We start from the raw sequence: 42,147 nt of genomic DNA, 5'->3' as shown, positions 1-42,147 counted from the left end.
CACCTGTTATACGGTTATCACTTAAAGTTACCGTGGCAGCTGTTGTACCATCGTAAGCTTTATTGTTTCCGCTTGCAGTAACCGTTAAGGTTTTTGGGGTAATAGTTAGTGCTGTTGCATTACCAGCTGCCTGTACAAAACTGTAGTTGACTGCAGTTAAACCAGTACCATTAATCGCGAATGAACCAACCGAACTACTTATAGTAGCCGAAGTAGTAAAACTAAGCGTACCCGTTGTAACGGCTACCGTTTCAGAATTCACAAATCCTGATACTGTTCCTGTTAAAGTAGGAATAGCGGCCCCATAAATCTTCGATTTTAGATCAGCAGTATAAGTTAATGTTGCTTTGGCCACCGAACTTGTAGGTATGGTGATCACCGGGCTATTGGAACCTGTACTGGTTAATGTTACACTACCAGTAATAGCGGCATTAGCCGCTGCAGTAGATTTTAACCTTACATAAACAGTACCCGATACCGTACCCGAGCTACCGATGGTAGCAGACGGACCATAAGTAATATCATCGGCACTCACCTCAAAATTGGCTGTTGATGATGGGGTGGCAGTAATACCTGCCGATATGTTAGTACCCGAAACTGCGATACTGGTTGAAGAAGAAGTAACACCATAAGTGGTGGTTAATCCAGCTGGGAATGTACTGCCAGCCGTAATGGTTGATGATGCTGTAGTAAAAGTCTGCTCAGCACCATAACTTGGTCCTCCACCGTTAATGGCATAAGCCTTTACATAATACAAAGTATTGGATGCAAAGCTACTAACGGTTGCCGAAAAAACACCTATACCAGTACCATTCTGAACTTTGGTATTGGCTACGGTAGGATTGGTTGTTAACGAATAAACAATACCACGATCCGTAACCGCCGAACTACCTGCAGCCGTTACATTCCCCCCTAGCACCGCCGAAGTGGTGGTAATAGTGCCAGGCACAGCTGTTGTTACCGTTGGTAACGAAAGTGTTGTAAATGTTCCATCAGTACCATTTGATGTACCAATACCGTTTATACCCTTTATACGATAATGATAAGTGGTGTTAGGCAAAAGACTGGTTAAACTTCCTGTAATTGCTGTACTACCTGTACCTGCTGTAACCGAACTTGGTGTACCACTTACAGATGAACCATAAGCTGTAGTTAGACCATATTCGAAGGTTACCGCAGTAGTAGAATTGTTATCATTTACCGTACCTGCCAATGAAGCAGTAGTATATGATGGAGTGTTACCTCCTGTAGTTACAGTTGCGGCTGAGCCAAGCGTTTCGAATAAACGGAAGTTATCAACCGCAACTTCTTGTGTACCAGTTGAATTTGCATGGCAATTCATCCGGATATTCAAAGTTGTTCCTGTTCCTAGTATGTTTGCCGAATATTCGGCAAAAGCATAAGTTAAACTTGCTCCATCTCCCTGCAAATCGCCGGTAGTTTCCAATTGAAGCGTATTGGCCGATCCGGCATTAGATGGATCGAGGTTTGCATAAAACGCAATTGCCCTTACCCATGGGCCACCGTCAATTTGGTATTCGAATGCCAAAAAATCCTGTTGTGGTTGCGTTACCCCTGATACAGATTGACTGTTCCAGGCAGAGCCCTGCCACCCACCCTGATTGTCGGCTGCAAAAAGACCTTTAAACGATAAGCCTGTTTTTCCGGCAATATTGATATTGTTCCAGGTTACCTGCTGGTTTGCAAGAATGGAGTTATTGCTATTGGTTGGACCTTTATCAATATCTTCAGCAGCGAAAATTTTGACCCCCTGAAACCCCGAGTATGCGCCATTCTGCAAAGCCAGCTGAGCTGGTGTTGTGCGTATAAAGTAAGACGCAAATGGTACACCATTCGAAAATTCAGGAATAGAGTAAGTTCTTACTCCCGTGCTAGGTGCCCCGGCATCCTCAAAAGTGTCGCTCCAAAATTGGGATTGTGCACTTGCGCCAATGCTAAAGAAACAGAGGAGCAGTACAAAGATTAAAGTAAAGTTTTTTTTCATAATTCCATAGTTTTAAAAATTGAATTATTTTGTATAAAAGGTTAATTTAGAACCCCTGTTTTCTCAGGGTGTAAAATCGAATATTGCACAGCCGTCATGATACCGTAATCGGTACTGATAATTTCAACAGCTAACTGCTGATCGTCTCTACAGGCTATGCATATCCTGTTGTTTACCGATACTATTGTACCGGGTTGATTATCGTGAGGCTCATCCAATAGGGAAGCCATAATTATTTTAACCTGCTCGCCATGTAGGCTAGCATCTGCTCCTCCATTCCACGGGTTGCACGCATTGATCAATGCGATAATTTCTTCTGTGGTCATCCGGTTCCAATTAATATAAGTATCCGATAATCCGGGTTTTTCATAATAATAGGCCAATAACTCATCTTGTGGCTGATTTGGAATACTACTGGCAAAAGCTAACATGTTAGCCATATTAAATGCTACCTGTGCCATGCGGTTACTTAATTTTACGGTTAGTTTCCCATAAGTATCGCCAGCTTCAATAGTTACCGGATCGTTAAAAATAATATTGCCCTCATCAAATGCCGAATTCATAAAATGGGCACAGATAGCCGTTTCGGTTTCCTGATTCTTCAATACCTCGAAAATCGGCATCGATCCCCTGTACTGCGGTAAGGGTGCCGGATGAAAATTGATGAACTTTTGTTCACCATAAGCCAAAACTTTTTCTGGAAGTAAAAAAGGAAACGAAATACAAAATATATAATCGGGTTGTATCCCATCAATCCATTCCCTCATTCCGGAAATGCTTTTTTTATCCTGAAAAGTTTTAAATCCGATATTGCTATCTTCAGCTTCTCTTTCCAATGCATCTATAATAGATTCGCTGGCTTTTCCAATGCCTATACCGCAGATAAACTTTTCATAAGCGAGTAACTGCAACGTTGGAAAGGCAAATTTGCCACCACATAATACCAATATCTTTGTCTGTGTTTCCATGGTTATATGCACGTGTAGCTATTGTACCATGACGACATGGCATTATCCAGTTCGTAAGCAGCTATTTTTTTAAAATTACCCGATACGTTATCGGCCATGCCCTCTATCCTTACCTCGCATTTTCCTTCGTTATCCGGAATAATGGCTGCATGGTAGAGTGGCGCTAAGGATGTATTGGTTTTGGTATCGAAATAAACCGTTCCCCTTGGCCCCTCGAATTCGAATGATTGTAAACCTGCTGCAATCTGTGAGACGTTGTTTTTATGCGACTCAATTAATGCCAAAACTTTTAAGGCTATTGATGCACTTTCCCAACTTAATAATGAAAACAGGTTTGGTGTTTTGCCTGCATTTGCTATCGTTTGGATAAATACCTCATTCTCTGCCGAAGCCAGTTTTTTAGACCATGCGGCAATTCCTTTTACAGTATCGCCAGGGTAGGCGGCATCGGATAACATCATTTCTTCAAATCCAAATGGAGGCAGATAAACCGGAAGGTTTTGCCCCTGAAACGAATTTTTAATGGCTTCGAAATACCATTGAACAAAATCGCCGCTAAAAAGACTCAACAGGGCACTGTTAGGGAATTGCTCCAGGTGTTGCTTTAAGGGTTCGATGGTAAATTCTTGCTGAAGATATCCTGTGGCGTGGTTAAAAACCATTGATCCACCTGTTTCTTCAAATGATTTTGATATACTGTAAGTATGTAAATAACCGCCATCATAATAACCGGTTACCATTCCGGCCGATTTAAGGCCATCATCAGTTGCACGTTTTGCAGCAAGTGAAGCGCCTAAAGCGTTATGAAGGGAGTGATAGAAAATATTTGGACAGCTGGGCCATTCACCCGGCAAATTAGCACCTGCATCCAATACAATAAGCATTTTATTGGCAGCAAGAAAAAGCGGTCTAAGCAATTGTGCCATACGGTGCCCGATGTAAGCAACTACCACAGAAACATTTTCTTCGAGCAGCAATTTTTCCGCACTGCGGTAGCATTGCTGCTTCTCGGCACCAAAACCGATGTTTTCAGTAACTATTTTTATATCACTTCGCCCAAGATGTTTTAATCCAGATCGCAATCCTTCATAAAGATCAAATCCAATGGTTTGATAATATGTTGATCTGGGTAATAAAATCCCTATTGTTTGCATATAGTTACGGTGTATTTAAAAGGGGGGAATGTAACGTTCTCCCCTTTATATTAATTTTTATTAGTTTCTGCTTGGAAATATTCCCTGGGTGGCAATAGAGTAATTGATTACCAAATAAGGGTTCAAAATCGAAAATGGTAAACCCTGTCCGGAAATATCGGTAGTACCCGAAATCTGCGTACCACCAGTAAAAACATTAGGCGTTGCACCGTTACCCGAAAATATCGAATTGCTTCCTGTAGCCAGATAGTTACCATCTGCCGAAGGTTCGTCGGCATTTGCAGAAGAAGCTTTTAATTTTACCTGTAACGAGTTTGCAGTATGCACGTGGGCTGGCATGTTCGAGGTTAAGATAGATACATTTGTTGTACCAGCTGCTTCGCCCATTGTGTAGTTGGGTAAGCCTGGTCCTTGTCCCTGCCCGATAGGTGCACGACCCTGTAAGTTTGGTAATGCAAAAGTTGTTTGTCCATTTCCACCATAAGTAGTACCCAATAATGAAAATAAAGCAGTGTTTTGTGCAATAGACAAAATCTGACCGGCACAGGTCATGTAACCTCTAGGTGCGAAATTGAATCCTAGAATTTTAATCTCTCCAATAAATGGTTCTGTAGACATAATTTTTAATTATATGGTTAAAAAGTAAATTGATTAAATAATCATACTTCAGCAGATTAATAATCTGCGTAGTAGTAAGTTGGCAAAAACTATCTGTAAGGTTTGTAGCAATAATGGCTCACACTAACATCGCATACATTATTCATGCATTGGATTCTTAAATGCTTCTTGGATTTATTTTCAGCTGGAGATAAACATCCCCTGGCATTAAACAATAAAGGAGGAACAACTTCGTTATCAAAAAAGTTATCAACTAAACGGGCTGCGATATTGTTGATCAACATCAGCTTCATTTGCCTGTAAGTATTAATGGTAAAATTTGCTTTTTCCGGTATATGAACTGAATTAGCCAGAGTTTGGCCAATAGAAGGTACTATTGTCTTTAAGAAAGAGCGCTTCTCAAGATTCATGCGATTTTGTTTGGGATGGTTTGGTATGTAAATATCACACAAAAAAGTGATATTAAACAATCCCTATTTTTAAGTATTTTGCATCAAAAAAATAATTTCTGACTAAATACCGCCTTGACTGTATCAAAAAAAGCTTTCCGATCTTATTTTTTCTATTGACAATTGTCAACATTTTTACTCAAACATAGCAGAATACTTAAAACTAATTGATTTTACATCTAAAAACAATTAATACTACAAGATAACTATTGTTTTAGTGAACGTATAAGTACCGGTATTTACCACATCCGGCAGATTAACGCAATAAAAACATCATGTAAATTCTATATCAAGGAATACTATTTTACCGAAATTGCAGCAATTAATTGCTGATAGGCCGAGGTGGCATTCTGATAAGTGGGAATTTCAATTTTATCTTCACCGTTAAAAAGCTGATCAGGGTATTTACTGTGAAAGCTTAAGCGTTTCTTCATTTCATTTACATTTGCGATTTCCTTACCAATAGAATTAAAAAAATGCGCAGGTAAATTATCCATCCCCCAGCCATAATCGTAAAAATGATTGAGCGGATGATCTTCAGCATCCACATCACAAAGCACCCTGTAATAACCCTCGAGCACCCTGGCAGTAAAGAAATTAAAATCGCTGTAGTGCTCATCGCCTAGTTTTATTTTAAGCAGATCGGCCTCAATAAAGCCTGGTATACTATGCAGTCCCCTTCTCTTATGATGGGAAACAATAACAGCGTTGGGTTCTCTGCTCAGGAAGTAAAAAGGCGTATCAGGAAACCATTTCCTCAGTAATGGATAAAAATGAATGTGCCAGCTATCAAGCTTTATAAACAATTGTTGATATTGGCTTTTGCGCTGCTGTCCTAAAAATTTTACCGCGGCCTTAAATAATTTTTCAGTTTCTGCCGCTATTAAACTTTTGTCGTGCATGGGCGCTCTTAAAATCTCATCAAGTAGCGGTGCTTCTGCATAAACAATATTAGCCTGATCGGTTGATAATGCCTGCGTTAACAAAGTAGAACCACAGCGGGATACATGAAATATAAAGGCCGTTGGCGCTATTGCATTTATATCAATAGCCGATTCAATAAGGAAACCAATATCACTCAGCGGTTTATAACCGGAGCGTTCGCTCATTTTGGACAAGCAAATCCCAATCGTTTCATCAAAAAAAGGCTCTGCAATATGCCGTTCAGCAAGATCCATCCACCGCAACTGCCAAAATCCGTTCTGTTTTTCGAATTTATAGGGAATCCAGTTCTTCAGCCCGTTCATCAGATATTTTTTTTCAGTTCCTCAATCAGCTGTTCTGATACCGGAGTATTTAATCTTTCCAGTTCTTCTATTACCCTCAAAGTACTTTCCCTATCCATCTGTTGCTCCTGCTGCTCCACTGCCATATCATACCCGTTTGCACTAAAAAGTTCATCTGTCCAACTGTTCCGTAAACCATCAATCACCAGATGAACCCTTACCGATTGGCCAGTATTTGTAATGGCATGGGTTTTGTTAAAATCGATATACCAGCAGGTACCTTCGTTAAGGGTTAGGTATTCATCCCCTACTTTAAACTGAACGCCATTATTCGTTTGGATCGGAATATGTATCCTGCATACACCGTTTTCATAATTACAGCCACGGTCTCTATGGGGCTTAATTTCAGCACCGGGATGTAAGGCCAGTAGCCTGATGGATTCTTTAGGGCATTGCCACGAATCGAGGATTGATTTGATATATGGCAGCTTTTTTAATAATGCTGTTTCTTTGTAGTTGTCCACACCATAATTAGCCAGAATATCATCTTCTTTTCCACTTGCCGATTGTAGCGAAATACTCTCCCAACAGCCATCATAATCGTTTTTGTTAAAATGTTCTTTCCAATCCAGGGCCATGGCTATGGCAAGTTCACTTTTGAGCAACTGAACATCATATTGTTGGTTAAATTGAATGTATTTCGACACGATGAGATGATTTTCTGTAATATTAGACATTGTTTATTACTCTTCAAATTTTTGAGCCAGATTTATAACTTTACATCTTAAAATATAAATTAGCGCTTAACCTTTAAATCAACATGGATCATCATACCAGCATTATATTATCTTTTTTAGGCGATATTGGCATCAACTATAACCTTGAATTTATAGAAGGAGAAACCTTTTTACCAGGACTTAAACTTCGGAGTGGAATACTCATTATTGATATCGGAAAGCTACTTTACCCGGGCGATATTTTACATGAGGCAGGCCATTTGGCCTGTATGCCGCCCAATATCAGAAAAGATATGAGCGACAATCTCCCCAGCGGAGATTTACACAATGGTGGCGAACTAATGGCTATAGCATGGTCTTTTGCCGCCTGCATTCATTTAGGTATTGATCCTTCAGTTGTGTTTCATGAACAGGGTTATAAAAATGCATCAGAATCACTTCTCGATAACTTTAAGGAATCGAAATTTATTGCCGTGCCGCTTTTGCAATGGCTCGGAATGACCTATGATGATCAGCAGGCAAAAATAAATGGCGCAAACCCTTATCCTGCAATGCAAAAGTGGCTCTGTAGCAGAAGACCCGCATAGTCTGTCTTTTTAATTTTGCGTTACTGGATTTGTCCCCAACTATTAAAATCAGAACATTTTAGGCCAAAACATGTTGCTATAACAATAAACACCAGCAATATCAGGCATAATGACGCATTCAGAAAAACTGGCAGATTGGGTTGCGGAGAAACATAGCCGTCAGTTCATTAAAGGCACCGGACTGCCCTATTTCGAGCATTTAAACAAAGTAGCTTTATTGGCAAAAGATGCTACAAAATGGGGCTATGAAATAGGCCTCTGCCACGACTTATTGGAAGATACGAATACCACCGGTGCTGAGCTGAAAGCGGCATTACTTAGTTTTGCTTACCCACCAGCGGCTGCAGATTTTATTACTGTGAGCGTAATTGAACTTACAGACGTTTTTACCAAATCGGCTTACCCGGGGCTAAACAAAAAGGAAAGAAAAAAACTGGAAAGCAAACGCCTGCAAACCTTAAGTGCAGCAGCACAAACCGTTAAATATGCCGATTTAATTGATAATGTGGCCTGGATGATGCAATATGATTTAAAACATGCATCAGCTTACCTGAAAAAGAAATTGAAACTTTTACAAAGCTTAAACCGGGGAAATAAACATTTAAGGCAACAGGCAATAACCATTATTCAGCAGGATTTGCTAAGTTTTTAACAGCCCTTACCAAGCTAACTTTTCCAAAATATAGCGCAAAAAAAAGCGCCCGTTAAGAGGGCGCCTGATGATCAGAGACTAAGCTGATTAAATTGTTTTAACAACTGGTATTTTCATATACTTTACTACACCTACACTACAGGCAGATAATACACAAAGCACTGAAATAACGATAAAAATACTATTGGTACTGCCCGTTGTATCTATGGCAAAGCCCAATAAAGGCTCACCAAAGGCGGCAAAAAGATAAGCAATCATATTCATAAAGCCTATGCCTGTACCAGTAAGGCTACTCCCCAGCAAATCGGGACTAAGCGGAAAAAAACATGCCTGTGGACCATATACAAAAAAACCGGCCAATAGCATCAATATACTCCCTAAAAGCAGGTTATGAACTGGTGCAATATAAATCAGGATGGCAATAACGGCACTTATGGACATGCCAAAGAAAATGGCTTTGATGCGGTCTTTTTTAAACAAACTATCAGAGAGGATACCGAAAGTTAATGCGCCTGCCGCCATGCCTACGGGTAATAAAAAGGTAACCCATAAATTACCAGGATTATCTTTCCAGTTGCCTCCCAAATAATGAACAGGAACCCAAAAAATAAGGCCATAACGGGCCATGCTTTCAAAGCCAAAACCAAGTGAGGCAACCATAAACCTTTTATTACTCAATACCAAACGATAGCGGTTTATCCAGCTTACTTCTGGTTGTTTTTCTACCTTAGTACCTGTTGCAACATCCGGTTTATCGCGGGCAATAATCAGAAAAGCAGTTGCCGAAATCAATAGCAGTAGCACAGGCAACCTGAAAAGCATACGCCACTCATAACCCTGTTGCAATAAAATAATGGAGAGCAGGTAAGTTACTACCGAAGAAAGTCCGGCAGCCATGGTATAAAAACCAAAGGCTTTGCCCCGCTCCTCTTCACTCCACCAGTTGTTAATCAGTTTTGCGCCGGGCGCAAAGGCCATCGATTGAAAATAGCCATTCAGGGCCCATAGTACCATAATTACTGTTCCGCTATTGGCGAAACTGATGGCCACATTGGTGATGATGGAAAGGTATGCACCCACCGTAACCATTAAACGTGCGCTAAAACGATCGGCCAGGTTACCGTTAATCAACTGCCCAATGGAATAGCCCATCAACATCGAAAAACTGATCCAGCCAATACCCGTATAGGGAATGTGCAAATCGGCGGCCATTCCTTTTGCAGCCCAACCGAAATTGTGCCTGCCTGTGTAAAAAAACAGGTAACAGAACATGGTAATCAACAGCATTTTCCATTGCTGCACCCTAAATTTCTTATCCATTTTACGAAGCTTCCAGTTGATCTAAATTAATGCCTACCCTAAGCGGCTTATTGGCTACAGCGAATTCGAAGGCCTCATTGGTATTTAAAAGATCAAATTCTTTTGATACTACCTTTTCAAACGGGAAAACCTGATGGTTTTTACTGATGAAATTTACGGCATAAACAAAATCTTCGAAATTATAATTGTGTAAACCTTTAATGGTTATTAACTTCCGCACAACCAGTTCGGCATCAATCTGTACCTTACGGGTATTAAATACCGCGCCGATCCAGATGGCTTTTCCACCGATCGCTAATTTTTCGATACTGTTTTCCATTGCATCGGCCGAACCGCTCATATCAAAAGCAAGTTCAATTCCCTCTGGCAAACCAACCGAAGCCCCTGTTAACAGGTGTGTTTCGTTTGCGCCAAAAGCAAGGGCCTGTTCAAGGCGCTGGGCATTAATATCGGCCATATGAATATAGCTCGCCCCTGCATCCTTACACATAGCTGCACACACCATTCCCAATAATCCACTGCCGGTAATGAGCACTTTTTTCGATTTAACTTCTCCAGCCAGCCTTAAAGCACCTGCCACTGTGGCTACCGCACAATTAATAATTGCCGCTACAGGTAACGGTACGGCTCTTGAAATTTTAAGTACGGCTGTACCCGATTTCAGGATACAGTGGGTAGATAATCCGCCATGCAGTGCATCATCAGCAGTAATTTGTGCATGGCCATATTTAAAAAGGTTTTCACCTTTCTGCGGCATCCCTGCTTTCGACATGGTGGAATCAGGATCGGAAGAAAAAATACTCCAGGTTACCCTGTCGCCAATATTCAGCTTATTCCCCAGATAATCTTTTTCGCTATGCCCATCAGCAAAGCCAAGAATTTCGCCCACAATCTCATGACCTAAAACTGTAGGCACTTTCTCTTTCCTCAGGCCGCAATAAGTATGCAGGTCGCTGCCACAAAGGGTGGTATAAAGATTTTTGATCAGGATTTCCCCTTTTTGCAGTGCCGGAATTTCCCTTGTCTGCACTTCCATGGGTTGCCCCTGTCCGTTAAAAGCTACTATGCTCGCTTTATCCATTGCAGTAAATGCTAATATTTTATAGAAAGATATTTAAATCAGTTATTTAGTCAATAAGCGGCAACAACTCCATCAGGTTATGGATTACCCGATCAGGATTTGCAGCTTGTAACTGGGCCGCTGTATGCGCTCCGGTGGTAATGCCAATACTCAGGCCACAACCGGCATTCTGGCCTTCTTCAATGTCAATAGCCGAATCTCCGATCTTTACCACGCTCGTACTATCGGCAATATTAAATTTTTTCATCGCAAATTCGATCATATCAGGATCAGGCCTGTTCCGCGATACATCAGAAGCCGTAACCAGTGCGTCAAATTCTTTTCCTACACTCCAGCCTAGTTTTTTGATAATGGAATTGGCCGTAACGCTATCATAGCCTGTATTCAGCACCGATAAAATATCCCTGTTTTTTAATTCGCCGAACAATTCTACTGCGTTAGGTTGCGGAAGAATATCTTCAGTAGCATAAGCATGGGTTAATGCAACGATAAATTCGTCGTATATTTTCGCAGTAAGTGCTTCATCACTCACCCCTGCATAGGTAGATAGTACCGCACGGATAGCTTGTCTTTTCTCCTTACCAGCACCCTGGGCAAGTACCTCATCTAAACTAAATTCGAAACCAGCATTATTAATTGCCTTTTGAAGCGTTTTATATACTAAGTTATCTTCATTAACTGTGGTTCCAGCCATATCGAAAACCACCATTGCTATTTTACTTTTTTTCATCGTTAATCTAATTTATACTTTTTTCATCTCGCTTATGAAGAGAAATAAATTGTTTAGCAAAACTAAACAATGTTTATATAAAACAAATTGCATGCATGTTAATTTTCTGTTAAATTTATTGGATTTCAACTTTAACAGCAGCTTGAAGGCACTTCGGCGATTTTTGTAACTACTATGTTGCTAAAACATTAAAGTAATCTACCTGATAAATCCGAATTTAAAGATTTATAATCCATAAAAGCAGCCTAAAAAGTCGTTATATTGTGGGTCCTATTATTAAAGGAATTATGAAAGAATCTGCCGAAATCCTTGGACTTATTAAAGCATACGAAACACGCGAGTCGGATTTAAGATTAAATATTGCCCAGCTCAAAAGCTTAAACGAAACATTACGTATTGCAGATGAAAGAAGTTCGATACTTAACTCCATTATTGAGGGTTCTGATGATGCAATTGTAAGTAAAGACCTTAATAGTATTGTAACAAGCTGGAACAGTGCGGCAGAAAGGATTTTCGGCTATACCGCCTCAGAAATGATCGGTAAATCGATTATGAAAATTATCCCGCCCGATCGTGCCGATGAAGAACCACACATACTGGGCCAGTTACGCCAGGGTATCAGGGTTGATCATTTTGAAACGGAGCGCCTTAGAAAAGATGGCACACTGATTAGTGTTTCGCTAACCATTTCGCCAATTAAGGATCATACCGGAAACGTAGTGGGTTTATCTAAAATTGCAAGGGACATTACCGATAAAAAAAATATTGAAATTAAGAAAAACGAGTTCATCGGTTTTGTAAGCCATGAACTTAAAACACCATTAACTTCTCTTCGTTCCTACATCCAGGTAGCTTTACACAAAGCTAAAAAGGACGAATTAGAATTTATTTGCCAGGCACTTTCCAGGGCTGAAATGCAGACAAAAAAAATGGAGAATATGATTTCAGATTTCCTCAGCATTTCGAAATTTGAGGATGGCCAGATGAAAATCAATCCCATCAGGTTTGATATCGCAAAAATGATCAAAGAAAACCTGGAAGATGCGCGCATCGCTTCAGCAAAACATTCCATTGTTTATACTGGTGCTGAGACGGCCAATGTACACGGAGATCAGGAAAAACTTTCGCTGGTACTGACCAACCTGATCAGCAATGCCCAAAAATATTCGCCCAATGGCGGTACGATAACCCTAAACTGCATACAAAAAGATAATCATTTTTTAATTAGCGTGAGCGACCAGGGTATCGGCATTTCCATTACCGACCAAAAACTGATGTTCGGGAAATTTTTCAGGGTAAACAGTGAACAAACCAAATTTATCAGCGGATTTGGGATTGGCCTTTACCTTACCTCAACCATTATTAACCTGCATGGCTCATCCATTGCTGTAGAAAGCGAACCTGATAAGGGATCAACATTTTCGTTTCACATAGCTGCCGCTCAGTAATTACACCATACCACAAACAAGACCTTTACTTTTTTGTTGAATTTAACAAACAACAACAAATACCTATGAATAGCGAATTGCCGTACGTAATTTGTTTAATGATGACCTCGGTTGACGGTAAGATTTTAGGCGAAAAATGGGGAAATAGTCCGAAAATGAAACTGTTAAGGGGAACATTTGAGAAAATACACGAAGAAATTGGCGTTGGGGCATGGATTGTAGGGCGGACAACCATGGAAAAAGATTTTACAGATTTTGCAAAACCAATTTTAAAAAAGGGACACCAGGAGGTTAGCCGCCAGGATTTTGTTGCCGGTCATCAATCAAATACTTTTGCTATCGCCATTGATGGCGGAGCGAAACTTGGCTGGACAGCGCCAAACATGCAGGGCGATCATGTGATTACCATTCTTACAGAAAATGTAAAAGATGCTTATCTTGCGCATTTACAAGATATTGGGGTATCGTATATTTTTGCCGGGAAAGATGAAGTAAATTTAAAAATCGCTTTAAAAAAACTTCGTAAACTGTTCGGTATTGAAAAACTGATGCTCGAAGGTGGTGCCCATATCAACGGAAGTTTTCTTAACGAAGGCCTTATTAACGAGTTTCATCAGTTGTTGTTGCCTGTAGCCGATGGCAGTATCAAAACATCCACCCTTTTTGAAATTGATGAAAAAGTAAAAAAAGAAGACGCAACCTTATTAAAGCTCGAAAAGGTAAAACAGATTGAAAATGACGTACTGTGGATTACTTATAAAATAGGCTAAAAAACTAAAGGATATTTGCACTAACAAGTCTCCACATACCATTTTTACAGGGGAAGATGTGTTACAACTGACTCCTAATTTACAACAGGCTACTTTATTTTGTCGAGCAATAATGCTCATCCAACGAACAATAATAGCTTCTTACCGATTCTCTATTTACATCCATATCAGGCGGGCTTACTTTTGTAAATAGTTAGTCTATATCATGAAATTTTATTTAAAAAGATTATTTGCACTCTTGTTATTGCTCCTGGCAATATGTTATAGTTTTAATACTTTTGCAATGCCCGCTCACTTTGCTATATCACCTACACCACTCCAAATTATAAATACTTGTTCCTTTGAAGGCTTTTCTTTGTTTGCCCTGGCATTAACGATAATTGCAATTGTCAGAATCAGGAAAAGTTAGCTAGAACGTTTTTCTTTTTCGAGGTAATTTTTGCGAAACGCGGTTGGGTTAAAGCCTGTATGTTTTTTAAAAGCCTTGCTTAAATGACTTTTATCGGTAAAACCAAATTCGTTGGCAATTTCAGAAATGCGCATGGCGCTATGAAGCAGCTTGTTCTCTACCTGTTTTAATTTATAATTCATAACATAATCCTGAAAGCCTGTTCCGGCATGGCGTTTAAAATAGCGACCAAGATAAGCCTCAGCTACGCCAAACGTATGGCCAATATGCGCTGCTTTTAGTTTATCCGGACTGGAAATGTTGCGCTGGATATAATTTAAAATGTCAAGCACCTTTTCGTCGCTGTTTTCATCAATAGTTGCCGGAAGAGTAAGCGAAATATTTCTCGATACAATCACCAATAAAGTATTGATATATTGATCTAAAACTTCGTTATAAAAAAGATCTTGCCTCTGGTACTCCTTAATCATCAGCTCCATTAAGGTTTGAATAACCTGTTTGTCATCTTCACGCCTGATTACACAACCCGATTGTTGGCTCAGGTTGCGTAAAATCATTTCCAATCTGTTTGTCAATTCTTTTGCCGCAGCATTGCTTTTCAAGTAGGCAGCATTAAACCTGATAAAAAAGAAACAGCTGGTTAACTGAACCTCGAAAGTATGGTGATCTTCAGGAGCCAATAAAAACAGATGTCCGGCTTTATATTCAAAACTATTATCGTTTATATGCTGAAATCCGTAACCTTTAACCACATATACAAACTCAAAAAAGGTATGTGTATGGATACCACGGGGGCATTCATCAATCATTTCAGTTATGACAAGTTCATAAGGCTGGTATAAATGATCTTTTTTCATGACATAAAAGTACAACTACTGGTTCGAATTATACACCAAAATCAATATAAATGTTGTATAAATTTGACTAAATTCTTTTAAAAAATTAAAAAATGAATACAGTTGTAAAAAACACCACCATTGCGATGGTTTTAGAGCAGGCCGGCGGAAATTTTATAAAAAAGACAATTGAACTTCCTGAAATTGGCACCAAACAGGTTAAAATAGAGATTTATGCAAGTGCTGTTAATCCGCTCGATACCAAAATATGGTCAGGAAATGCAGGCCATGCTAAACAGCCCCTCCCTGCTGTACTGGGAACCGATTTAGCCGGAATAATTGTAGAAACGGGAAGCCATGTCACAAAATTTAAGGTTGGTGATGAAGTATTCGGCCTTACGGGTGGAGTTGGTGGTAACCAGGGATCGCTTGCTCAATTTGCAGTGGTGGATGAAGTGCTTTTAGCTAAAAAACCGAAGAATTTAAGTATGCAGGCCACAGCAGCTTTACCCTTAATCTTTATTACCGCCTGGGAAGGTTTGGTAGACCGTGCCAAAGTTGATGCACACAAAACTGTTTTTGTACAGGCAGGCGCTGGAGGTGTGGGCTCCATGGCCATACAAATTGCCCGTGCTTTTGGAGCAACGGTTTATGCTACAGCTAGTGTAGCAGATCATGATTTAATACGCAGTTACGGCGCCATTCCTATAACTTTCGAAGAAATGGAATCTGGTGAATACCTAAATAAATATACCTGCGGAGAAGGGTTTGATATTGTTTTTGATACTTTAGGCGGTACCTTTCTCGATGCCGCTTTTAAGGCTGTTAAAATTTACACCGGTCATGTGGTTACGGCTTTAGGGTGGGGATCTCATTCACTGGCTCCACTTTCGTTCAGGGGCGCTACTTATTCGGGGATATTTACACTATTGCCATTAATTACGGACATAGGAAGGGCGTATCATGGAGAGATTCTAAGCGAAGCCACTGCACTGGCTGAAAGCGGAAAACTGGTGGTCCGTCTTCATCCATCAGCATATACTTTAAACCATGTTGATGAAGCGCATGCCTTAGTGAGGGCAGGAAAGGCAAAAGGAAAAGTGGTGATTAAGATTAAATAGCATAAAAAAACAACTCATCAGATCATTTTCGCCAAATTCCCCAGTTGTTTGAGTTTAAAATCAATTTCATCTGTCCAGGGCATGCCCATGCATATGCGCAGGCAATTTTCGAACTGATCCTGCAGGGTAAACATGCGACCTGGAGAAATACTGATCTTTTGTTTCATGGCCAGATCGTAAAGTTTTACGGTATCGGTTCCTTTTTCCAGTTCAACCCAAATGGCCAGTCCTCCCTGTGGACGGCTAATTTTGGTACCTGGAGGAAAATACGTAGCAATGGCATGGCTAAAACGCTGGTAATTTCCCATCAGGGTACGGCGCATCTGGTGGATATGAACATCATAACGGCCGCTTTTAAAAAAATTGCCCACCACATCATGTACCAGTGATGGTGTGGCAATGGCATGCACCAGTTTTAGTTTCAGTATTTTATCTTTGTACTTTCCTGGTGCCACCCACCCTACCCGATAACCGGGGGCGAGTGTTTTCGAAATGGCACTGCACCACAACACATTCCCTTCGGTATCGAAAGCTTTGCAACATTTTGGCCGCTGGGCACCGAAATAAAGGTCGCCATATACATCGTCTTCTATTAACGGAATCTGGTGTTTAGCCAGTAATTTCACCACTTCTTTTTTATGTTCATCGGGCATACAGCTGCCTAAAGGCGTATTAAAGTTGGGAATAAGCACACAAATATTGATTTTAGAGACCAATTTTTTCAGCGCATCAATTTCAATACCGGTAACGGGATGTGTAGGTAACTCGAGCACTTTAAGACCAAGACTTATGGCTAACTGAAAAATACCAGGATAACACGGGCTTTCTATAGCAACGGTATCACCCGGTTTTGCCAAAGCCATCAGGCAAAAAGAAAGCGCCCCCATCCCGCCACTGGTGGTAATTAAATCATCTTCGCTTAAATTCCCTCCCCAACCCAGCGAACGTACAGCAACCATCCTCCTGAGTTGAATATTACCCTGAAGTGGTTCGTAAGCGGTACCGCCCTGCAAGGATCTGCTGGCGAGCAGGATTTCTTTTTGGAGTTTTGCTAAAGGCAGGAGGTTTCCGGAAGGAATGCCGATCGAAAAATTAGTAATATCGTTGCGGCCAAGACTGGAATAAACTTTAGTAATCAATTCTTCGGGTTCGTTATTGCCCGGCATGAGCGTAGGTTTGCTTACCCCAGGTAAGGGCAGCCGTTCAACGGATCGGTTACTGACAAAAAAACCAGACTGAGGTTTTGAATCGATCAGCGATTGCGCTTCGAGTTCTAAAAAAACCCGCTTTGCGGTGTTCATCCCAATAGCATGTTCTTTACAGAGTAACCTCACCGAAGGCAGCTTATCGCCAACCTTCAAAATGCCATTTCTAATCTGAGCAGCTATTCCATCCGCAATTTCGTTGTACCTGTAAACCTTTTTCATAACAAACTGTATCCATGCAAATATACAAAACTGATACTGTATTTATTCTTTTCTCTTTAGCACTTTTGGTTAAGCAAATTTTAGATATGATTACCACAACAACAGGTAGCCTGACTACCAAAAAAATTTCGAGCGGATGGCTGAATGGTTTTATCGGTGTATTGATTTTTAGCGGATCGATGCCTGCCACTAAAATAGCCGTGATGAATATGAGTCCGGTTTTTGTAACCCTTGCACGGGCAACAATTGCAGGTTTACTTGCCCTTGCGGTATTGATTTTACTTAAAGAGAAACGCCCGGCTAAAAGCAGTTTATGGTCGCTGGTTATTGTGGCTTTCGGTGCTGTAATCGGATTTCCGTTGTTAAGCGCTTTAGCCCTTGCACATATTACTTCGGCACATTCGCTGGTGTTTTTGGGTTTATTACCGTTGGTAACGGCAGTATTTGCTGTTTTACGTGGCGGCGAACGACCAAAACCAATTTTCTGGTTTTTTTCTGTGTCGGGCAGTTTGCTTGTAATTGGTTATGCAGTTTATCAGGGTATTAATGCATCGCCAGTAGGCGATTTACTAATGCTGGCTGCAATTGTACTCTGTGGTTTGGGTTATGCCGAGGGTGCCCGCTTATCGAAAACACTTGGTGGCTGGCAGGTAATTTCGTGGGCATTGGTCATTTCGCTTCCATTAATGTTCCCGTTAATGTTTGTTTTTAAACCGGTTTCACTATCCTCCATCAGTTCGGGTGCGTGGCTGGGTTTAGCTTATATTTCGTTATTCAGCATGTTTATTGGTTTCATTTTCTGGTATAAAGGGCTTGCACAAGGAGGTATCGCATCGGTAGGGCAATTACAACTCTTACAGCCTTTTTTCGGACTGGCATTAGCAGCTACGCTGCTGCATGAAGAAGTAAGTTTAAATATGCTTGCGGTAACCATTGGCATTATCCTTTGCGTTGCGGGTTCGAAAAAGTTTGCCCGATAAAATAATTCATTATAAAATTTTAACCATATGAACATTAGCAACAGTACAGCAGCAGATATTGCAGAAATCTTTCGTCTTTATGATTGCGCAACTGCTTTTCAGAAAACAAAATACATCCTGCACTGGCCAAAATTCGAAATTTCATTGATTGAAAATGAAATAACAGAAAACAGGCAGTGGAAAATAACGATTAATGGAAAAACGGCCTGTGTTTGGGCTACCACGTTTAATGATCCACAGATTTGGGAGGAACGAAATGATGATCCTGCCGTTTATATACACCGCATCGCCACCAATCCTGAATTTAAAGGCCAAAATATGGTAGCCATCATTGTGGATTGGGCAAAGAAATATGCCAAAGCAAACCATAAAAGGTATGTACGTTTAGATACAGTAGGCCAAAACGAAAGCCTGATTAATCATTATACCAAAATGGGATTTAAATTTTTGGGGCTTTACGATTTAAAAAATACAGATGAACTGCCTTCTCATTATCACGGCAATCCGGTAAGCCTGTTTGAGCTTTCTGTTATATAGATAATTGCAAAATTACAGGCTTAAATAATTTAAAGACGCTGTATCAAAAAAGCCAGTTTCTCTTCAGGTTCTGTCATATTCAACTTATCGAAACACCTTAAAGAATAATAAAACAGGTCCTTCGGCAAGCTATTAATGACAGGCCCAATAGAATAGTAATCATTTCGACTGAAGTGCAATCCCGAACATTCGGGAGAGAAATCTTTGTAACAAGTTATCAAAATCAAGTTTAAAAGATTTCTCCACTGCGGTCGAAATAATGATACCCCGAGACCATTTGCCTGCTTTATCCATCCGTCCTTCATAATGATTTTTATACCATAAATCATCCCTCAGGATTGACAAATTTATATTTATAATACAACCTCTTTAATCGTTAAAATCCCACTTAGCTTTGCTCAATTTCTTTCAAACTATTCATTTTTTTGTACGCTAAAAATCCTTTAATGTCTTCAAAATGTTCGCGGACACGTTTATTCCCGAATTCAAATACCTTTTGTACCAATCCGTCTAAGAAATCCCGGTCATGCGATACCAAAATCAAAGTGCCATCGAAATCTTTCAGTGCATCTTTAATAATGTCTTTGGTTTTCATATCCAAATGGTTGGTTGGCTCATCGAGGATCAATACGTTTACCGGCTCTAACAGGAGTTTAATCATGGCCAAACGGGTTTTTTCACCACCAGAAAGCACCTTAACTTTTTTCGTGGTATCATCGCCACTAAACATAAACGCGCCCAAAAGGTCTTTTATTTTCAGGGTACCATCACTTAATGGAATCTGATCAATGGTTTCGAATACCGTTAAACTCTCATCAAGCAGTGCAGCCTGATTTTGGGCAAAGTACCCTATTTTGGCATTGTGACCTACTTTTAAACCTCCTTCAATATCAATCTCCCCCATAATGGCTTTGATCATTGTCGATTTACCCTCACCATTTTTACCGACAAAAGCTACTTTTTCTCCACGTTCAATCACCATTGATGCTTTTTCGAACACCACATGGTCGCCATAAGCTTTGGTCAGCTCTTCTACCATTACCGGATACTGGCCAGAACGTGGTGAAGGTGGAAACTTAAGTCTTAACGCCGAAGTATCTACTTCATCAATCTCAATTACATCAAGTTTCTCGAGCATTTTTACACGCGATTGTACCTGTAAGGTTTTAGAGTAAGTGCCTCTAAAACGGTCTATAAATTCCTGGTTATCAGCAATAAAACGTTGTTGTTCTTCGTAGGCTTTTAATTGATGTATCCGTCTGTCGGCACGTAACTGAAGGTAATGGCTGTATTTTGCTTTGTAATCGTATATCCTGCCCATGGTTACCTCAATGGTACGGTTAGAAACGTTATCTACAAAGGCACGATCGTGAGAGATCACCATTACTGCCTTAGCCGAATTGATCAGGAAATCTTCCAGCCATTGAATACTTTCGATATCCATGTGGTTGGTAGGCTCATCCAGTAAGATAAGATCAGGCTTTTTTAATAAAATCTTCGCCAACTCGATACGCATCCGCCAGCCACCCGAAAACTCAGAAGTTTGGCGTGTAAAATCTTTACGTTCAAAACCCAAGCCTTTTAATACCTTTTCTACTTCTGCATCGTAATTGGTTTCTTCTATCGAATAAAATTTCTCGCTCAGTTCCGATACGCGTTCAATGAGTTTCATATAGTCATCAGTTTCGTAATCGGTACGGATAGTCAGTTGCTCATTCAACTCATCGAGTTCTTTTTGCATCTGGTTTACCTCAGCAAATGCCTTCATTGTTTCTTCAAAAACCGTCACATTATCCTGTGTAAGCAGATGCTGTGGCAAATAAGCAATAACGGCTTCTTTAGGGCCGGTTACATTACCCGAAGTAGGTTTGGTTACATCGGCAATAATTTTCAGAATGGTTGATTTACCTGCACCATTTTTACCCATCAGGGCAATTTTATCATTCTCGTTTATCGAAAAGGTTACATCGCTAAAAAGCGTGGTTCCGCCAAATGAAACGGAGATGTTATTTACATTAATCACAAAGTTGGAATATTAATTGGCAGCAAAGATAAAGGAAACCGGGTAAATTATAGCTAGAATTTTGACTGTGCAGAATAGCTGAAACACATTTCGATAGGAATTACCCGTAAAACCGCCTTCGTCACATTTATCCCCTATTCCATCACATTTATCAATCCTGTTGTGATGCCCGGCCTATATTGCTTCACATTTAAACAACAATGATAACCGGGAGTTTGATCCCTCAATTTAAAACCATGAAACCTTATTTATTTTTACTGTTCTGTTGCTTCGGCTCCGGATTATTAGCACAAAACAAACCTGATTCGGCTTCTATGCCCGGTTTTAGCACCGAAGATATTAAGTTTAAAAGTGCAGGTGTTATACTGGAAGGTACCATTTTTAAACCCAAACAAATACTTGCTGCAATAGTGCTCGTTCATGGCTCTGGCCAGGAAAGCAGGATGCAGAGAATGGCTTCGCAGCTGGCAGAAAACGGAATAGCTGTATTAACCTATGATAAACGAGGGGTTGGAAAATCGGGTGGGGTTTACGCTGGACCAGAGGTGGGAACCAATAATATTGATGCTGCGAACCTTAACCTACTGGCTTTAGATGCGGGCAATGCCGCTGACATACTTTTGACAAAACTACGGAAAAAACATCTTCCGCTGGGTTTAATGGGCTTTAGTCAGGCCGGATGGGTGATTCCTCTTGCCGCGAATAAAAACCCTAAGGTGGATTTTATGGTATTGTTTAGCGGGCCGGTTGTGACCACGCTCGAGCAGCTCCGTTTCCAGTTTTATACACAGGGAAAATCCAACTTTTGGGACACACATACTGAGGCTGAAGCACGTGAACACATCAGTAACGACCCGGACCGTTATCAATTCGCCGGTACCGATCCACACGGTGCCCTCTCCGCCCTCTCCATCCGGGGACTCTGGCTTTTTGGCGGTAAGGATATACAAATTCCGGTAGGTTTATCTGCAGAACGACTTAACCTGCTTAAAGAAAAGGGAAAACCTTACGAATATCAATTGTTTCCTGAGTTGGGGCATAACACTGCTTCTTCCAAAACTCCTGAACCGTTTAATTTCGCAATTAAATGGATTAAAACCACAGTCAGTGCTAAAAAACAAAAATAATGGCGTAAGGATTGAATTGGTACCCCTAAAACCGATGTGGCTTTAGGGGATACCAAAATATGTTATTGTTACAACTGCAACCTTTTACATCATAAGTACGTCTTGAGTATTAGAGATTAATTTACTTCAGATGAAAAACCTATACCTATTTATCATTTTTTCCTGCTTTACCATAAGCGTTTATGGCCAATATAAAGTCCGTTTAGCTTCGCACGCCTCAATAGGTGTAAACCCTAATATCGAAACCTATTTTTTTGTAGAAAAGTTAGCCGTTGAACGCATTAATAATTACGTTTTTGATATAAAAGGTGTTGATTATTCACATCAGCCTATTGTTTATTTTGGTTTCAAACATTTTCAGCGTTTTGAAAATGATCCGATTATCATCCGAGTTGCAGAAATACTGAAACAGGTTAGGGATGGTTTTGGTGATAATGGGCCGATACTGGAATATTTGTTAAATCAAAAAGAATTTCCGGCAAAAGGAGATCGGTTTGCAAAAGATAAAAACGCATCTTCTGCCTCTAATAATCTAAAGGCCTTATTCCCTGAGCTAACCGATAGTTTAAGAAAGTTTTATGTAAAGGCAAATGTAGCCGGATTTCTAAAAAACAACCATTCTTTTTATAAAGGTGCCCTTGGAGAAATTGCAAAAGACATCAGTAAATTAGCTTACCCATCTATAGAACGGTGGTATGGCAAAAAATTCACGCAGTACGAACTGTATATATCGCCCGCTATGCCAATTACACCGGGAGAAGACAGTTACAGGGGCATTGGACCGGTTATTTTATCACCGAAGGGCAAAATTCCTTCTATGGTAGTAAGCTCCGGCAAGATGCTAAAATTGCAGGACAGTTTACCTTTATACAGGCAATATGGCTTTGATAACGCGGGAGTAACCCAGTTTATAACCATCCATGAAATATCACATTCTTTCGTTAATCCTCTACTCGAAAAATATGAAAAGCAGATCAGGGCAGACTCGCTTTTGTTTATAAAAGAATTGAAGGATACTTTGGCATCCCGCGGCATTAGAGATTGGTATGTGTGCGTGACCGAACATTTGGTAAGACTTGGCGAAATAAGAATCGCGGCATCTAATGGAAATAACAAAGAAGCTGACCATTTACGGAATCTTCATATCGGCGAATACAGTTGCATATTAATCCCATTGTTAGAAGAAAAAATAACAACTTATGAAACAAACCGGGTAAAATACCCAACCTTTGAAAGTTATCTTCCGGAAATGATCAGCTTTTTACACAATTTAACGCCCGAAACCATCAATGATCAATTTCAGAAATACAAAAACTATAAAGTAGTTAGTCATTGATACTGGCTATAAAATCATCAATGATTAAAATACCTCCTCAAAGCAAAAAAAGGCAGTTCCCATATTGGAAAGCTGCCTATTTTCAAGCAAAACACTGATTATTTTTTGGTGTAATTGGAATACGCAGTTACCGTTTGTACACTTACCGACTGGCCTAAAAACTTGGCCTGCATATCCAGCTCTTCATTCACCGGGAAGTACCGTTTCGCATCGGCGTTTAAAACCACTTTTGAGTTAAGCTCAAACTTATCGGCCGTGAGCATGGCAATTTTTACAGGTTTTTCATTTAATGTCCGCATTTGCTCCAGTTTTTTTGTCCTTAGGTTTACAGTCATGTAAATCCGGCAGTCTTTCATAAAAGCGGCTTCTTTAGGTAGCGAAGTAGCCTCTATTTTATAACTGAACACCAACTGGTCTGCCGTTTCTTTTTCAATCTTATAACTGGCATCATCGCCTTTTGTAGCCGGATGTTCTTTTGCCCGGTCTTTCCTGAATGAGTTGATATCTCCTTTAGAAGGCGATTTTCCATTTACTGAAACCACCGTCCACCTTTCTTCTTTTGGACTTGCCGGATCAAAGTTGGCCGCAATCACATTGGTTTTACCAGCCGTTGTTGTAGATTGCTTGAGTTCGAAAGAATAATCTTCCGGCAGTTTCACATTTTCGGGATTTAGGATACTTGCATCAACACCTAATTTTGAAAATGCTGCTTCCACTGCTGATTTTTGGGCAGAAACATTTAAAGTAGATACAGTGAGTATAACAAGGGCGGCTACGTGCCTTAACTTAAGGTTTACTGATTCAAACCTCTTTTTTTCGCTTTTAATTTGCATGTTTTTATGTATATGATTCCTTTTTGATAGGGCAAAACTAAAACATAGGCAAATCCCGATGCCGATTTTCTAAGTCAAACAGGCAAAATATCCAATGAAGCGTGAATATGTTCGGATGAAATGATTTAAGGGCAAAAGACTGGTTTTAATACGGCCATTTACATTTCCATCCATTTTAAAAATGGCTGTGCCTTAATTTTGCTGACAATGATTTTTTCGGTCATATCCATTGAGGTGGTAACCAGGAGTTTTCGGTTAAAATAATGTTCAATATCCCGGATAAAATCGCGATTAAGTATAAACTGGCGGTTTGCCCTAAAGAATTGTAAGGGATCGAGCATCGATTCCAGGTTTTCTATGGTATAATTAACCGGATAACTTTTATTATCACTCGTATACAACATTACGGTACCGTTGGAGGCATGAAAAAGCTGGATATCGCGAATTTTAACAGGGATTATTTTTTCCCGGTAACTCACCAAAAGGCTTTGCCGGTAGTTGGTTTCCATTTTAGCAATGGCCTTATTGAGGTTAATGGCATGCTGACCGGATGATAACAAGTGATCTTTGAAACGGAGGTATTTTTCTATACTTTTCTGAAGCATGTTTTCCTCCACAGGTTTGAGCAGATAATCAATACTATTGGATTCAAAAGCCCTGATGGCATATTCATCAAAAGCGGTACAAAAAATTACGGGTGTTTCTACCTGTACTGTTTTAAAAATTTCGAAACTGAGTCCATCACCCAGCTGGATGTCGGAAAAAATAACTTCTGGTGCAGGATTATTCCTTAACCAGTCAACAGCAGCGGAAACAGAGCGAAGAATAATTTCAACCTGAATATTGTTATCAATGGCCTCTAACATATTTTTGAGGTCTTTTGCCGTTTTTAACTCGTCTTCAATAATGATTACTTTCATTTTTCTAACAATGGAATGATTACCGCAAACTTTTCTGAATTTTGTGAAATTTTAATATCCTTACCCGCGAGAAGTTTATATCGTTCTATAATATTTTTAAGGCCCGTACCGCCCCGTTCTACCCCTGACATCTTCTTCTGCAGGTTATTTTCGACGGTAAGTGAATGACCATCTCCATTAAAAATGGCAATCTGAAGGGGTTTATCAGGTGAGGCCATATTGTGTTTTATGGCATTTTCTACCAGGAGCTGTAACGACATGGGTGGTAATTGCAAGTGGAGGCATTCGGGAGCTACGTTAACTTTTACATAAAGTGCATCTTCAAAACGTTCGTTAAGAATGTAGAGATAAGAATTAATAAAATTAAGTTCTTCGCTCAATGCGGTAAGATAATGCTCATTAAACCTGAGCACATAGCGATAAACGTTTGATAACTGTACAATGTAATTTCTGGTGGGCTGATCGGCAACCATGGTGCGAAGGGTACTCAACGAATTAAAAAGGAAATGCGGACTAATTTGCTGTTGCAGCGAAATAAGCTGGGCCCTGAGGTGTGCCTGTTCGAGCCGTTCGTTTTCGAATCGGGTATTCTGAAGTGCACTTGTTGTGTGTGCGCTATAAAACACCACATAACAAATCAGGCTTACGACCACCATTCCAGAAAAATTAACAAGGATATTATCCAGGGTATCAAAACCAACAGATTTCCCTTCAAGCGGATTGGCTGGTAAAAGGAGATGCATCAAATAGGCCAGCAGGAAAGAAACCATGATGGAAATAATGATGGCCAGGAAATGTTTTACCACCTTATACCTGAACCCAAAATTCCCTGTGATAAAATAGCCCAACGACATCCAGCATACGCCCACCCCAACATGTACCGAAAGGATGAAATATAAAACCTGCCAATAGGTAATACCGGTAAAAGGCTCTTTACGAAGCAATAATGCAGAAAGGGTGAGACTGCCCGCCAAAATAAAAAACCACTTTAGCTGATATTCCTTTAACATTTACAAATGTACCGATTTTAAGGTATAGCCTTACCAATTCGGCATTGAAGCAGACAAAAGTTGTTTTGAAAAGGACAGCATGCCAAATCAAAAGGAATAAAACCATATCATCAGTTAGCTTGTTCTTCAGATACATCAACCTGTAATTGTTATGATTAATTTTATTAAATCCGGCATTATAGCCGCCAGCTTACTGGCATCTATCTCAAATCCCGAATACCTGAAAGAAAACAATTCGAAGTCAGAGTTTAATGGCACGTTACCACAAACGAGTGACGCGGCATTGCTGAATCAACTAAATGAACTTTGTACTAAACAGCTTAGAGCAGCCGGATTAGCTGGCAAACAAGGTGGAACGGAAGTGAAAAACTGGGGAAACCGGCTTTCCATAATCCTGAGTCAGTTTAATGATGAAATACGTGTGTTGGCAAAAAATAAATCCATTGCCTTAAGCAGTTCGATGCCTGAAGGAGGGCAGCGACCTGATGGCCGTACAGATTCTTCGCCTGAAAACCTCAGGGATACGTCAAGGATTAACTCCGGCGCCGGTGAAGCCGGAAACAGTGGCCTTACCAAAACCAAAGCAATTGGCATTAATGACCAGGCAAGCAATGCGTTAGTAGCAAGCCTTAAAAAACTTAAAGGGAATGCATTCGACCGCTCCTATAAAAACCTTTTATTAAGTGACCGCCCAACTGCTGAAAATTTACTTTATAACGCCTCAAAATCTACTGATGCTTCCATCTCGGCATTTGGAAAAAAACACCTTGCAAAGCTAAAAGCAGCAAAGTTATAAAATGGAAAATTCGTAAAAAATCCCTCATTTTATTGAAGGATTTAAATGATAATAGTAAGAAAGATGTTTTTTTAAAGGAGTTCTTTTCGTAACTGCTTTTAAACCCCGAAGCTCACATGATAGTGATTCTGAAAAATTTCTTTTCTGAACTATATTTAAAAGAAATGATGTTAGCGTAAAATATGGTCAAACCATTAACACGATAAGATTATTTTGCAATTTTCCAGGTTTTACCATCCCAACTGGCCAGTACACCTTTTTCCTCATCATTTTTGGGCAAATCGCCAGCCTTAAGCATATCTTTTGTCAACTTTAAACGGCTTCCTACCCATTATTACCTAATACGAGTTGTTTTTGCGCAGTATACGCGCCTTTACCATGCCAGCCGGGTACTGGTTTGTTAAATAGTTTTTTTACGGCAAGCCTATGTACGTTAGCTTCGTAGCATTCCTTCCATATCGTAAAAATAAACCATGTTTGCCGGGTCGGTCAAATGTCGTGCTATTGCAGTCATCCTTCCTGGCATTACGGAAAACGGAATTCCCCTTGCCTTCCCCTTATCATCAATAAAATAATTACTGGTAATCAACTGATTGGATTTCTTGTGGATCATCCTGTTGGCAGGTGTGCCGCCTATACTTTCAGGATGTACAGTTAACTGCATATTTTTACGTATACTGTACTCGAAGTCCAGCTTTCGTTAAAGTTGCCAAATGTGGGTAAATTCCGCTAATTTTTAGCGGCCTGGTAGTTTGAAAAAAATAACGCTGTACACCCACCCAATAATCCGGTATTTTTCAGGCAGCTTGATAATTGCTGTAAAAAAATAGTGCTAAAATTCGGTAAAGAGGATATTTCGGAGTGGAAAAACAGTGATGATGGTTTGCTAAGCCTGCAATTATTCAATCAAACTATGGTGAGATTAAGCCCGGAAACATTAAAACGTGTATAGGGGCTCGAACCAAAAATCGTAATTTATTTACGCTATTGAACGATTTAAAAATAGGCTAAAAAAGAAAAAGCCCTTTAAGATATCTTAAAAGGCTAACGGGTCGACAATGGTTCAAATCAGCAATAAATTTATCGCTGATTTAAAGCGAATCGCAGAACTAGACACTAAGATGACAGAGTACAATGAGCTTGGTAGATTGATGAAACTACGAAAAAAAAAGAAACGTTAATTCCGAAAGTTGTAGACAAAACGAAAAAAGTGAGGGCAAAAAGGAAAACAAGAAAGGTAATATTGAAAAAATGGATAATAAACATTACCGATTAAATTTTGGACTTATTGAAGTCCTTTATTTTCCTTAAGGCATATTTGATTCTTTTATTATCACACACTTTAGTACCGATTATTGGGATTACTTTCAGGATTTAAAAGTCTTTTTTTTGCTTATTGAACCCATAGTGGAAGATTTAAAAATGAAAGGTTTTATATACTAGTCTGCCCTAACCACAGGTAAACAGATCGTAGCAACGGTCCCGCGCCCCTTATCGCCCAAGCAGATTTGAAAACTTGCCTTAAAACCATTATGTTGCCTGTTGATCATTTCCACCCTTTCCAAAATAGATTGGAGTCCGATAGATTTCTCTTTTATGCCTTTAGGAAGCAATGGTTTGGTGTTTTTCTGATAGCCAACTCCGTTATCAGCAACTTTTATACAAATATGCCCTGGTCCAAAATTTATGGCTACATCTAAATGCGCATCGTGTTGCGGCGATTCGATTAATCCATGCAGTATTGCATTTTCAATTAATGGCTGGATCAGCATTGGTGGTAAAAGAAAATCCTTAAGTTGTACCGCCTCATCAACCATAAAAGTGTAACTGAAGGCATTATCATAGCGCATGGCCTCTAACTCGGTATAGAGTTTGATTGCTTTCCATTCCCTATCGGCGGTGACCATGCTTTTAGTGGAGTTTTCAAGAATCAAGCGGCTTAAGGCCGCAAACTTTTGAATCAGCCTGGAAGCCACTTTTTTATCGTTATCCATAATGTAGGATTCGATAGAGTTTAATACATTAAAAATAAAATGTGGGTTCATCTGTGAACGTATGGCTTTCAGTTCACTTTCTGATAACTGGTTCTGGTAACTCAGTTCGCTGTTAAGCTGAGCGGCCTGTTGTTGCTGTAGCGTGTTTTTAAACCGCAGCTGCCTGATCCGGTATTTATTGTACAGAAAAAGTAAGATAGAACTGAGTAGCAGCACGAGTAATACTGCGTAAAGCCACAATTGTTTAAGTTCTAATTTATCCAGTTTCTGCTGTTGCGAAAGCTGCTTTACCTTAACAGATTGCAATTTTCCATTATTCATAGAAATCACCAGTTGTTTTTGTTGTTCTTCTTTTTGCAGTTTTTCGTTTTGTAACTGTACCTGCTGCAGGCTTCTTAAACGCTGGCTTGCATTGAGCTGTTCTGAATTTAGGGCCAATTGCAGCCGCTGCTGTTTCATCTGCTCATCAGCCAACGCTTGTTGCTGTTGATAGGTAACCTCTTTTTTATCAAATTCGTATTGTATACTAAGCCTGGCTATTTCGTCTCTTTTTTTGCTGTTATTAATGCTATCTTTAAAAAGCGAATATTTTTTATAATAGAAAAGTGCACTGTCTGTGAACTTAAGTTTTTCGTATACCTTACTCAGTCCTTCACTGGCATCCCTTTGTATTTCGGGTATTTTCAAATCCTGTCCTATTTTTAATGATCCCAATCCATAAAATTTTGCGCTTACCAGATCTCCTTTCTTAGCGTAAGCTTCTGCTGCATTCTGCATGTTAAAGCCTGTACTTTTAGTATTCCCCAACACCTTGTTCAAAGCAATTGCTTTCAGACTATAATTCAAACTCAGGTCATATTGCCCGTTCTGACTGTAATAGGAAGCCAAATTGCCTGTTTCACGGGCATAACTTACTTTGTCACCTAAAGAATCAGCTAATTTTGCAGATTTCGTTGTATAGAAAATGGCCTTCCCGAAATTTTTTTGATGGTTATATACATTTCCAAGGTTTCCCAGTGCAGGTATAATTCCCATTTTATTGTTCAGTTTTCCGTGTGCTACAATTGCTTTCTGAAAATGATCAATTGCTTTGGCATAATCTCCGGTTTCCATATAAACCAATCCGATATTCCCATAAATGGCAGCTTCGTCACGCTTTCTGTCTTTATAATTATGAGGATCATTTTCAGGGATTTGACTCAGCATTTTAGTAGCCTGTTGATAATAGTTTAACGCCTGCGGAAAATTAGACTGATAGAGATAAATGGTAGCCATATTGGAAAGATCGCCGGCAATGCCATAAGCATTCTGCTCAGCTTTATCTTTAAGCAATGCACTACTTAAAGCTGATATGGCCTCAGGAAAGCGGGCAAGGATATTTAAAATAGCACCTTTTACCCTATAGCAGCTTGCCAAAACGCCTCTCTCTTTAATATTACTCTCGAAAGAAAGAATCTGATCGATATAAACCAGGCTCTTCTTCGGGTTTGAACTGATAAAACTGATACTGAGAAAAAACAGATCCTTGGCTTTTTGATCATTATTATAAGGATTTACCAGGACTGCTCTTTCCAAAGAATCGATTTTTTTCTGCTGTGCGTACACCTTTACCTCCCCCACGCCTATAATAATTAAAGCGAGAAACATACTCCATAAAAAGCTAAAAAAAATCTTCATCCTTTGGTTATTTAACTGATAACAAACCGGTTATTCAAATTAACAGAAAATTAATTGGATAACTATTCCCCTTTACTAAATGAAACAGAGTATCCACTCATTGAAACGGGGTTTTGACGTAGGCAATTATTCCTTTAGCATCATTCCGTTTGATACTGAAACAAAACCTTATTCTTTTCCTGCTGTTTTTTGCCCCCGGCCTTCCCTCAACCTATCCACCCTTTCACTCATCTATCCATCTCACTCAATCATTGTGAAAAAATAGCATCTCCAGGCTAGTTAAACTTGTATCAGCAAAATGAAATAAACATTAGCTCATCCTAAAAATACAACTATGAAAAATTTAATCCTTGCGATTGTCTGTTGCATCTTACTTGCCATCGCCTGTAAAAAAAATAGTGACCAGGCCCGGGAAGTCATTAAAGGCGACCTGAAAGAAACTATTGAAACCGTAAACGGCATTACCTATAAAATTTTTACCGGCAAAGATGCCACAACCTTTAAGGGCATTTTAGTAATGGGCAGTGGTAACGACGAAAATAACCCTACCGAAGGCAGTTTAGATGGAGCAGCCGAGACTGCGATCTGCGAAAAAGCAGCTGCTAACGGTTATGCCGCGGCCATTGTGAAATATCGTAAAACGCCTGGCAATGTCAACTCCGATGCCTGGAATACCAGTGCTAAAATGATTGGTGAAGATTACGATAAATGCATTGTAGCCATAGCTGGTAAATATAATGTCAGCAAAGCGAAGGCTGTAGTAGGTGGCTACTCTTTCGCCTCTTATATGCTCTTTAGCGATATTTCTGCCAATAATACGCTCAGCTATTGCAAAGGTGTGCTGGCAGCATGTGGCGGAAGCGGTGCCTGGAATGCCCAGAACTTTAAAGTTCCAGTTTTTGCCATCAGCTGCAGTGGCAACAATGAAGGAGAGTATTATGGAAAGGGGCTTTATGATCAGATACCGGCAAACTCACCGATTAAAGCCAAAAGTGAAGGCATCACCGATAATGGCTGCAGCACACACTGTGGTGGTGACTGGACGGACAAAATGTACAGTAAGATGGTCGTTTGGCTGAATTAAAATGAACCAGGGAGGTTAAAAGTAACCTCCCCTTAAGTAAAAATAATCAACCCTTAATTTAAAAAACATGAAAACATTAAAATTGACATTAAGCGTCCTAATGCTGATGGCCACTTTAGGCGCCTGCAAAAAAGACAAGAGTGACCCTAACGATCCAGGCAACCCTGAAAACACCCAAAAGGTAGCCAAAACAGATTTATTGCCATATTACATTGTAGCAGAACGTAAAACCGGAGACCAGAAACTGGCCATTATGACTTTTACGCAAGATGGTGACGTGCTTAAAGTAAACCTTAACCGCCAGGGCTATTTGAGAAGCATCACAGCAGCGCTGACCGATAATGTGCTCAGTTTCGATTTAGATGGCACTGGCACTTATACCTACCGTTATACACTTGAAAAAAATATTTCAGGACAGTTAACGCTGAAATCTTACCTATATAGTGATAAGACCAATACAGCACAAGGATTCGAATATGCGGTTATGGCCAATACCACTACTGCACAAAATTATGAAAATGCCGATTTCAAAACAGGCAATCTCCTGTTCAGGTTTAGTGCTGCGAAAACCATCGATTGGGATATCAGGGAACGCCAGATTGGCACTAAATATTATCCACCTCCAATTAATCAAACGCTTCCGGTTACCGGCATTGCTCCTGAGGTATCTATACCTTATTATGCAATAGGCACAGGTAGTTTCAAAGCAAACAGTGATTTCATCGGCGCTATGGTGCCCAACTGGAAAAATGTGAACAGCCCGGTTATGATTGTAGAACGCAGCAATATCATCTATCAGGCCAATAAACAGTAATCATCAACTTTAAAAACAAAAAAAATGAAAAACGTTAAAAACATCATAAAAATATTCATCGTAATGAGTGTTTTGTTCACCCTGACTTCCTGCAAAAAAGATAAAGACGAAGATGGGGCATCTGGAGCCGTAGCTGGTAAATTCGATTACCAGAACAACAGCAACAATATTAATTCCGGAGATTACAGAGGTGGAAACGGCGATGGTGCATGGCTCTATTTCCTCACACCCGATTTTAATTCTGTACAAATCCGTTTCAAAAACCTGGGCAATTATGTCATTCCGATCGGCTCTTTCACCTATAAAAATGGTGTCCCTTACAATACGGCCACAAATTTTGCCGGAGGTGCCGTAACGGTTAACAATGTAACCGATGAAATAAATGGCGGCACTGTGGTAATTGCCAAAGATGGCGACAAATATACCATTACGTTTGATGCCACTACTGGCAAAGGCCCCTTAAAAGGCAGTTATACAGGCACATTAAAAAAAATCTAATCAGACCAGTCATGAAAAACCTTAAAAAATTCGCTCCCCTTTTGTTCCTGCTGCTGGTGGCAGGAGCAATTAGCTCTTGCAAAAAGAAAGCTAAAAACGAAGCAGTTGATACCTGTGGCATACCTGAACTGCAGATGACCGCTTCAGCAGATGTGGTTAATCCCTGTGGAATTGCAGTATCGGTTGGCGGTAAGGTAGCCGTTACAGAATTTAAACAGCCATACGGCTCAACAGGAACCACAAAAATCTGGAACAGCTATAGTGATTTGCTGGCGAAAAAAGTACCTGCTCAAACTTTCCAAAGCGTGGGAGCCGAATCAATTGCTTTTGACAACAATGAAAATTTATACATCACCGAAACCGAACTAAATGCCCGGATTGTAATCTATAAAAAGAATACCGTTAACGGGGTTAGCACCTATCAGTATTCAAGGGTAATCCAGGAAGGCTTCATCAATCCACGCGGAATTGCTTTTGACAGTAAAAACCGCCTGTACCTTGCTGATGACGGCAAAGACAGATTACTCCGTTTTGATGATCCATTAAACAGCAGTACATTCAGTGTTCTGGCAGCTGTATTTGGAAGTCCAAAAGGATTGGCCATTGCCAATGACACCCTTTACCTCACCGGTTACAGTTCCGACCGCTTGTACAAATACGGATTGACGGCGACAGGCGCTTTAGGCAAAAGTGTAATCGTAAACTTACCAAAACTGGTTGATGTTGCAGCTTATGGGAACATTGTTGCAGCGGTCTCTCCGGGCAACAGGCGCATTACCCTGTTAAACAGCAACCAGATCCAGTCTACCGAGGTAAACTTTACCGGCTGTACCAAAACACTCACAGGCACTGGAGATATCTACGGCCTGGCCTTTGTAAAAACAGCAAGTGGCTACGGACTTTTAGCCGCCCATTACAATCAAAACAAGATAATATTTTATCAACCTTAATTCTACACCAACTATGAAAACCATCTTGATGATACTACTGTTTGCTGTTGCGATCAATATCAGCGCACAGACAAAGAAAACACCAACAAAAAAACTGGTCACCAAAACAGCTGCTAAACCCACTGTAAAATTAGCACAGAAAGTTAAAGCCAATACCAAAGCAGATGGTTACAGCACATCCAAAAACTACAGTACCGCAATCGGGGTGAAATTTCTCTATGGCATATCCCTTACTGCAAAACATTTATTGAAAGAAAAACATGCTTTGGAGGGCATATTTACCTACAGGGGTTTTAGTGGACTGGGTACCCAGATCGGGATTAGCGTGGCCTACGAATATCACCTTCCTGTAAATGGCGTACAAAACCTAAAATTGTACGTTGGTGGAGGTGGTCATTTCGAACATTTTTCGTTCGATGATGACCTAATTGATCCTACCACTACCGTTGGGGCACTAGGTGTTTTAGGACTTGAATACAAATTTAAAGGTCTTCCCATTGCCATTAGTGCAGACTGGCAACCGGTATTCACATTCAATAGCGGTGGAGGTTTTAGCGCTGAAAATGGTGGTATCGGTGTAAAATATACTTTCTAGAACGACTGGTTATGAAAAAAATCCTCATCATTGCTTTTTTAGGTTTGTTAAGCCTTGAAAGCAGGTCACAGATCCGTTCGCAGGTGCCGATAAAAATACAGATTTCCAACAGCCAGAGCGATACCGAAAAAATCAGGATCCCCTTCAGCCAACCCACCACTTTACATGATGATGGCGGTTGGGAAAAAGCTCCCGGCAATTGGCAGCCTGCAGTAAAACATCCTGTTGCCTGTCGCAGCGGGCTATTATTCTTAGACCGTAAAAAGAATGGCCTGATCAAATATTTTATGGTAGAAATTCGTTTCGACAAATCAGGAACAATAGATTTGACCGCAAACAGTATGGCCGCCAGTACAGCTGGAAAAAACACTTGGAAAACCATATTTGGTAAAGAAAATGAAGTCGTGAAACAAACCATTATCTGCACCGAAAACGATTTTGGCACCGAAATGTATCTTTACCTTAAAAATTTCAGGCCGTACAAGCGAAGCCAGGTAAACTGAGTAATGGTTAAAAACTTTCCACCAGGTCTGTAATCTAGAAAATATCCCGATAAGTTTTGGCCAACCGGATTTAAAACCCGAATTTTATGATTAACACATCCCCCTATGTTAAAGGCAGTTATTTTAGACGATGAAACCCGAGGAAGTAAATTGCTTTCGCAAAAACTTCAATCTTTCGAAGATGAACTTCAGGTTGTTGGCATTTTTAACGAGCCCGCCAAGGCCCTAAATGCCATTCTTACACTAGATCCAGACGTTCTATTTCTTGATGTAGAAATGCCGGGAATCAACGGCTTTCAATTTCTGGAGCGTTTGGGGAGTTTCAGTTTTGAGGTGATTTTTACCACTGCTTACGATAGTTATACACTGGAAGCACTCCGCTTAAGTGCTGTAGATTACCTGATGAAACCTGTAGATGAGGACGATCTGAAAACCGCTATCACCCGCTTACGTAAACGGGTAGCAGGAAAAATTAAACAAAGGGTCCCGAAATCTGAAGTTTTAAATGCACGATTGGCATTACCTACCGCAGAAGGCATTTATATTATTGATAAAACAACCATTATCAGGGTGGAAGCCATGAGCAATTACAGCGTTTTTCTACTCAACGATAATAAAAAAATCATCGTTTCTAAAACCCTGAAAGAATATGAAGTGCAATTGAACGATGATTTTTTTATGCGCATTAACCGCTCGGTAATCGTAAACCTCAGTTACGTTGTAAAATACCGTAAGGGAGATGGTGGCACCTTAGAACTTAGCGATGGCGCAGAGGTGGAGGTCTCGCCGCAACGTAAGGAAGCATTATTGCAGAGACTGTTCTGATGGCTTTATGCTAATACCCGTATCCTTGAGACAAATTAATGTGTTTGATCACATAGACAAAAGTTCTGTCGACATTTTAGGTGCCAGGATATAGAAATTTCATAAATCAAAACCATCCGCAAAAAAGGTTGGTTCTAGATTTACCTAAAACATTTTTATGAAAAATCAGAACATCAGCAGAAGAAAAGCCGTAGCAATACTGGGCGATCTTCATGATGAAGGCTTTTGTAAAAAACTGGTAGATACCGCAGTGAAAGAACTGGATGGCCTGGATATGCTTTAGCCAAACGTGTTAAAGAAATAGTAAAAAATGAGTCCTTCCCAAAAAAGATATGTAAGGATCATAAAGAAGCTTAAAAGAGTATTGAAATCAGAATCAAGACCTGTAACGATAAAAGGCGCTACGGTAGTCTGGATTATCTTACGCCTAGCAAAGCCCATGGTATTTCCGGTGAGATAAGTAAGCATTGGAAATGCTATCCTTGTAAAAAAAGCATGGAACAAAAGTCACGACTGTCTAAAAATACAATCAGAAAAACGCACAACAATTCTTTTAACCTGAGTTCCGTAATTAATTCAATTTAAAATTGCAATCATGCTAGTAAATATTTGTATTTAAGTATTTAATATTTACGAGTGCATGATTACATACCATAAAGTTACCGACATTTTCTGCATAGTTGACGAATTTTGCAAGAACTTTGATAAAACCCATTAAAAACTTCATTCTTGGGAAGCTGTACCGTTCTGAATTTACTTGTCGTTTTTGAGTTATAATACTAGAATAAGACAATCACACCTCAGCACTACTGGTGACATTCCATCAGTACCCGCCAAGCACAATGGAAAAACTAAAGGGAAAAAATTTAACCGAACAGGCCGATTTTTTTTCTAACTCTAGTCAGGATAGCTTATTGCTGGATCTACATTATCTGAAACCGGACACCATTCCCGGGACAAAATTCCGTTACAACAGTTCAGCCTATATGCTGCTCACGCTGTTACTTGAGAGAATATACAATAAACCATTTCAGCAGATCGTCACAGGCTACCTACGGGAAAAACTGGGTATTTCGCATGCCGCGCCTCTATTGAAAAAAAACGAGCTGAGAATGGCGGCCCAAGGTTACGACCGCAATGGAATGCCGGTAAAGTATATCAACTTAAAAGGCTATTTCATCGGCCCACGATGAACTCCAAATCGGAAGATTAGGTGAGATTTATGGAAGCGCAGTTGGCAGATAAGGATCCTGCAATCCAATTGCCCCACCAACGGACATTCGGCACCGCGGGCCTTTTTGGCCTGGGCCTGGGCTGGATGATGAATACCCAGAGTGGTCAGGACTATCTTTATCATGATGGAAATAGCAAGATTGGCTTCAACACCATCTGCACTATCTATCCAAAACAGCGCCTTGGCATAGTCATTATTGTGAATGAAGTATCAAGTCAGCAGAGAGTGGGTGATTTAGAAAACAGACTTTACCAGCTGATCAAATAATAATCGGATCAGTAAATAAACACCAGTTCAGCATGGACCGTGTAATGGAAATTTGCGGTAGATTCCTCGTCAATGAGGAGAAAGGAAATGTTTACATTAGTTTTTAGTCCCGTCTCTGCAACATTGGCGATTAGTGAATTCTTGATCCTGTTGAGCTCGCCCTTTAGCTTTTCCAGCTGATCTTCCGGCAGATCAAGTTAGCGTACAAGTTTATTTCGGAATTTTCAAATTTGCAATTCGCTTCAAATCTTTCAATAAAAAAGTCCTTAACTACTTGACACCCTTTCGCTCCATGAAAAATACTATTTAACTGACGCCTGATTCCGGAGCAAAGTGGCCGTTATCTCTGAAATACCCACCTCCAATACACCTTATTAATTCTTATGTATTGTCGTAAATACAAGGAAAATCCCGTATTAAATCCGTTTATACATACACTAACAAATTTAAAATAATTGAGAAACCTGTGAGCCATAAAGAAATCGTAATTTTTTGGAGTGTTGGATCTTTATGTTTGTTAAGATTTCTGATTTTATGATGTTCTATTTCTTATGTCTAGCTGCTTTACGAGCCGCTTCCTGAACTCTCCAATCTGCCACAGAAACCTCAATAAGTCTGGAACTGTAAGTTTCTACACTGATAGGCGAATCATGCATGAAATCCCCATCATTGTACCACTGAGAGGCAAATCCTACTTTTTTAGCATCTGCTCCCGCTAAAAACCGAGCCGGAGATTGGAGATCTTCTTTATTGTATGGATCCCACGTGAAGCTTACTGAAGCAGTTGGCTTTCCAGATTCTTTGATAACCATGTTTACAAGATTTAACTGGGCATTATTATTTGCGCTCATTTTTTCCTCATCCGAAAAAGTCTTCCATGTTGCGATATCAGGTCCGAAATACAGGCTTACCTTATAAACTTCGTTCTTATCATTATAGAAAATTTCATAAATAGCGTCAACTCCTTTGTTCGCCCCTGACTGATAAGACATAGATTTTGGTTCTTGAGGATGCCCTTTAAAATCTGATTTTATATACCCCTTGCTCTGGTAATCGCTGAGCCTCTCTTCAAGTGTCTTATAGCCATATAAGTCGAGTTCGAGGGCTTTAACCACTGGTTGTATTTTCTGTGCATAAACATTGTAAAAGCAGATAAGAAAAAGTACGAGAGTCAGTAATTTAGTTTTCATTTATTTAGTTTTTTTTTTATAATGGAAAAGTAAAGAGGATATAAAGCCATAATTTGTGCGTTATTAGTCTTACAATTTACAAAAATTATAGATTCCGCCTTGGTGAGTTTTAATAATTTTTTAAGCTCTATACTACAAGCTTATCAACTTCGAAATGAACCTTACTGTCGGTGTATATCTCTACCAAGGTTTCATCCCTATCCATAGGGTCATGGCTAAAAAAGAATCCCGCGGAAATAAAACCGATAAATGCAGCAACCGTCGGTGCTGAGGAGTTGAAAGTCCAATAAATGTTCTCGGCTGCTATATAACTTGCCAGATTGTTATTTTATTCTTGGTTTTTCTCAGGGGGAGATACAAAAAACACTTAATCTTGTACCTTTAAAAATGGCTGTTGGTGAAAAATTTCACATACACGAACAGACCTATATATAATAGCAGGCCTAGGGCGAAAACAATTCCCATAACGATCCCCATCATCTTCCAAAACCCCATCTTTATAGGTTTTGCCCCTGTACTCTTTCTAAAATTTTGGGGAGCTAAAAATCCGATCAATATCAAGACAAGCATTATCCCGATAAAAATCCATGCACGGTAGATCTGATCTTTGAAATGCAGCCATCTTGCCTTAACCTTCTCACCTCGGCTTATGCAATTGGTAAAGACATAGTCATTTCCCAAAAATGAGCTTGCGGATCGGATGCTTAGACTTTTTCTGCCATTAAGATAAAAAAAGATATATGGCCTGCCCTGCATAGAAAAATCTTTGGTAATGGTTTTCAGTTTTACCGAAGTATGATCGAAACCACTTCTGTAAAACACTTTCCGAACCTCGGTCACCTCTGCCTTTGCAGAACTTTCTGTATTGATCGCTGAGCTGACCAAAATATCACCATTGACAATCATATAATTGCTTGTGAAAAGCCCTAACAATGAATACATGATGAAATACCCAATTACTCCGTACCAGTTTTCGCGCTTGATAGCTGTCGTTCTCGCCGCGGCATAAAGACTGATTGGCAGTATAACCAAGAGCGACCACCACCATAACGATGAAGGTGCGTGGTCTGAATATATTTCAAGGAAAAACCTTGACATCACATAAACCAGCACCCATAAGGATGCGTAGGCGATCAGAAATGGCTTTTCAATCAGACGCAGGTATTCTTTTAAAAGCATACATTGTTTTAATCACGTAAAATTAGAAGTTCTGAAGATACGGTATCTTTACCCTAACAAATACATCATCCTGTTCGTATTTCGATATTTTTTATTAAAACTCCTAATCTGTTTGCCGGCAAGATTGCTTTAGTTTCATAACGTAGCTTTTTTAACAAAACGATTCAAACGGTCAAAACGCGACAGCCCTTATACTAAGACCATAGACTCCTTGTCGGATTTCCTGATCTTTAATCCGCATTCTTCAAACAGGTATGAATTGAAGATTAGGTTTCCAACTGCATAAAGGCTAAGTACATGAAATGCAAATACCATAGCCCTTCTCTCATGAAGCAATGCACGCGTCGATGGTGGCTAATGGAAAACGTCTGTATGCTACAAATAAAAGCAATACCCCTACCGCATAAATCCTGATTCAAACTCATCAAAAGATTGGGGGTTCAAACTTTCAGATAACCGTTACCTCCCGGGCATATTATCATGGATAAAAAAAACTTTTACTGATATTTATTTTTTACGGATGCCGACCTGCTCTCAAAAAAATGTTATTAGATCAAACAAGAAGAAATAAAATGGTAATTTATCGCATATAAATGATACGGTATATAAATTTAAGCCGATATTTATCAGGCAATCGATGTAGCATATACCCAGTTTCACAAAATGACCAGAATTATCTGCAAAGAAGATAGAGAAATCCAGCTGCTTAACTTAGGAATGCCGCTAGCTTTTTTAAAAAGCATAGGTAATACGCTGGAATTGAAAAGCCGTGTAGAAGATGTAGATGGCGCATATTTCTATTTACCGGGGATAATAAATTATGAAATCCTTAAAGATAAATACGTGGTCCCTATCTACAGTTCCGGAGAAAGCTTTTACATGATACTTTATGATGAGAAAACGCAAAATATTATACATTTTGAGCTTGAAAACGATCAGGTATATGAGGATTATAGCAATAACTGGGAACTGCTGTTGATGGATATAATGATAGTTTATTTTGATGACCATATCGATGATGAGCTCAGCATTGAGGATTTTATTTCTTTAGGCAATAAAATCGGATTTGAAAAATCCAAGGATTTATTCCAGTTCAGAAATATTCCGATCGAAGATTACTATATCAAGTCAGAAAAAGCCAAAGAATGGAGAAATGAAATAGCAAAGGGACTAAAAATACTTTAGGTGAAGTCCGACAGAATAGTCAATTGAAGACGGTTGTGCAAAATAGGACAAGGGAACAAAGCAATCCTATTGGCGTTGGCTGCGCTCCATGCTATAAATTCTATCGAAAGACAATTAATATACAGCTATACGGTCAGTGACTTTAAGTCAATACTTCGTGGGGGTACAGCCGACAAAGAATTATTTAAAAGGCAGGACATGCTAAAGCAGCCCGTATGTAACATTGCGAGTATGATAACGGTAATCAAACATGACTGAAATCTCTATATCAAGTTTCTTTTTTAGGATTTATCCTTCAAAACCTCTGTTCTATACGAACAGCTATTATGACAGGCGTATGATGTATAAAACAAGGTAATTTAGCGGGTGAATAGCTAGATTTACTTTTCCTAGACTCGATTGAAGTCTACATCTTATTTCCTGATTACATTCTTGACCACAACAAGTTATATGCATAAACATAACACCGGAAAATCATTATCTTTTGCAGTTATAATTCTTTTTTGCAGTCTTTTATCCAGAGCTACCGAGTTACCTACAGATACTATAGGCACCATAGTTACAATTGAACAGGGGCAGCTAAAGGGCACCAGATCAAAGGAAGGTATATTGGCATATAAGGGAATTCCATATGCAGCAGCACCAGTGGGAAAATTGAGATGGAAGGCGCCTCAAGCAGCTTTGAAATGGAGCGGGATCAGACTGGCAGATAAGTTTGGCGCACGGCCGGTTCAAAACTCAAACCTGCTTTATGAATTCAGGTCACAGGCGATGAGTGAAGACTGCCTTTTCCTCAACATCTGGACATCTTCAGTTTCAGACCAAGAAAAAAAACCTGTATACCTCTTTATCCATGGAGGTTCATTCATCCATGGTGACGGCTCACAGATAGCATACGATGGCGCGAGCATGGCAAAACAGGGAGTCGTATACGTGTCGATCAATTACCGTCTCGGTGTTTTTGGTTTTATGTCTCATCCAGAACTAAATAAAGAGACAGCTTATGGCGGTTCGGGAAACTATGGACTAATGGACCAGCTTGCAGCACTTAA

General features: G+C 39.8%; 42 protein-coding genes. 22 read left to right on the top strand and 20 right to left on the bottom strand.

Features of this window, described 5'->3' with window-relative positions:
- From R2R28_RS27935 to R2R28_RS27905, 7 genes are all read right to left on the bottom strand, one after another.
- On the bottom strand, nucleotides 1–2,005 hold a 2,005-nt coding region (locus tag R2R28_RS27935; RefSeq protein WP_316828957.1), incomplete at its 3' end, for an MBG domain-containing protein.
- Between the two features lie 41 nt (nucleotides 2,006–2,046).
- Nucleotides 2,047–2,973: a methionyl-tRNA formyltransferase gene (locus tag R2R28_RS27930; protein WP_316828956.1), complete on the bottom strand. Its 927-nt coding sequence runs from the start codon at nucleotides 2,971–2,973 to the stop codon at nucleotides 2,047–2,049.
- A gap of 2 nt (nucleotides 2,974–2,975) precedes the next feature.
- A complete protein-coding gene (locus R2R28_RS27925; protein ID WP_316828955.1) occupies nucleotides 2,976–4,127 on the bottom strand; it encodes an ABC transporter substrate-binding protein in 1,152 nt (383 codons plus the stop codon).
- 60 nt (nucleotides 4,128–4,187) lie between these two features.
- Nucleotides 4,188–4,745, bottom strand: a complete 558-nt coding sequence (locus R2R28_RS27920) for a phage tail protein (protein ID WP_316828954.1) — start codon at nucleotides 4,743–4,745, stop codon at nucleotides 4,188–4,190.
- An 89-nt stretch (nucleotides 4,746–4,834) separates the two neighbouring features.
- Nucleotides 4,835–5,155: a hypothetical protein gene (locus tag R2R28_RS27915; RefSeq protein WP_316828953.1), complete on the bottom strand. Its 321-nt coding sequence runs from the start codon at nucleotides 5,153–5,155 to the stop codon at nucleotides 4,835–4,837.
- 338 nt (nucleotides 5,156–5,493) lie between these two features.
- Nucleotides 5,494–6,441: a hypothetical protein gene (locus R2R28_RS27910; RefSeq protein ID WP_316828952.1), complete on the bottom strand. Its 948-nt coding sequence runs from the start codon at nucleotides 6,439–6,441 to the stop codon at nucleotides 5,494–5,496.
- Nucleotides 6,441–7,157 (bottom strand): aspartyl/asparaginyl beta-hydroxylase domain-containing protein, encoded by a 717-nt coding sequence (locus R2R28_RS27905; protein WP_316828951.1) that lies wholly within the window; start codon nucleotides 7,155–7,157, stop codon nucleotides 6,441–6,443. Before R2R28_RS27905 ends, R2R28_RS27910 begins: the two co-directional genes overlap by 1 nt.
- Nucleotides 7,158–7,240: 83 nt before the next feature.
- On the opposite strand from R2R28_RS27905, the gene R2R28_RS27900 reads away from it, so the two are divergent.
- Nucleotides 7,241–7,744 carry a hypothetical protein gene (locus R2R28_RS27900; protein ID WP_316828950.1) on the top strand — a complete coding sequence of 168 codons (504 nt, stop codon included), beginning with the start codon at nucleotides 7,241–7,243 and terminating at the stop codon, nucleotides 7,742–7,744.
- 109 nt (nucleotides 7,745–7,853) lie between these two features.
- Nucleotides 7,854–8,396, top strand: coding sequence for a hypothetical protein (locus R2R28_RS27895; RefSeq protein ID WP_316828949.1), 543 nt, complete (start codon nucleotides 7,854–7,856; stop codon nucleotides 8,394–8,396).
- Nucleotides 8,397–8,483: 87 nt separating this feature from the next.
- Here R2R28_RS27895 and R2R28_RS27890 read toward each other — a convergent pair whose 3' ends face one another.
- From R2R28_RS27890 to R2R28_RS27880, 3 genes are read right to left on the bottom strand one after another with little or no spacing between them, the layout of a single operon-like run.
- Nucleotides 8,484–9,716 (bottom strand): MFS transporter, encoded by a 1,233-nt coding sequence (locus tag R2R28_RS27890; RefSeq protein ID WP_316828948.1) that lies wholly within the window; start codon nucleotides 9,714–9,716, stop codon nucleotides 8,484–8,486.
- Between the two features lies 1 nt (nucleotide 9,717).
- Nucleotides 9,718–10,797 carry a zinc-binding dehydrogenase gene (locus R2R28_RS27885; RefSeq protein ID WP_316828947.1) on the bottom strand — a complete coding sequence of 360 codons (1,080 nt, stop codon included), beginning with the start codon at nucleotides 10,795–10,797 and terminating at the stop codon, nucleotides 9,718–9,720.
- 46 nt (nucleotides 10,798–10,843) lie between these two features.
- Nucleotides 10,844–11,527 (bottom strand): phosphonatase-like hydrolase, encoded by a 684-nt coding sequence (locus R2R28_RS27880; protein ID WP_316828946.1) that lies wholly within the window; start codon nucleotides 11,525–11,527, stop codon nucleotides 10,844–10,846.
- A 287-nt stretch (nucleotides 11,528–11,814) separates the two neighbouring features.
- Between R2R28_RS27880 and R2R28_RS27875 the strand changes: the two genes are divergently transcribed.
- Nucleotides 11,815–12,975 (top strand): PAS domain S-box protein, encoded by a 1,161-nt coding sequence (locus R2R28_RS27875; protein WP_316828945.1) that lies wholly within the window; start codon nucleotides 11,815–11,817, stop codon nucleotides 12,973–12,975.
- A 65-nt stretch (nucleotides 12,976–13,040) separates the two neighbouring features.
- Nucleotides 13,041–13,745, top strand: coding sequence for a RibD family protein (locus tag R2R28_RS27870; RefSeq protein WP_316828944.1), 705 nt, complete (start codon nucleotides 13,041–13,043; stop codon nucleotides 13,743–13,745).
- A gap of 405 nt (nucleotides 13,746–14,150) precedes the next feature.
- Here the strand turns inward: R2R28_RS27870 and R2R28_RS27865 are convergent, their stop codons facing one another.
- Nucleotides 14,151–15,011, bottom strand: coding sequence for an AraC family transcriptional regulator (locus tag R2R28_RS27865; protein WP_316828943.1), 861 nt, complete (start codon nucleotides 15,009–15,011; stop codon nucleotides 14,151–14,153).
- Between the two features lie 92 nt (nucleotides 15,012–15,103).
- On the opposite strand from R2R28_RS27865, the gene R2R28_RS27860 reads away from it, so the two are divergent.
- Nucleotides 15,104–16,111: a zinc-dependent alcohol dehydrogenase family protein gene (locus R2R28_RS27860; protein ID WP_316828942.1), complete on the top strand. Its 1,008-nt coding sequence runs from the start codon at nucleotides 15,104–15,106 to the stop codon at nucleotides 16,109–16,111.
- Between the two features lie 17 nt (nucleotides 16,112–16,128).
- Here R2R28_RS27860 and R2R28_RS27855 read toward each other — a convergent pair whose 3' ends face one another.
- Nucleotides 16,129–17,538, bottom strand: a complete 1,410-nt coding sequence (locus R2R28_RS27855) for a PLP-dependent aminotransferase family protein (protein ID WP_316828941.1) — start codon at nucleotides 17,536–17,538, stop codon at nucleotides 16,129–16,131.
- Between the two features lie 14 nt (nucleotides 17,539–17,552).
- Here R2R28_RS27855 and R2R28_RS27850 point away from each other — a divergent pair, with 14 nt between their 5' ends.
- Both R2R28_RS27850 and R2R28_RS27845 read left to right on the top strand, forming a co-directional pair.
- Nucleotides 17,553–18,518: a DMT family transporter gene (locus R2R28_RS27850; protein ID WP_316828940.1), complete on the top strand. Its 966-nt coding sequence runs from the start codon at nucleotides 17,553–17,555 to the stop codon at nucleotides 18,516–18,518.
- 27 nt (nucleotides 18,519–18,545) lie between these two features.
- Entirely contained in the window at nucleotides 18,546–19,055 is a 510-nt protein-coding gene (locus R2R28_RS27845) for a GNAT family N-acetyltransferase (protein ID WP_316828939.1), read from the top strand.
- A 388-nt stretch (nucleotides 19,056–19,443) separates the two neighbouring features.
- Here the strand turns inward: R2R28_RS27845 and R2R28_RS27840 are convergent, their stop codons facing one another.
- Entirely contained in the window at nucleotides 19,444–21,078 is a 1,635-nt protein-coding gene (locus tag R2R28_RS27840) for an ABC-F family ATP-binding cassette domain-containing protein (RefSeq protein ID WP_316828938.1), read from the bottom strand.
- 236 nt (nucleotides 21,079–21,314) lie between these two features.
- Between R2R28_RS27840 and R2R28_RS27835 the strand changes: the two genes are divergently transcribed.
- Nucleotides 21,315–22,205: an alpha/beta hydrolase family protein gene (locus R2R28_RS27835; protein ID WP_316828937.1), complete on the top strand. Its 891-nt coding sequence runs from the start codon at nucleotides 21,315–21,317 to the stop codon at nucleotides 22,203–22,205.
- Nucleotides 22,206–22,335: 130 nt separating this feature from the next.
- Nucleotides 22,336–23,541 (top strand): DUF4932 domain-containing protein, encoded by a 1,206-nt coding sequence (locus R2R28_RS27830; RefSeq protein ID WP_316828936.1) that lies wholly within the window; start codon nucleotides 22,336–22,338, stop codon nucleotides 23,539–23,541.
- Between the two features lie 98 nt (nucleotides 23,542–23,639).
- Here R2R28_RS27830 and R2R28_RS27825 read toward each other — a convergent pair whose 3' ends face one another.
- The 3 genes from R2R28_RS27825 to R2R28_RS27815 form a co-directional block, all read right to left on the bottom strand.
- Nucleotides 23,640–24,374 (bottom strand): hypothetical protein, encoded by a 735-nt coding sequence (locus R2R28_RS27825; protein ID WP_316828935.1) that lies wholly within the window; start codon nucleotides 24,372–24,374, stop codon nucleotides 23,640–23,642.
- 158 nt (nucleotides 24,375–24,532) lie between these two features.
- A complete protein-coding gene (locus R2R28_RS27820) occupies nucleotides 24,533–25,294 on the bottom strand; it encodes a LytTR family DNA-binding domain-containing protein (RefSeq protein WP_316828934.1) in 762 nt (253 codons plus the stop codon).
- Nucleotides 25,291–26,304, bottom strand: a complete 1,014-nt coding sequence (locus R2R28_RS27815; protein WP_316828933.1) for a sensor histidine kinase — start codon at nucleotides 26,302–26,304, stop codon at nucleotides 25,291–25,293. The genes R2R28_RS27820 and R2R28_RS27815 overlap by 4 nt, the downstream gene beginning before the upstream one ends.
- Before the next feature lie 151 nt (nucleotides 26,305–26,455).
- Between R2R28_RS27815 and R2R28_RS27810 the strand changes: the two genes are divergently transcribed.
- Nucleotides 26,456–27,100, top strand: coding sequence for a hypothetical protein (locus tag R2R28_RS27810; RefSeq protein WP_316828932.1), 645 nt, complete (start codon nucleotides 26,456–26,458; stop codon nucleotides 27,098–27,100).
- 433 nt (nucleotides 27,101–27,533) lie between these two features.
- Here the strand turns inward: R2R28_RS27810 and R2R28_RS27805 are convergent, their stop codons facing one another.
- Both R2R28_RS27805 and R2R28_RS27800 read right to left on the bottom strand, forming a co-directional pair.
- Nucleotides 27,534–27,764, bottom strand: a complete 231-nt coding sequence (locus tag R2R28_RS27805; RefSeq protein WP_316828931.1) for a hypothetical protein — start codon at nucleotides 27,762–27,764, stop codon at nucleotides 27,534–27,536.
- Between the two features lie 775 nt (nucleotides 27,765–28,539).
- Nucleotides 28,540–30,771: a tetratricopeptide repeat protein gene (locus R2R28_RS27800; RefSeq protein WP_316828930.1), complete on the bottom strand. Its 2,232-nt coding sequence runs from the start codon at nucleotides 30,769–30,771 to the stop codon at nucleotides 28,540–28,542.
- Nucleotides 30,772–31,105: 334 nt separating this feature from the next.
- On the opposite strand from R2R28_RS27800, the gene R2R28_RS27795 reads away from it, so the two are divergent.
- The 10 genes from R2R28_RS27795 to R2R28_RS27750 all read left to right on the top strand — a co-directional run bounded on the left by R2R28_RS27795 (nucleotide 31,106) and on the right by R2R28_RS27750 (nucleotide 37,541).
- Nucleotides 31,106–31,855 (top strand): hypothetical protein, encoded by a 750-nt coding sequence (locus R2R28_RS27795; RefSeq protein ID WP_316828929.1) that lies wholly within the window; start codon nucleotides 31,106–31,108, stop codon nucleotides 31,853–31,855.
- Nucleotides 31,856–31,922: 67 nt separating this feature from the next.
- Complete coding sequence (locus R2R28_RS27790; protein ID WP_316828928.1) at nucleotides 31,923–32,669, top strand: hypothetical protein; 747 nt, start codon at nucleotides 31,923–31,925, stop codon at nucleotides 32,667–32,669.
- Nucleotides 32,670–32,693: 24 nt separating this feature from the next.
- Nucleotides 32,694–33,167, top strand: a complete 474-nt coding sequence (locus tag R2R28_RS27785) for a hypothetical protein (protein ID WP_316828927.1) — start codon at nucleotides 32,694–32,696, stop codon at nucleotides 33,165–33,167.
- Nucleotides 33,168–33,178: 11 nt separating this feature from the next.
- Complete coding sequence (locus R2R28_RS27780; RefSeq protein WP_316828926.1) at nucleotides 33,179–34,117, top strand: hypothetical protein; 939 nt, start codon at nucleotides 33,179–33,181, stop codon at nucleotides 34,115–34,117.
- Nucleotides 34,118–34,130: 13 nt separating this feature from the next.
- Entirely contained in the window at nucleotides 34,131–34,712 is a 582-nt protein-coding gene (locus R2R28_RS27775) for a hypothetical protein (RefSeq protein ID WP_316828925.1), read from the top strand.
- 11 nt (nucleotides 34,713–34,723) lie between these two features.
- On the top strand, nucleotides 34,724–35,215 hold the full coding sequence (locus R2R28_RS27770; protein WP_316828924.1) for a hypothetical protein: 492 nt from the start codon (nucleotides 34,724–34,726) through the stop codon (nucleotides 35,213–35,215).
- A gap of 105 nt (nucleotides 35,216–35,320) precedes the next feature.
- A complete protein-coding gene (locus R2R28_RS27765; protein ID WP_316828923.1) occupies nucleotides 35,321–36,040 on the top strand; it encodes a LytTR family DNA-binding domain-containing protein in 720 nt (239 codons plus the stop codon).
- Between the two features lie 157 nt (nucleotides 36,041–36,197).
- Nucleotides 36,198–36,323, top strand: a complete 126-nt coding sequence (locus R2R28_RS27760) for a hypothetical protein (RefSeq protein ID WP_316828922.1) — start codon at nucleotides 36,198–36,200, stop codon at nucleotides 36,321–36,323.
- A 559-nt stretch (nucleotides 36,324–36,882) separates the two neighbouring features.
- Complete coding sequence (locus R2R28_RS27755) at nucleotides 36,883–37,233, top strand: serine hydrolase (protein WP_316828921.1); 351 nt, start codon at nucleotides 36,883–36,885, stop codon at nucleotides 37,231–37,233.
- 29 nt (nucleotides 37,234–37,262) lie between these two features.
- A complete protein-coding gene (locus R2R28_RS27750; protein WP_316828920.1) occupies nucleotides 37,263–37,541 on the top strand; it encodes a serine hydrolase in 279 nt (92 codons plus the stop codon).
- Between the two features lie 542 nt (nucleotides 37,542–38,083).
- On the opposite strand, the gene R2R28_RS27745 is transcribed toward R2R28_RS27750, so the two are convergent.
- Nucleotides 38,084–38,731, bottom strand: a complete 648-nt coding sequence (locus tag R2R28_RS27745) for a hypothetical protein (RefSeq protein WP_316828919.1) — start codon at nucleotides 38,729–38,731, stop codon at nucleotides 38,084–38,086.
- Nucleotides 38,732–39,112: 381 nt separating this feature from the next.
- On the bottom strand, nucleotides 39,113–39,910 hold the full coding sequence (locus R2R28_RS27740) for a hypothetical protein (protein ID WP_316828918.1): 798 nt from the start codon (nucleotides 39,908–39,910) through the stop codon (nucleotides 39,113–39,115).
- Between the two features lie 663 nt (nucleotides 39,911–40,573).
- Here R2R28_RS27740 and R2R28_RS27735 point away from each other — a divergent pair.
- Both R2R28_RS27735 and R2R28_RS27730 read left to right on the top strand, forming a co-directional pair.
- Nucleotides 40,574–41,095, top strand: a complete 522-nt coding sequence (locus R2R28_RS27735) for a hypothetical protein (RefSeq protein ID WP_316828917.1) — start codon at nucleotides 40,574–40,576, stop codon at nucleotides 41,093–41,095.
- 450 nt (nucleotides 41,096–41,545) lie between these two features.
- The coding region (locus tag R2R28_RS27730; RefSeq protein WP_316828916.1) for a carboxylesterase family protein at nucleotides 41,546–42,147 on the top strand (602 nt) is incomplete at its 3' end.

The sequence above is a fragment of the Pedobacter miscanthi genome, from assembly GCF_032678605.1.
Lineage (GTDB): Bacteria > Bacteroidota > Bacteroidia > Sphingobacteriales > Sphingobacteriaceae > Pedobacter > Pedobacter miscanthi_A.
Note: the sequence above shows the minus strand (reverse complement) of the source record. Positions and strands in the feature narration are given on the sequence as shown.

Excerpts from the sequence above, each read along its gene's own strand:
- R2R28_RS27790 (WP_316828928.1), top strand. The coding sequence starts at position 31,923 with ATGAAAACATTAAAATTGACATTAAGCGTCCTAATGCTGATGGCCACT.
- R2R28_RS27740 (WP_316828918.1), bottom strand. The coding sequence starts at position 39,910 with ATGCTTTTAAAAGAATACCTGCGTCTGATTGAAAAGCCATTTCTGATC.
- R2R28_RS27820 (WP_316828934.1), bottom strand. The coding sequence starts at position 25,294 with ATGAAAGTAATCATTATTGAAGACGAGTTAAAAACGGCAAAAGACCTC.
- R2R28_RS27870 (WP_316828944.1), top strand. The coding sequence starts at position 13,041 with ATGAATAGCGAATTGCCGTACGTAATTTGTTTAATGATGACCTCGGTT.
- R2R28_RS27930 (WP_316828956.1), bottom strand. The coding sequence starts at position 2,973 with ATGGAAACACAGACAAAGATATTGGTATTATGTGGTGGCAAATTTGCC.
- R2R28_RS27850 (WP_316828940.1), top strand. The coding sequence starts at position 17,553 with ATGCAAATATACAAAACTGATACTGTATTTATTCTTTTCTCTTTAGCA.
- R2R28_RS27895 (WP_316828949.1), top strand. The coding sequence starts at position 7,854 with ATGACGCATTCAGAAAAACTGGCAGATTGGGTTGCGGAGAAACATAGC.
- R2R28_RS27795 (WP_316828929.1), top strand. The coding sequence starts at position 31,106 with ATGAAAAATTTAATCCTTGCGATTGTCTGTTGCATCTTACTTGCCATC.
- R2R28_RS27835 (WP_316828937.1), top strand. The coding sequence starts at position 21,315 with ATGAAACCTTATTTATTTTTACTGTTCTGTTGCTTCGGCTCCGGATTA.
- R2R28_RS27775 (WP_316828925.1), top strand. The coding sequence starts at position 34,131 with ATGAAAACCATCTTGATGATACTACTGTTTGCTGTTGCGATCAATATC.
- R2R28_RS27910 (WP_316828952.1), bottom strand. The coding sequence starts at position 6,441 with ATGAACGGGCTGAAGAACTGGATTCCCTATAAATTCGAAAAACAGAAC.
- R2R28_RS27785 (WP_316828927.1), top strand. The coding sequence starts at position 32,694 with ATGAAAAACGTTAAAAACATCATAAAAATATTCATCGTAATGAGTGTT.
- R2R28_RS27920 (WP_316828954.1), bottom strand. The coding sequence starts at position 4,745 with ATGTCTACAGAACCATTTATTGGAGAGATTAAAATTCTAGGATTCAAT.
- R2R28_RS27875 (WP_316828945.1), top strand. The coding sequence starts at position 11,815 with ATGAAAGAATCTGCCGAAATCCTTGGACTTATTAAAGCATACGAAACA.
- R2R28_RS27805 (WP_316828931.1), bottom strand. The coding sequence starts at position 27,764 with ATGCAGTTAACTGTACATCCTGAAAGTATAGGCGGCACACCTGCCAAC.
- R2R28_RS27825 (WP_316828935.1), bottom strand. The coding sequence starts at position 24,374 with ATGCAAATTAAAAGCGAAAAAAAGAGGTTTGAATCAGTAAACCTTAAG.
- R2R28_RS27860 (WP_316828942.1), top strand. The coding sequence starts at position 15,104 with ATGAATACAGTTGTAAAAAACACCACCATTGCGATGGTTTTAGAGCAG.
- R2R28_RS27750 (WP_316828920.1), top strand. The coding sequence starts at position 37,263 with ATGGAAGCGCAGTTGGCAGATAAGGATCCTGCAATCCAATTGCCCCAC.
- R2R28_RS27925 (WP_316828955.1), bottom strand. The coding sequence starts at position 4,127 with ATGCAAACAATAGGGATTTTATTACCCAGATCAACATATTATCAAACC.
- R2R28_RS27760 (WP_316828922.1), top strand. The coding sequence starts at position 36,198 with ATGAAAAATCAGAACATCAGCAGAAGAAAAGCCGTAGCAATACTGGGC.
- R2R28_RS27810 (WP_316828932.1), top strand. The coding sequence starts at position 26,456 with ATGATTAATTTTATTAAATCCGGCATTATAGCCGCCAGCTTACTGGCA.
- R2R28_RS27815 (WP_316828933.1), bottom strand. The coding sequence starts at position 26,304 with ATGTTAAAGGAATATCAGCTAAAGTGGTTTTTTATTTTGGCGGGCAGT.
- R2R28_RS27890 (WP_316828948.1), bottom strand. The coding sequence starts at position 9,716 with ATGGATAAGAAATTTAGGGTGCAGCAATGGAAAATGCTGTTGATTACC.
- R2R28_RS27800 (WP_316828930.1), bottom strand. The coding sequence starts at position 30,771 with ATGAAGATTTTTTTTAGCTTTTTATGGAGTATGTTTCTCGCTTTAATT.
- R2R28_RS27865 (WP_316828943.1), bottom strand. The coding sequence starts at position 15,011 with ATGAAAAAAGATCATTTATACCAGCCTTATGAACTTGTCATAACTGAA.
- R2R28_RS27880 (WP_316828946.1), bottom strand. The coding sequence starts at position 11,527 with ATGAAAAAAAGTAAAATAGCAATGGTGGTTTTCGATATGGCTGGAACC.
- R2R28_RS27885 (WP_316828947.1), bottom strand. The coding sequence starts at position 10,797 with ATGGATAAAGCGAGCATAGTAGCTTTTAACGGACAGGGGCAACCCATG.
- R2R28_RS27830 (WP_316828936.1), top strand. The coding sequence starts at position 22,336 with ATGAAAAACCTATACCTATTTATCATTTTTTCCTGCTTTACCATAAGC.
- R2R28_RS27745 (WP_316828919.1), bottom strand. The coding sequence starts at position 38,731 with ATGAAAACTAAATTACTGACTCTCGTACTTTTTCTTATCTGCTTTTAC.
- R2R28_RS27735 (WP_316828917.1), top strand. The coding sequence starts at position 40,574 with ATGACCAGAATTATCTGCAAAGAAGATAGAGAAATCCAGCTGCTTAAC.
- R2R28_RS27765 (WP_316828923.1), top strand. The coding sequence starts at position 35,321 with ATGTTAAAGGCAGTTATTTTAGACGATGAAACCCGAGGAAGTAAATTG.
- R2R28_RS27905 (WP_316828951.1), bottom strand. The coding sequence starts at position 7,157 with ATGTCTAATATTACAGAAAATCATCTCATCGTGTCGAAATACATTCAA.
- R2R28_RS27855 (WP_316828941.1), bottom strand. The coding sequence starts at position 17,538 with ATGAAAAAGGTTTACAGGTACAACGAAATTGCGGATGGAATAGCTGCT.
- R2R28_RS27915 (WP_316828953.1), bottom strand. The coding sequence starts at position 5,155 with ATGAATCTTGAGAAGCGCTCTTTCTTAAAGACAATAGTACCTTCTATT.
- R2R28_RS27900 (WP_316828950.1), top strand. The coding sequence starts at position 7,241 with ATGGATCATCATACCAGCATTATATTATCTTTTTTAGGCGATATTGGC.
- R2R28_RS27845 (WP_316828939.1), top strand. The coding sequence starts at position 18,546 with ATGAACATTAGCAACAGTACAGCAGCAGATATTGCAGAAATCTTTCGT.
- R2R28_RS27755 (WP_316828921.1), top strand. The coding sequence starts at position 36,883 with ATGGAAAAACTAAAGGGAAAAAATTTAACCGAACAGGCCGATTTTTTT.
- R2R28_RS27780 (WP_316828926.1), top strand. The coding sequence starts at position 33,179 with ATGAAAAACCTTAAAAAATTCGCTCCCCTTTTGTTCCTGCTGCTGGTG.
- R2R28_RS27770 (WP_316828924.1), top strand. The coding sequence starts at position 34,724 with ATGAAAAAAATCCTCATCATTGCTTTTTTAGGTTTGTTAAGCCTTGAA.